Here is a 46,741-nt window from a genome sequence, read left to right on the forward strand (position 1 = left end):
CTCCCCGACTGGTGGGCGGTCGCGCCCTGCAAGGAGACCTCATGACACGCGTCGGCGCCATCGACTGCGGGACGAACTCGATCCGCCTCCTCGTCGCCGACCTCGTCGAGCCTGACGGCGCGCTCACCCTGCGCGAGATCGAGCGCACGATGCTCACCGTCCGGCTCGGCGAGGGCGTGGACCGGACCGGGCGGCTCGACCCGGCCGCACTCGAGCGGACCTTCGCCGCGGCCCGGCAGTACGCCGACCGGTGCCGGGAGCTCGCCGTCGAGCGGGTGCGCTTCGTCGCGACGTCCGCCTCACGGGACGCGGAGAACGCCGAGGAGTTCACCACCGGCATCGCGAGCATCCTCGTGGACTGGGGCGTGGTGCCCGAGGTCGCCGCGGGCTCGGAGGAGGCGCACCTGTCGTTCGTCGGCGCGACGGGCGGGGTCGCGGCGGCCGGGTACCCCGCGCCCTATCTCGTCGTCGACCTCGGGGGTGGCTCGACCGAGTTCGTCCGCGGCGCCGGAACCGTCGTCGCTGCCCTGTCGACGGACATCGGGTGCGTCCGGCTCACCGAGCGGCATCTGCGCTCCGACCCTCCGACGGCGGACGAGGTCACGGCCGCCATGCACGACGTGGCCGCAGCCCTCGATGACGCGGAGGCCGAGGTCGGGTTCGGGGGCATCGCCACCCTCGTCGGCCTCGCCGGCAGCGTGACGACCGTCGCGGCCCACGCCCTCGGTCTGCCCGCGTACGACCGCGACGCGATCCACCTGGCCGAGCTCGACCCGTCGGTCATGGAGGAGTCCGCGATCGACCTGCTCGAGCGCACCCGCGCCGAGCGGCAGGAGCTGGGCTTCATGCACCCCGGCCGGGTCGACGTCATCGGCGCGGGCGCACTCGTGTGGCACCAGGTGATGGCGCGGGTGCGGGCGGCATCCCCGGACGTGCGGGTCGTCGCCAGCGAGTGCGACATCCTCGACGGGATCGCGCTCAGTCTCGCTCGGTGACCGCCGGCGTGCGCGGGTAGACCTAGGATCATCCCGCCCCCGTGGCCCAACCGGCAGAGGCAGGCGCCTTAAAAGCGCTCACGGTGCGGGTTCGACTCCCGTCGGGGGCACACCCACCCGGCTGGGCCGCTCGCCGTCCACAGCGGGGAACACCCGCCCCGCCCCGAACCTTCTATCCTGCAGATGGCGCACGTCGGAGGCGCCGCCGACCCCAGGGAGAACGATGAGCAACCCGATCCTCGGCCGCGTCGAGAAGGACGCCCGGAGTGGTTACGCCGGCTTCGGTGGCCGCGGCCGGTCCGTCCCGCAGCCGGCGCCCGCCCAGCAGTCCTACGGCCAGCTGGGAGCGCCGACCTACCCGCAGCCGACCTACCCGCAGGCCCAGCCCGCGCCCGCCCAGCGTGGCGTGACGCTCGACGACGTCATGGTCCGCACGGGCGTGCTCTTCGCGATCATGCTCGTCGTCGCGGCGGGCGCCTGGGCGCTGGCGCCGACGTTCGGGCTCCTCATCTGGGGGGCCGGCCTCGTCGGCACCCTCGCCATCGGGTTCGCGATCGCGTTCATGCGCGGGGTCAACGTGCCGCTCATCATCGCCTACGCCGTGTTCGAGGGTCTCTTCGTCGGCGCGATCAGCCGCAGCTACGCCACGGTCTTCGACGGCTACGCGACCGCGGACCCCGTCCCGCTGCACCAGAGCATCGTCGTCCAGGCGGTCCTCGGCACGCTCTGCGTCTTCGCCGCGATGCTCATGCTCTACAAGACGGGCCTCGTGAAGGTCACGGCCAAGTTCCGCTCGGTCGTGTCGATGATGCTCGTCGGCTATCTCCTCTTCGCGCTCGTCAACCTCGTCTTCGCGCTCGTGACGAACACGCCGTTCGGCATCGGCGGCACGGGGATCATCGGGATCGGCATCTCGGTGTTCGCGATCGGTCTGGCGGCCGTCACGCTCATGCTGGACTTCGACGACATCGAGACGGCCATCGCGACGGGCGCGCCGGTGAAGTATTCGTGGCTTCTCGGCATGGGCCTGCTCGTCACGCTCGTCTGGCTGTACCTCGAGATCCTCCGTCTCCTCGGCCGGCTCCGCTCCTCCGACTGACGCGTCGCACCCGGCGTTGAGCGCCCCCCAACCCGTCCCGCGCGACGTGCTCGACGTCCTCGAGCGCGTCGCGCGGCGCTGGGCGGTCGTCCCGGTGGACCGGGCCAGGGACGCCCTGCCGACCGTCCACGCGCTGCTGTCCGACCTCGTCGACCCGGGCTCCGGTCCCGCGCCCGCCGGGGGCACCGACCTCGCGGTCGCCCAGCTGCGGGTGCTCGTCCACGACGCCTACGCGAACGCCCCGGGGTCCGTCCTGCCGGACGGGCTCCCGGGGCGTCTCACCGCGGTGCTCCGGGCCCTCGACGGGCCCTGAGCGGCTGATCAGGACAGGCGCTCGTAGATGATCGCCATGCCCTGACCACCGCCGACGCACATGGTCTCGAGACCGAAGGTCCCGTCCGTCTCGCGGAGGCCGTTGAGCAGCGTGGTCGTGATCCGCGCGCCGGTGGCGCCGAACGGGTGGCCCAGGGCGATCGCGCCGCCGTGGACGTTGAGCTTGTCCTCGTCCATGCCGAGGTCGTCGGCGCTCGCGAGGACCTGGACGGCGAAGGCCTCGTTGATCTCGTAGAGGTCGAGGTCGCCGATGGACATCTTCGTGTTCGCCAGGGCGTTGCGGGTGGCCTCGACCGGGCCCATCCCCATGATCTCGGGCGACAGGGCGGACACGCCCGTCGCGACGACCCGGGCCAGCGGGGTGAGGCCGAGCTCCTTCGCCTTCGTGTCGCTCATGACGACGAGGGCCGCGGCGCCGTCGTTGAGGGCGCAGCAGTTGCCGGCCGTGACGACGCCGTCCTCACGGAAGACCGGCTTGAGGCCGGCGACCTTCTCCAGCGTGACGCCCGCGCGCGGCCCGTCGTCGGTGCTGACGACCGTGCCGTCGGCGAGGGTGACCGGCGTGATCTCGCGCTCGAAGAAGCCCGAGGCGATGGCGGCCTCGGCGCGGTTCTGGCTCCGCACGCCCCACTCGTCCATGCGGGCGCGATCCATGCCCCGCATGGTCGCGACGTTCTCGGCCGTCTGGCCCATCGCGAGGTAGACATCAGGCAGGAGACCCTGCTCGCGCGGGTCGGTCCACCGCTCGTTCGTCCGGGCCATCTCCTCGCTGCGGGAGCGGGCGTCGGCGAACACCGGGTTCATGTCCTCCTCCGGCACGCCACCGGCGCCGGCGAAGGTCGTGTACTGGCTGACGCACTCGACGCCGCCGGAGACGAAGATGTCGCCCTCACCGGCCTTGATCGCGTGGTACGCCATGCGCGTCGTCTGGACCGAGCTCGCGCAGAACCGGTTGACGGTCGTGCCGGGCAGGCGGTCGTAGCCCGCGAGGACGGCGATGACGCGGGCCATGTTCGACCCGTGGCGGTGGCTCGGCTCGGCGCAGCCCCAGTGCAGGTCGTCGACGTCGTTGCCGTCGAGGCCGATCTTGTCGAGGGCGGCCTTGACCATCTGCGCCGACAGGTCGTCGGGACGGATGTCCTTGAGCGAGCCCTTGAAGGCGCGCCCGATGGGGGAGCGGGCGGTCGAGACGATGACGGCGTCGGTCATGGGGATCTCCTCGGTGGGACGGACGGATCCCCCCGATCGTAGGCGGCGGGTGCTCAGTCGGCCGAGGGGTTCGCCCCGACGGCCGCGGCGGGGGCCTCGGGGGTGGTCGCCCGGCGGCGCCGGAGCAGGACGGCGAGCCGGTCGCGCGGGCCCGGCCGGTCGCCGTCGACGGGGGCCACCTCGGTGCCGCCTGCCCGCACCGCCGCGTCCGCCGCCTCGCTCACGGTGCGGACCGGCGCCGCCGATGCCTCCCGGTCGGTCGTCTCGGTGTCCCGGGTCGCCGTCGTCCCGTCGGCCGCCTCCCAGACGCCGAGTGCGGCGCACAGGGTCGGCAGGATTGCCGAAGCGACCCGCGCGTACCCGGCGGGCGAGGGGTGGAAGCGGTCCTGGCTGAACATGTCCGCCGGGCTCGCCGCGAACTCGGGGCCGAGGAGGTCCCCGATCGACACCGTCCGCGCCCCGGCCTCGACGACGGCGATGGTCTGGGCGGCGGCGAGCTCCCGGCTCCAGCGGCGCAGGAGCGAGCTCAGCGGGAACGGGATGGGTTCGACGGTGCCCAGGTCGGGGCAGGTCCCGACGACGACCTCGATCCGCAGGGCGCGCAGGTGCCGCACCGTGCGCTCGAGGCTGCGGACGGCCGACGCGCGGTCGATCCGGTGGGTGACGTCGTTCGCGCCGATGAGGACGACGGCGGCGTCGACCCGGTCGGTCCGGGCCAGGGCCAGGGCGAGCTGGCGGTCGAGGTCGGACGACTCGGCGCCGATGACCGCCTCGTTCGTGAGGTTCACGGGTCGGCCGGTCATCGCGGCGAGGCCCGTGGCGAGGATCGCGCCGATCGTCTGGTACCGGTTGTCCGCCCCCATCCCGGCTGCGCTCGAGTCGCCGAGGACGACGAGCTCGAGCGGCGCGCCGGGCGCGGCTCCGTAGACCCCGTCGTCGTCCGGCGCACCGTCGAACGGCTGGCCGACGATCTTCCGGGCGAGCTTCGCCTCGACCTGGATCAACCCGTACCCGAGCCCGGCGAGCGCGGCGGCCCCGACGCCTGCGGCTCCGGCGGCGGCCGCGGCGTTCCCCATCCGGTTCATACCCCTATTCCATCATCGCTCGCGCGGGTCGGCCCGTCCCGGGGGCCGCAGCGCACGCCACATGGAATGCTCGTCGACCATGACGACGGAGTACCCGCACCTGTTCGAGCCACTCGACCTCGGCCACACGACGCTGCGCAACCGCATCGTCATGGGCTCGATGCACACCGGGCTCGAGGACCGCGCCAAGGACTTCGACCGCCTCGCCGCCTACTTCGCCGAGCGGGCCCGCGGCGGGGCGGGACTGATCATCACGGGTGGGTTCGCGCCGACCGTCGTCGGCTCCTTCTCCCCGGGTTCGTCGAAGATGTCGACGCAGGCGGAGTCCCGCCGGCACCGCCAGCTGACGGCGGCCGTGCACCGGGAGGGCGGGGCGATCGCGCTCCAGCTGCTCCACGCGGGCCGGTACTCGTACTCGCCGCTCAAGGTGTCCGCGTCGGCGATCAGGTCCCCGATCACGCCGTTCACGCCGATCGCCCTCACCGAGCGCGGTGTCCGTCGGCAGATCCGGGCGTTCGCCCGCGCCGCCGGCCTCGCCCGCGCCGCCGGGTACGACGGGGTCGAGATCATGGGGTCCGAGGGCTACCTCCTCAACCAGTTCCTCGCGCCGCGGACGAACCGCCGCACGGACGGCTGGGGCGGCAGCCCGGAGAACCGGCGCCGGATGCCCGTCGAGGTCGTCCGCGCCGTGCGGGCCGAGGTCGGTCCCGACTTCGTCATCGTCTACCGGCTGTCGATGATCGACCTCGTCGAGGACGGCCAGACGTGGGAGGAGGTCGTCGCCCTCGCGACCGAGATCGAGGCCGCGGGCGCCTCGATCATCTCGACGGGCATCGGCTGGCACGAGGCGCGGGTGCCGACGATCGTCACCTCCGTGCCGCGCGGGGTCTTCGTCGACGTCACCGCCCGGCTGAAGCAGCACGTACGCATCCCCGTCGTCGCGAGCAACCGCCTCACCATGCCGCAGCTGGCCGAGGAGGTCCTCGCGAGCGGCGCCGCCGACCTCGTCTCGCTCGCCCGCCCGTTCCTCGCCGACCCGCAGTGGCCGACGAAGGCGCGCGAGGGCCGGGTCGACGAGATCAACACGTGCATCGCGTGCAACCAGGCCTGCCTGGACCACACCTTCCAGCGCAAGACCGCGTCGTGCCTGGTCAACCCGCGTGCCGCGCACGAGACGGTCCTGCGGCTCGAGCCGACGCGGACCGCCAAGCGGGTCGCGGTCGTCGGCGCCGGACCCGCCGGGCTGTCCGCCGCGGTCGAGCTCGCCGGGCGCGGGCACACCGTGGAGCTCTTCGAGGAGCGGGAGGAGATCGGTGGGCAGTTCCTCATCGCCGCCCGGATCCCCGGCAAGGAGGAGTTCGCCGAGACGATCCGGTACTACGCGCGGCAGCTCGAGCTGCGCGGGGTCACGGTCCACCTCGGGCGCCGGGCGTCGGTCGAGGACCTGGTCGGTGCCGACGAGGTCGTGCTCGCCACCGGCGTCGAGCCGCGGATACCTCAGATCGAGGGCGTGGACCACCCCAGCGTCGTGACCTACGCCGACGCCGTGCTCGGCCGGGTGCCGGTGGGGCACCGGGTGGCCGTCGTCGGGGCGGGCGGCATCGGGGTCGACGTGAGCGAGTGGCTGACGACCGGCTCGTCGCCGACGCTCGATCCCGCGGCGTGGCGCGCCGAGTGGGGGGTGGTCGACCCCGACCTCCTCGCGTCGGCACCCCGCGGCGGCCTCGTCGAGCGCGAGGTGGACGCCCCCGCCCGCCGGGTGACGATCCTGCAGCGCAAGGAGACCTCGATCGGCGCGGGGCTCGGCAAGACGACCGGATGGGTCCACCGCGCGGCGCTGCGGGCCAAGGGGGTCGAGCAGCTGACCGGCGTGCGCTACGACCGGATCGACGACGCCGGGCTGCACGTGACGCTCGACGGCGGCACGGGGGAGCAGCGGCTCGTGGAGGCCGACACGATCATCCTCTGCACCGGTCAGGAGTCGGTCGCCGATCTCGCCGGGCCGCTGCGCGAAGCCGGGGTGACCGTCCACGTCATCGGCGGGGCCGACGTCGCTGCCGAGCTCGACGCGAAGCGGGCCATCCGCCAGGGCACGGAGCTCGCCGCGTCGATCTGAGGGCGGCCGCAGTCCTCCCGCCGAGCGAATCGACTCGTGGTCACCGGATCCGGTGACCACGAGTCGATTCACCGTGCGCGAGCGTCGCTCGCGGCGGGGGCCCTCGTCAGAGGGTGGGGAGGCGGCAGCCGTTCGGGCCGTGGTTGCAGTACCCGCCTGGGTTCTTGTCGAGGTACTGCTGGTGCTCCTCCTCGGCGTACCAGAACGGGCCCGCCTGCGCCGCGTCGACGATCTCCGTCGTGATCGTGCCCGCACCGGCCGCCGTGAGCACGCCCTGGAAGGCATCGCGCGTGCGCTCGGCGGCCTCGCGCTGCTCGGGGGTCGTCGGGAAGATCGCCGACCGGTACTGGGTGCCGATGTCGTTGCCCTGCCGGTTCGCCGTCGTCGGGTCGTGGTTCTCCCAGAAGGCGCGCAGCAGCTCGGTCGGGGTCGTTCGGGCCGGGTCGTAGGCCACGAGGACCGTCTCGGTGTGCCCGGTCCGGCCCGTGCAAGTCTCGGCATAGGTCGGGTTCGGGGTGTACCCGCCCATGTAGCCGGCGGCGGTCGTCACCACGCCGGGCAGCTGCCAGTAGATCCGCTCGACCCCCCAGAAGCAGCCCATCGCGACGTAGAGGACCTGGGTCCCCTCGGGCCACGGGCCCTCCAACGGTGTGCCGAGCACCGTGTGCGTCCCGCTCAGGGCGAAGGGCCGCTGCGGGCGGCCGGGCAGCGCCTCGTCGGGGCCGATGCGTTCAGGGCGACGTCGTCCGATCACCTCTCCATGCTCGCAGACGGGGAGTTCTCCCCATCGAGCCACCGCCCCTGTCCCCGTATCGTCGTCGGTGCCGGCAGGAGCCGGGTTGGGACACCAGGTGCAGGGCGCGACCGAGGGGAGAGGCCACATGGTCCAGGTGACGCACGGGGCCGATGTCGAGGCGCTGCGCGACATCGGCCCACGGTTCATCGCGCTGGGCAAGCGCGCCGAGGGGGTCGTCGCCGAGGGGCAGGCGATGATGACGACCCTGCGCGGGGCCTGGGAGGGCGCCGACTTCGAGGAGCTCGACCAGCGCTGGCAGCGCACGCGTCGACGTGCCGACGAGGCTGCCCAGGCGCTCGGTCGACGGGGTGTCGAGCTCCTCGCGGTCGCCGACGAGCAGGAGCAGACCAGCTCCTCCAGCGGCGTGAACGTCGAGGCGCCCCACGCCGCCTTCGCGGGCGCGCCCGGGGGCGGTGGCGGGGGAGCCGCGGCCGACGGCGGCGAGAGCCGGGCCGCGTTCCGCGACGAGCCGCGCGACCCGGCGATCGGCGGCGGGCCGGCGAGGTGGGCGAGCGGATCCGCGCGCGGCGCCCTGAGCTGGACCACCCCCGGCGGGCCGGAGCCGTCGATCGGGGCGCTGACCGACCTCCTCGCGGGCCGGACCGGGCTGCGGCAGCACGACCCCTTCACCCCCGTCGACGCGGCGCTCGTCACCGGCTTCGCCCTCGGGGTCGGAGCCCTCACCGGCAGCCTCGCGATCGACCAGATCCGGCAGCTGCTCCTGGCGCTGGGTCCGTGGTCCACCGTCGAGCCGCCGCACGCCGCGCCGGCGCCCGACCGCGACCACCTCGTCATGCCGCGCGGCGTGGCCGACTGGGCCGACCCGGGTGAGGCCCCGCGCTTCGCGGTCCCCGCCCCCGGCGACCAGATGGTCGAAGGAGCGATGAAGACGGTCGGGGCCGACCCGGTCCAGGGCGCGATGATGCCCACCGTCGAGACGACGGCCGGCTCCGACCTCGGGTCCGGCTCGGTCGCATCGACGCCCTCGACGGATCCGGGCTCCGCGACCTCGCCGGTCTCGGCCGACCCCGGCACCGGCTCCAGCGGTAGTGGCTCGAGCACCGGTAGCGGCTCGAGCGGCGGCTCGGGCAGCGGCGCTGGCGCGGACGCCGCCGGGTCGTCCTCCGGATCCGGCGGCGCAGGAGCCGCCGGTGGCTCGGACGCGTCCCACGGCGGCGGGCACCCGGGTGGCGCGGGCGGCCCGGTCGGCGGGTTCACGGTGGGTGGCGCGATGGCCGCCGACCTCGCGACGGGCGGGCCCGGCGATGCTGGGGCCACGGGTGGGCCGTCCTCGGGCGAGATCGTCGGCGGCGTCGCCCCGGCGAGCGCAGCCGTCGGTGGCTGGCCCGACATGGGGGCCATGGGCGCTGGCGTCCTCGGGGCCGGGTCGCTCGCCGGCTTGGGGGCCGCGGGGGCGGCCGGCATGGCGCTGCGCGGTGGTGGCGGCGGTGGTGGGACGGACGCGAGCGAGCTCGCCGAGGCCGGGACGATGCTCGGCCAGATGCCCGACGACGCTGCCGGAGCGGCCCCGGCCGTCTGACGGCCCCTCCCCCTAGGCTGGGCCAGTGGCCCAGCACCGTGCCCCGATCCTCTGCGTCGACGTCGGGTCGACGTGGACCAAGGCGGCGCTCGTCGCTGCCGACGGGTCGTTCCGCACCGCTCAGCGCCCCACCGACGCCGGGCGGACCGACGTGGCGCTCACCCTCGACCGGCTGCGCACGGACCTCGACGCCCCGGACGCCCCGTGGCGGGCGTGCTCGTCGGCCGGGGGAGGACTCCGCATCGCCGTCGTCGGGTTCGAGCGGGAGGTCACCGCGCGCGCGGGCTCCCTCGTCGCGCTGAGCGCCGGGGGATCGGTCGTCCACGTCGCCTCCGGCGCCCTCGACACCGACCCCGAGGCCCTCGCCGCCCTCGCCGAGGCCCGGCCGGACGTCCTCCTCCTCGTCGGCGGCACCGACGGCGGCAACGCGGCGGTCCTCCTGCGGAACGCGGCCGCGCTCGCCGGGGCCGAGCCGCTGCGCGAGGTGCCGGTCGTCGTCGCCGGCAACCGGGAGGCCGCGCCGACCGCCGCCGCGACCCTCGTCGCCGGCGGCCGGACCGTGACGTGCGTCGAGAACGTCCTGCCGGCGATCGGCACGATCGAGCCCGCCGCCGCCCGCTCGGCGATCCGTGCCGCGTTCCTCGATCACGTCATCGGCGGCAAGCACCTCACGGCCGACCCGGCCGTCCTCGCCGGGGTGATCGGGCCGACCCCCGACCTCGTCCTCATCGGCGTCGAGGTCCTCGCCCGGGTCGCCGGGTGCGACGTCCTCGTCGTCGACGTCGGCGGCGCGACGACCGACGTCTACTCCGTCATCACACCTGCGGGGGAGGACGCCGAGATCGTCGGTGACGTCGTCGCGCCGCTGTGGCAGGCACGGACCGTCGAGGCGGACCTCGGCATGCGGTGGAGCGCGGCGACGACCCTCGAGGCAGCACGGCGCGAGGGCCTGGCGGTGCCGGACGACCTCGCGGCGCACGCCTGGGCCGCTGCGGACCACCCCTCCTGGGTGCCGACGACCGATGCCGCGTGGGCGCTCGATCTCGCGCTCGGCGGCCTGGCCGCGCGGGTGGCGGTCCGTCGGCACGCCCGCCCGTCGGTTCCGGGGGCGCAGCCCCGACCGCTGTCCGAGGTCGGGCTCCTCGTGGGCAGCGGGGGCGTCCTGCGGGCGGCGGTCGCCCGGGCGGGGGGCTCGCGGTCCGCCGTGATCGATGCCGTCCTCGCGCCGGTCCTCGCCGACCGCGCCGGGAGCTGGGCCCTGCCGCACGCCGCCCGCCCCGTCGTCGACGGCCGCTACGTCCTGGCCGCGGCGGGAATGCTCGAGCGCGACCACCCGGACCGGGCGGCCGCGCTCGTGCGGGACGTGCTGGGCGGGGTCGCTCAGCCGGTGTAGGGCTTGGCGTCCGTGATCGTCACGGAGATCGTCTTGCCGTTGGGTGCCTCGTAGGACGCGGTGTCGCCGACCTTCTTGTTGAGGATCGCCGCGCCGAGGGGGGACTGCTCGGAGAAGACCTGGAGGTCGCTGCCGTCGGCGATCTCGCGCGACCCGAGGAGGAAGGTCTCCTCGTCCCCGAACATCTCGACGGTGACGACCATGCCGCCCTCGACGATCCCGTCGTTCGGCGGGGCCTCGCCGACGGTCGCGTTCTCGAGGATCTGGGCCAGCTGGCGGATCCGGGCCTCCATCTTGCCCTGCTCCTCCTTGGCCGCGTGGTACCCGCCGTTCTCCTTGAGGTCGCCCTCCTCGCGGGCGGCCTCGATCCGCTTGGCGATCTCGGAACGGCCGTGGGTCGACAGCTCGGCGAGCTCCCCGCTGAGGCGGTCGTACGCCTCCTGGGTGAGGAAGCTCGTGCTGGTCGGCGCAGTCTCGGTCACGGTGGGGTTCTCCTTGCGTGGATCCGCCGGGCGGTCGTGCCACGGCGGTCGGCGCCCTCGACGCCGTTCTCTCTCCGGTCCCCTGCCGTCGGCACCCGTCGCGGGCGACATCGGGTACGGCGTCGACGGCGCGAGCGGGGCCATCGACGGGGTCGATCCCGGATGGATGTAAGCGATCAGCCTAGCCGATCGGAGGCGTGCGACGCCATCGCACGGCGGGCCCGGCGGTCGGTCAGGCGAGCAACCGGCAGCTGTCGACGACGGCGTTCGTCGCCTGGTACGTCGTGCGGATGGGCGCCCGGACGACGGTCGTGCGGGCCTTCGAGGCGGGCACGATGATCTCTCGGACGCCGAGCGTCGCGTGGTCGTTGTCCTCCGCCCGCAACAGGCAGACCGCCTGTCGGTCCGGCGGTCGGGTGACGTCGAACTCGAGCAGCACCTCGGTGTCCGAGACGGTGTCGTACCGCAGCGTGCGGGCGGTCGCCCGCTCGGTGGTCAGCCGGATCGCCATCCACGACAGTACGGCGGTCGCGAGGAGGACGAGCGCGGTCCCGACGACCCACCACCGGCGGCGGCTGCGGCGATCGCCAGACGGGGCGCGGGTGTCGGCGGCGATCTCGTCGGCCTCGGGGTCCCACACGACGGGGTCGGCGGGGGCGGCGTCGGTGACGCGCTCGTCGGCCGGGGTGCGAGACTGGTCCTCCACGCCCCCATTGTCGACCCACCCGGAGGACCCCCTGTGGCTGCCCCCGACCGCCTGCGGCTCATGGCCGTGCACGCGCACCCCGACGACGAGTCGAGCAAGGGTGCAGCGACGATGGCGCGCTACCGCGCCGACGGTCATCCGGTGCTCGTCGTGTCCTGCACGGGGGGCGAGCGGGGCGACGTCCTCAATCCTCAGCTCGAGGACGACATCCACGTCCAGCGCGACATCGTCCAGGTGCGGCGGGAGGAGATGCGCCGCGCCGCGGAGATCCTCGACGTCGAGCACACCTGGCTGGGCTTCGTCGACTCCGGCCTGCCGGAGGGCGACCCGCGCCCGCCGCTGCCGGACGGGTGCTTCGCGCTCGAGCCGCTCGAGGTGCCGACGGAGGCCCTCGTCCGCGAGATCCGGCGCTTCCGGCCGCACGTGATGACGACCTACGACGAGAACGGCGGCTACCCCCACCCGGACCACATCATGACCAACCGGGTGTCGGTCGAGGCCTTCCTCGCCGCCGGCGACGCCGACCGCTTCCCCGACGCGGGGGAGCCGTGGCAGCCGCTCAAGCTGTACTACAACCAGGGCTTCAGCAAGGCCCGGCTCACGGCGTACCACGAGGCGCTGCTCGCGCGCGGTGCCGAGAGCCCCTTCGGTGACTGGATCGCGCGCTGGGACGAGCAGCCCGAGCGCCCGGTGACGACGCGGGTTGCCTGCTCGGACTTCTTCGCCGTCCGGGACGAGGCGCTCCTGGCGCACCGGACGCAGATCGACCCGAACGGGTCGTTCTTCGCGCTGGACCTCGAGGCGCAGGCCGAGGTGTGGCCGACCGAGGAGTACGAGCTCGCCCTCAGCCACGTCGAGACGGACGACGACGAGGACGACCTCTTCGCCGGCATCCCCGCGGAGGTCGCCGCGGCCGACGCCCTCGCCACGCGCGCCGACCTGCCGCTCGTGCGAGACGACCGCATCGCACCGACGGTGGAGTTCCACGTATGAACCCGGTCAACCAGTCCGTGTCAGCGGGGATGTGGGGGTTCATCCTCTTCTTCGTCCTCGCCCTGGTGCTCGTCCTCCTCGTCCGCAGCATGCTGCGACGGATGCGGAACATGAGGAACACCGCGATCGCCCGGGGCGACGACCTTGCGGCCGAGGCGGCGCAGCGCCGTGCGGAGCGGCACCGGCGCGAGCGCTGAGGCGTCGAGGCGTCGAGGCGTCTCGTGCCCCAGCGCGTCCGGGTCAGGCGACCCGGTCGTAGAGGGTGACCGAGGCGGCGACGTAGTGACTGACGAAGGCAAGGATCGTCAGGGTGTGGAAGACCTCGTGGAAGCCGAACCAGCGCGGTGACGGGTTCGGGCGCTTGAGGCCGTAGACGAGTGCTCCGGCGGTGTACAGCAGCCCGCCCAGCGCGATGAGCGCGAGGACCAGGGGTCCGCCGCCGGCGAGGAGCGGTTCCAGGTAGAAGATTGCGACCCACCCGAGCGCGAGGTACACCGGGACGTAGAGCCAGCGAGGGGCGCTGACCCACAGCACGCGGAAGAGCAGCCCGACGACCGCCCCGCCCCAGACGATCGCGAGCATCGTGCGGGCACCGTCCCGGTCCAGCAGCAGCGCGAACGGCGTGTAGCTGCCCGCGATGATGAGGAAGATGTTCGCGTGGTCCATCCGCCGGAGGGCGGTGTCCCACCCGGTGCTCCACGTCCCGCGGTGGTACAGCGCGGAGACACCGAAGAGCAGTCCGGCGGTGATCGTGAACACGGCCGCGGCGAGGCGTCCGTCCCGGGTCGGCGCGAAGGCGACGAGGATCAGGCCCGACAGCACGGCCAGGGGCGCCATGACGGCGTGCAGCCAGCCGCGCAGGTGGGGCTTGACCCGGTCGACGACGGCCTCGACCGCGTGCTCGACCTGTTCCACGGCGTGCTCGACGTGGTCCTTGGCGCTCTCGATCCGGTCGTTGGCCCTCATGCCGCCCAGCGTACCTACGGGCGCGTAGGTAGCCGCTCGTCAGGTTGGTGAGGTCACGTCCGTGGTCGACGCCCGGCGGACGTGCAGGCAGGGCGGGTACCGTCGTCCCTCGTGGAGATCGGCGACCTGCTGTACGCGGCCTACGAGCGGCGCGTCTCCAAGAGCCTCCAGGACCGGCAGACCCCGCGGCACGTGGGCGTCATCCTCGACGGCAACCGACGGTTCGCCAAGGCGCGCGGTGCCGGGACCGAAGAGGGCCACCGGGCCGGCGCGGAGAACATCGGCAACTTCCTCGGCTGGTGCGAGGACGCCGACGTCGAGGTCGTCACCCTGTGGCTGCTGTCGACGGACAACCTCTCGCGCCCGACGGAGGAGCTGCACCCGCTCCTGCAGATCATCACCGGCGTCGTCGCGGACCTCGCGGAGACGGGGCGGTGGCGGCTCAACGTCGTCGGCGCGCTCGACCTGCTCCCGCCGGCGACCGCGGATGCGCTGAGTGCCTCGGCCGCCGCGACGGACCACGTCGAGGGGCTGGTCGTCAACGTCGCGGTCGGCTACGGCGGTCGGCGGGAGATCACCGACGCCGTGCGCTCGCTGCTGCGGGCGCGGGCGGCCGAGGGTGCCACCCTGGAAGAGGTCGCGGGCGAGGTGACGATGGAGGACATCGCGGCGCACCTCTACACCAAGGGGCAGCCGGATCCCGACCTGGTCATCCGGACCTCGGGGGAGCAGCGGCTCTCGGGCTTCCTCCTGTGGCAGAGCGCGCACAGCGAGTACTACTTCTGCGAGGCGTACTGGCCCGAGTTCCGGCGGGTCGACTTCCTCCGTGCCCTGCGCGCGTACGCCGAGCGGCACCGCCGGTTCGGCACCTGAGCCGGCGTTCCGCCCGGGGGAATCGACCTCAGCGCCACCTTCCCCACCCGAACCCCCCGGTGAGCGCGGGGAGATCGACCTCAGCGCCACCTTCCCCACCTACGCCCGCGACCCGCAGCCACTTCAGCCCCGCCGACACCGCTCGTCCCACCCGCCACAGGCCCCACATGACCGCTGGGTGAACTCCCCCCGACACGCCCGCACCCCGCACCCGGGTGCGTCGATCGGCCGACCTAGTGTGCAAGGGACGCACCGCACCCGCAGGCGTCACGGGAGGCCCGATGGAGCTGGCAGCGACCGTCACCGGTGTGACGGCGAGCCGAGGGGGCCGGTCCCGGTCCCCGCTCCGGCGGGCCCGGTCCCGGTACCCGCACCGACGCTGAGCGCGCACGCGCCCGTGCGGCGCGTGCGTGGAGGAGAGAACGTGGCCATCGACCTCGACCCGACCACCTTCGCCGCCGCCATCCCGGACGGAGCCCCCGACGCGCACGACCCCGCCGACCTGAGCACCCGCACCCGCACCTACGTGCTCGACACGTCGGTCCTGCTGTCCGACCCCCGCGCGATGATGCGCTTCGCCGAGCACGAGGTCGTCCTGCCGGTCGTCGTCATCACCGAGCTCGAGGGCAAGCGCCACCATCCAGAGCTCGGGTACTTCGCCCGATCCGCCCTGCGGTTCCTCGACGACCTGCGCATCCAGCACGGTCACCTCGACCGGCCCATCCCCGTCGGGGACGAGGGCGGCACCATCCACGTCGAGCTCAACCACACCGACCCCAGCTCGCTGCCCGCCGGCTTCCGGCTCGGCGACAACGACACCCGCATCCTCGCGGTCGCCCGCAACCTCGCGAACGAGGGTCGCGACGTGACGATCGTCAGCAAGGACCTGCCGATGCGGGTCAAGGCCTCGGCCGTCGGGCTGGAGGCCGAGGAGTACCGGGCCGAGCTCGCCGTCGAGACCGGGTGGACCGGCATGGCCGAGGTGCAGGTGACGGCCGAGCAGATGGACGCCCTCTACGACAACGGCCGGATCGACGACGTCGAGGTCGGGGACCTGCCCGTCAACACCGGGCTCAAGCTCGCCTCCCCGCGCGGCGGCGGGCTCGGGCGGGTCACGGCCGACCGGCAGGTCCGCCTCGTCCGCGGCGACCGGGACGCCTTCGGCCTGCACGGCCGCTCGGCGGAGCAGCGGATCGCCCTGGACCTCCTCCTCGACCCCGACGTCGGCATCGTCAGCCTCGGCGGCCGGGCCGGGACGGGCAAGAGCGCCCTCGCGCTGTGCGCCGGGCTCGAGTCGGTGATGGAGCGGCGGGCCCAGCGCAAGGTCATCGTCTTCCGGCCGCTCTTCGCCGTCGGCGGCCAGGAGCTGGGCTACCTGCCCGGCAGCGAGCAGGAGAAGATGGGGCCCTGGGCGCAGGCTATCTTCGACACCCTCGGCGCGATCGTCAGCAAGGAGGTCGTCGAGGAGATCGTCGACCGCGAGATGCTCGAGGTCCTGCCGCTGACGCACATCCGCGGTCGGTCGCTGCACGACGCCTTCGTCATCGTCGACGAGGCCCAGTCGCTCGAGCGCAACGTCCTGCTCACCGTCCTGTCCCGGATCGGCCAGAACTCCAAGGTCGTCCTCACCCACGACGTGGCCCAGCGGGACAACCTGCGCGTCGGTCGGCACGACGGCGTCGCCGCCGTCATCGAGAAGCTCAAGGGGCACCCGCTCTTCGCGCACATCACCCTCACCCGTTCCGAGCGCAGCCCGATCGCCGCGCTGGTCACCGACCTGCTCGAGGGCGTCGAGCTCTGAGGCTCGGCCCGCTGTGAGGCGCGCCACCCCGCGGTTGCGTCGCGGGGTGGCGCGCCCTAATGTCTCGCTTTGGTAACGGGACCCCCTGCCCGTCGCCGACCCCCGACCCGGGTGCTGGTCCCGCCCGGACGATCGTCAGGAGCCCCCTTGCCCCGCTACACCCCGAAGCACGGCGCCCCGCGTCGCCGGACGGTGCCGGCCGTCGTCGGCAAGCCCCTCGTCGGGCTCGGTGTCGCTGGTTTCCTCGTGGCCGGCAGCGGCGCCGCGGTCGCCTTCGGGGACGAGGACCTGGTCGGCGCGGCTCGCCTCGACGACGCGCCGGTCGCGCGCCCGGCGGCCGCTGGTCGGTCGGTCGAGTCGGTGCTCCTCGACCGTTCCGCGGGCACGGCCTCGCGCGGCGCGGCCCGAGTCGCACAGGTCCCGAGCCCCCAGATCCAGCGCGCGCAGCTCGTCGAGGGGTCGACCGCCGCCCGCAACACCGCCCTCGGCCGGACGACGGCGATCGCCGACGAGACCAAGGCCAAGGCGAAGCGCTCCGTCGAGGCGGAGGCCGAGGCGACGGGTTCCGAGACCACCGGGCAGCAGGCGGGCGCCCCGACGTCGAAGGCGTCGACGAGCCAGACGGCCTCCGCGGCGGCCGAGCGCATCGCGGCGATCCAGGCCGACCCCAAGCCGTACGCCGTCGAGATCATGCACGAGGCGGGCTTCGACGACGGCCAGTGGGCGTGCCTGGAGTCGCTGTGGATCGGTGAGAGCGACTGGCGCTGGGACGCGACGAACGCTTCCTCGGGCGCCTACGGCATCCCGCAGTCGCTGCCCGCGGAGAAGATGGCGGCCGCGGGGCCGGACTGGCGGACCAACCCCGAGACGCAGATGCGCTGGGGCATCCAGTACATCAAGGACGCGTACGGCAGCCCGTGCAACGCGTGGAACGCTTGGAACTCGCGCAACCCCCACTGGTACTGACCGGGCCTGGCCACGGCCGCAGGCGGATCGCGCGCGGTCTCACACCTTCCGCAGCCGGATCCGCGTCACCGCGTGGCGCGCGCCCTTCGTCAGCACGAGGGTGGCCCGGCCCTTCGTCGGCTCGACGTTCTCCCGGACGTTCGGCTCGTTGATGCTCAGCCACACGTCCAGCGCGGTCTCGCGCGCCTCGTCGTCCGACAGCGAGGCGTACCGGCGGAAATAGCTGTTCGGGTCGGAGAACGCCGTCTCCCGCAGCCGGAGGAAGCGCTCGACGTACCACGTCCGCAGGTCCTCGAGCGAGGCGTCGACGTACACGGAGAAGTCGAAGAAGTCGCTCACGGCCAGGCCCGTCCGACCGTCGGCCATGACCCGCGGGGGCTGCAGGACGTTGAGGCCCTCGATGATGAGGACGTCCGGGCGGGCGACCTCGACGAACTCGCCGGGCACGATGTCGTAGACGAGGTGGGAGTACACCGGTGCCCGCACGAGGTCACGGCCAGCCTTCACCTCCGAGACGAACCGCAGCAGGGCCCGGCGGTCGTACGACTCGGGGAACCCCTTGCGGTGGAGGATGCCCCGCCGCTCCAGCTCGGCGTTCGGCAGGAGGAAGCCGTCCGTCGTCACGAGCTCCACGCTCGGGGTGTGCGGCCAGCGGGAGAGCAGCTCCTTGAGTATCCGCGCGGTCGTCGACTTCCCCGCCGCGACCGACCCGGCGACGCCGATGACGAACGGGGTCCGGCCCGGCCGCTCGCCGAGGAACTCGCTCGTGGCCAGGTGCAGGCCGTAGGTCGCCTCGACGTAGAAGTGCAACAACCGCGACAGGGGCAGGTAGACCTCCTCGACCTCGCGCAGGTCGAGCTGGTCGCCGAGCCCGCGGAGCCGCTCGACGTCGGCGGCGTCGAGACTCAGCGGATGGTTCTCCCGCAGGCGCGCCCAGGCCCGGCGGTCGAGGTCCACGTACGGCGAGGGCAGGCTCGAGCCGGTGGGGTGGTGCGGCACGCCGACATCCTGCCTCACGCGGTCGATCGGGCGCGGGAGCCACCGCCGGACTACGCTCGGCCTCATGTGTGGAATCGTCGGATACGTCGGCCGTGACACGGGCAGCACGCCCCTCGACGTCGTCATGGAGGGGCTCGCGCGGCTGGAGTACCGCGGCTACGACTCGGCGGGCGTCGCCCTCGTGACGGAGTCGGGCATCGACCAGCGCAAGCGCGCCGGGAAGCTCGAGAACCTCCGGACCGAGATCGCCGCGCACCCGCTCGCGGCCTCGAGCACGGGCATCGGCCACACCCGGTGGGCCACCCATGGCGGACCGACCGACGAGAACGCCCACCCGCACCTCGGCGGCGAGGACGACGCGCTCGCGCTCGTCCACAACGGGATCATCGAGAACTTCCACCAGCTCAAGGCCCAGCTCCTCGACACCGGTGTCTCGTTCCGTTCCGAGACCGACACCGAGGTCGCGGCCCAGCTCCTGGGCCGGGAGTACGCACGCACGGGCGACCTGACCGCCGCGATGCAGTCCGTCGTCGCCCGCCTCGAGGGCGCGTTCACCCTGCTGGCGGTCCACCGGGACAGCCCCGGGACGATCGTCGCGGCCCGTCGCAACTCCCCGCTCGTCGTCGGTGTCGGGGACGGGGAGATGTTCCTCGGCTCCGACGTCGCGGCCTTCATCGGGCACACCCGGCAGGCCGTCGAGCTCGAGCAGGACCAGATCGTCACGATCACCCCGGAGGGGTACTCGATCGTCGGCTTCGACGGCGCGCCCGGCCAGGGCAAGCCGTACGCGGTGACCTGGGACGCCGCGGCCGCCGAGAAGGGCGGCTACGACACCTTCATGGAGAAGGAGATCCACGAGCAGCCGCACGCGGTGGCCGACACCCTCCTCGGTCGCACCGACGAGGACGGTCGCCTCGTCCTCGACGACATGAGGGTCAGCGAGGACGAGCTGCGCGCGGTCGACCGCATCTACGTCGTCGCGTGCGGCACCGCCGCCTACGCGGGCATGACGGCCAAGTACGCGATCGAGCACTGGACGCGCATCCCCGTCGAGGTGTCGCTGGCCCACGAGTTCCGCTACTGCGACCCGATCGTCGACGAGCGCACGCTCGTCGTGTCGATCAGCCAGTCGGGCGAGACGATGGACACCCTCATGGCGGTCAAGCACGCCCGCGAGCTCGGCGCGCGGACCCTGTCGATCTGCAACACGCACGGGTCGACGATCCCGCGCGAGTCGGACGCGGTGCTCTACACGCACGCCGGCCCGGAGATCGCGGTCGCGTCGACGAAGGCCTTCCTCGCCCAGATCACCGCCTGCTACGTCCTGGGCCTCTACCTCGCACAGCTGCGCGGCGGGACGTACGCCGACGACGCCGCGCAGGTCATGCAGGAGCTGCGGGGGATCCCCGAGAAGATCGAGCAGGTTCTGGGGTCGATGGACCGGGTCGAGGAGATCGCCCGCTTCATGGCCGACACCCGCTCGGTGCTCTTCCTCGGGCGGCACGTCGGGTTCCCCGTGGCGATGGAGGGCGCGCTCAAGCTCAAGGAGCTCGCGTACATCCACGCCGAGGGCTTCGCCGCCGGTGAGCTCAAGCACGGCCCGATCGCGCTCATCGACGCCGGGCAGCCGGTGTTCGTCGTCGTCCCCGGCCCGGACACCCCGCACGAGCTGCACAAGAAGGTCGTGAGCAACATCCAGGAGATCCGGGCCCGCGGCGCGCGCACTCTCGTCATCGCCCAGGACGGCGACACGGACGTCGAGCCCTTCGCGGACGAGGTCATCCGGATCCCGCACACCTCGCCGCTGCTCCAGCCGCTGCTCGCGGTCGTGCCGCTGCAGGTGTTCGCGCTCCACCTGTCGACCGCCAAGGGGCTCGACGTCGACCAGCCCCGCAACCTCGCGAAGTCCGTCACGGTCGAGTGAGGCGCGAGCCCGCGTGATCGAGGCCTGGTCCGTCGAGGACGTCCGCGCCGCCGAGGAGCGGCTCGGGGACGAGCTGCGCTCCGGTGAGCTCATGCGGCGGGCGGCCGAGGGGCTCGCGGGCGTCGTCGCCGCCCGGCTGCCGGAGGGCACGGGCGAGCCGGGGCGTGTCGTCGGTCTCGTCGGGCCGGGCAACAACGGTGGTGACGTCCTGCACGCGCTCGCCCGTCTCGCGGCGGACGGGCACGACGTGGCCGCGGTCCGTACGGCGGCCGCCCACGAGGGCGGGGTCGACGCCCTCCGCCGGGCCGGTGGGGTCCTCCTGGGGGAGGACGCCGGGCCGGACGAGGTCACCGAGCTCATCGGCGAGGCCGATGTCGTCGTCGACGGGATCCTCGGGATCGGGGGCCGGCCGGGGCTGCCCGAGGTGGCTCGGGCCTGGGTGGCAGCGATCGACGAGGACGCGTGGGTCGTCGCCGCCGATGTGCCGAGCGGGCATGATCCGGCTGGCTCGGCGCTTCATGCCGACGGGGTCTTCGCGGACGAAACGGTCACCTTCGGCGTGCCCAAGCCGGTGCACCTGCTCCCCGCGACGTCGGCGGCCTGCGGGGTGCTCACCGTCGTCCCGATCGGGCTCGACCTCGAGGACGAGGCCGGCGGTGACGACCGTCCGGTCCCCGCCGTACGACGGCTGACGCGGGACGACGTGGCGGCGGTGTGGCCCGTTCCGGGACCGGAGGACGACAAGTACACCCGCGGCGTCGTCGGGGTCGTCGCCGGCGGTGAGGACTACACGGGGGCGCCGCTGCTGACGACAGGTGCGGCCGTGGCCTCAGGGGCGGGGATGGTCCGGTACGTCGGGACGCCGACGCCGGAGGCACTCGTCCGGGCTGCCGTCCCGGAGGCCGTCCACGGCGACGGGAGGGTCCAGGCCTGGGTCGTCGGTCCCGGGCTCGACGTCGCCTCGAGCGCCGCGGGATCGGCGGCGCAGCTCGACGTAGCCCGTGCTGCGCTCGCGAGCGACCTGCCGGTCGTGCTCGACGCGGGCGGGCTCGACCTGCTCGACGGGCCGCGGTCGGCGCCGACGCTCCTCACCCCGCACGCGGGGGAGTGCGCGCGGATGCTCTCCCGGCTCGAGGGAGATGAGGTTTCGGCGGAGGGGGTCGTCGCGGACCGGCTCGGACACGCGCGCCGGCTCGCCCGGGCCACGGGGGCGGTCGTCCTGCTCAAGGGGAGCGCGACGCTCGTCGTCCCGCCGGAGGAGGGCGCCCCGGTCTGGGTCCAGGCGGACGCCCCGGCGTGGCTCGCGACGGCGGGCAGCGGCGACGTGCTCGCCGGGATCCTCGGCACCCTGGCCGCGGCGGGGCTGCCGCTCGACCTTGCCGGGGCGCTCGGCGCCCTCGTCCACGGCGTGGCCGGGGACGACGCGAACCCCTGGGGACCGGTCCGCGCGAGCGCCATCGTCGACCGCCTTCCGGCGACGATCGCCGCGCTCCTCACCCGCTGAGACCGCCCAGCCCTTCCCGCCGACCGAACCGGCTCGTGGTCACCGGATCCGGTGACCACGAGCCGGTTCGCTGTGCGCGAAGGATCGGGCTGCCCGGGCGGCGCGGCCGAGGGCGGGTGCGGTCGGGTCGTAGACTCCCCCACCGATGACCGGACCGATGGAGCTCGCGCCGGACGGGTTGGCGCCGACCGACACCGCCGGGCTCTCCGCGTGGGCGGAGATCGACCTCGACGCGATCGCCGACAACGTCGCCGCACTCCGCGAGCACGCCGGCGGCACCCCCGTCATGGCCGTCGTCAAGGGCGACGCATACGGGCACGGACTGGCTCATTCCGCGCGCGCGGCGCTCGCCCGTGGGGCCTCGTGGCTCGGGGTGGCCCAGGTCGCCGAGGCGCTCGACCTGCGGGCCGCCGGGGTCACCGCGCCGCTGCTGTCGTGGATCCACGTCCCGGGCACCGACCTCGCCCCGGCCGTGCAGGCCGATATCGACCTCTCCGCCGGGCAGCCATGGGCCCTCGCCTCGATGGCCGACGCCGCCCGTGCCACCGGCCGCACCGTCCGCGTCCACCTCAAGGTCGACACCGGCCTGGGTCGTGGCGGGGCGCTCGGCGACGGCTGGACCGAGCTCCTCGCCGCCGCCGGGCCGCTGGTTGCCGAGGGCGCCATCGACATCGTCGGCATCTGGTCCCACCTCGCGTGGGCCGATGCGCCCGACCACCCGACCGTCCGCGCCCAGCGGGAGCGCTTCGTCGAGGCGATCGCCGAGGCCGAGCGGGCCGGCATCCGGCCGCAGGTCCGGCATCTGGCCAACTCCGCCGCCACCCTCACCGACCCGCAGGCCCGCTTCGACCTCGTCCGCCCCGGCCTCGCCGTCTACGGCTTGTCCCCGGTGCCCGATCTCGGCGCCCCGCAGCGGTTCGGGCTCCGCGAGGCGATGCGGCTGCTGGCCCGGTTCAGCTCCGTCAAGGACGCGCCCGCCGGGCAGGGCGTCTCCTACGGCCACGAGTACACGACCCCCGCGGCCACCCGCCTCGGTCTCGTCCCCATCGGGTATGCCGACGGCATCCCGAGGGCGGCGCTCAACGCCGGTCCGGTCGCCGTGCGTGGCACCCGCGCCCGGATCGCCGGCCGGGTGTGCATGGACCAGTTCGTCGTCGACCTCGGTGCCGCGGGCCTCGACGCCGAGCCGGGGGAGGAGCTCGTCCTCTTCGGCCGGGGGGCGGACGACGAACCCACCGCGCAGGACTGGGCGGAGGCGTGCGGCACGATCAACTACGAGATCGTCACGAGGATCGGTCCGCGGGTGCCGCGGGTCCTCGTCGGGACCGCAGGGAGGGAGGACGCCGATGGCTGAGCGGACGCGCAGGTCGCGCACGCCTCGCACGACCCCGAACCCCGTCGGGCGACGCCGCGCGCAGGTGACGGCCGCCTCCGCCGCGGGCATCGGGATCGCCGGTGCCGCCGCGAGCGCGGCCCTCCTGCACCGGGCCTGCACCGACGACCACGGCGTGCCGACCGCCGGTCCGTACGGCATCCGGGCCGACGAGACCCTCACGGTCGTCGCCGAGGACGGGGTGAACCTCCACGTCGAGATCGACGAGCCCGAGCCGGGCGCGACCGACGCCGCGCGGGTCGACGGCGAGGTCCCCACGGTCGTCCTCGCGCACGGCTACACGCTCGACCTCACCTCGTGGGCCTTCCAGCGGGCGGACCTCGCCGCGGCCGGGTACCGCGTCGTCACCTACGACCAGCGCGGCCACGGGCTGTCGGGGGAGAGCGACCGGGAGCGCTGCACGATCGACCAGCTCGGCCGCGACCTGCGCTCCGTCGTCGACCACGTCGCACCGACCGGTCCGCTCGTCCTCGTCGGCCACTCCATGGGCGGGATGTCGGTCGAGTCGTTCGCCGGGCAGTTCCCCGAGGTCGTCGCCGAGCGGGTCGTCGCGGTCGGACTCGTCGCGACGAGCGCAGGAGGCATGGGGTTGGTGACGATCGGCTTGGGCAAGGTCTTCGACAGCGCCTTCCTCCGACTGGGCCCGGGCGTGATGGCGGGGCTGCACCGTCGGCAGCGGCTCTTCGGCGGGCTGCGCCGGATCGGGCGGGACGTCGAGTACTCGGCGGTCGCGCACTACGGGTTCGGGCGCAGCGCGACGCCCGACATGATCCGCTACACCGCCGACATGATCATGGGCACCCCGCTGCGGACCACGGCGTCGTTCCTGCCGCACCTGGACGACCTCGACGTCCGGGAGGCGCTCGCCCATCTGCAGGAGGTCGAGGTCCTCGTCCTCAACGGGTCCCGCGACCGGCTCACCCCGCCCGGGCACAGCGACGACATCGTCCGGCTCGTGCCGCACGCGCGCCACGTCGTCGTCCCCGGGGCCGGGCACATCATCACGTTCGAGGCCGCCGACGTCGTCAACCGTCAGCTGCGGGCCCTGATCGAGCGCGGCGCGCGGCGCGCGCAGGACCGCCCGCGGTCGGGGCGCCCGTCCGACCGCCGGGGGACGGCTCGATGAGCGGGCCGAGCACCCTCACGCTCGTCGACCCCGAGGCGACGCACGCCTTCGGCGTCCGGCTGGGGCGTGCCGCCGCCGCGGGCGACCTGCTCGTCCTCACCGGCGGGCTCGGTGCGGGGAAGACCACCCTGACCCGCGGCATCGGCGAGGGCCTGGGGGTGCGCGGCGCGGTCACCTCCCCGACGTTCGTCATCGCCCGCGTCCACCCCTCGCTCACCGGCGGCCCCGCGCTCGTGCACGTCGACGCCTACCGGCTCGGGGGTGCCGCCGAGCTCGACGACCTCGACCTGGACGCGGACGTCGCGGACTCCGTCACCGTCGTCGAGTGGGGCGCGGGCCTGGCCGAGGGCCTGAGCCCCGACCGGCTCGAGATCCGGATCGACGTCGACCCGGCGAGCGAGGTGCGGACGGTGACGCTGCACCCGCGCGGCACCCGCTGGGACGCGGCGACGCTCGCCGCGCTCACCCGCACCTCGCACCCGGAGGCGGACCGATGAGGCTGCTCGCGCTCGACACCGCGACCTCGGCGATCACCGTGGCCGCCCACGACGGCACGACGGTGCTCGCCGCCCGATCGGTCGAGGACGCGCGCCATTACACCGAGCATCTCGCGCCGACGATCGAGGCGGTGCTCGGCGACGCCGGCTGGTCCCCGCGGGCGCTGTCCGACATCGTTGTCGGCACCGGCCCGGGCCCGTTCACGGGGCTGCGCGTCGGGATCGTCACCGCACTCACCCTCGGCCACGCGACCGGTGCACGGGTCCACGGCGTGTGCTCGCTCGACGCGCTCGCGCGGGCCGCGCGCGAGGCGCACCCGCAGGAGACCGAGGTCCTCGTCGCCACCGACGCCCGCCGCCGGGAGGTCTACTGGGCGCGGTACCGCGACGGGGAGCGCGTGGAGGGCCCCGGGGTCGCCCGGGCTGCCGAGCTTCCCGACGCGCTGCGCGCCCTGCCGACCGTCGGCCGAGGCCCGCTGCTCTACCCTGACGCGCTCGCCCACCCGCTCACCGCCCCGGGGCGCCCGCTGCTCGACGTCGACGCGGCCGCCCTCGCCCGGGTGGCCGTGGACGGGATCCGGGCCGGCTCCCCGATGCCGACGACCCCGCTCTACCTGCGCCGGCCCGACGCTCAGGAGCCCGGCGCCCCGAAGCCGGCGACCTCGCCGACCCCGGTGCGGCGCTCGGACGTCCTCGAACCATCGAAGGACACCCCGTGAGCGTGACCGTCCGGCCCCTGTCCTGGCGTGACCTCGACGTGATCCTCCCGCTGGAGCGGGGGCTGTTCGGCCACGAGGCGTGGGACGCCCGCTCGTGGTGGGAGGAGCTGGCCGCGCGTCCGCGCCGGGAGTACGTCGTCGCGCAGGACGGCGGGGACCTCGTCGGCTACGCCGGGATCGACGACCAGGGCGACGTCGCCGACGTCATGACCATCGCCGTCGTCCCCTCCGCCCGGCGTCGTGGGATCGGGCGCGTCCTGCTCGACTCGCTGCTCGCCCGCGCCCGGGCCCGCGGCGCCCGCGACGTCGTCCTCGAGGTCCGCGCCGACAACGCCGCGGCGCTCGCGCTCTACGCCGACGCGGGCTTCACGACCGTCCGCACCCGGCGCGGGTACTACCGAAACCCGGGGTCCGACCCGGTGGACGCGCTCGTCCTCCGCGCGAGCACGCAGCAGGCAGGAGCGGCATGAGCGAGCACCCCCTCGTCCTGGGCATCGAGACCTCGTGCGACGAGACCGGCGTCGGCATCGTCCACGGACAGACCCTCCTCGTCGACGCCGTCGCGAGCAGCGTCGACGAGCACGCCCGGTTCGGCGGGGTCGTCCCGGAGATCGCCAGCCGCGCCCACCTCGAGGCGATGGTCCCGACGATCGAACGGGCGTGCGCCCAGGCCGGGGTGCGGCTGTCCGACCTCGACGCGATCGCCGTCACCTCCGGCCCCGGCCTTGCCGGGGCGCTCATGGTCGGCGTCGCCTCCGCCAAGGCGCTGGCGCTCGGCCTGGGCATCCCCCTCTACGGCGTCAACCACCTCGCCTCGCACGTCGCGGTCGACATCATCGAGCACGGCCCCCTGCCCGAGCCGACGCTGGCGATGCTCGTCTCCGGAGGGCACTCCTCGCTGCTGCTCGTCCCCGACGTCACGTGCGACGTCCGCTCCCTCGGCGCGACGATCGACGACGCCGCGGGGGAGGCCTTCGACAAGGTCGCCCGGGTCCTGGGCCTGCCGTTCCCGGGCGGGCCGCACATCGACCGGGCGGCGAGCGAGGGCGAGATCACCATCGACTTCCCCCGCGGCCTCACCTCCCGCCGCGACATGGAGCGGCACCGGTTCGACTTCTCGTTCTCGGGTCTGAAGACGGCCGTGACCCGGTGGGTCGAGGCCGAGCGTGCCGCCGGGCGGGACGTGCCCGTCGCCGACGTCGCGGCGTCCTTCCAGGAGGCGGTCACCGACGTCCTCGTCCGCAAGGCGATCCTCGCCTGCCGCGAGCACGACGTCGCGGCGCTGCAGGTCGGCGGCGGTGTGGCGGCGAACTCGCGGCTGCGGGCGATGGCGGCCGAGCGCGGTGCGGCCGCGGGCATCGAGGTCCGCATCCCCCGGCGCGCGCTCTGCACCGACAACGGGGCGATGGTCGCTGCGCTCGGGGCGCAGATGGTCGCCAAGGGCCGCGCCCCGAGCACCCTCGACCTGCCGGCGGACTCCTCCATGCCGGTCACCGACGTCCAGTCCGGGCTGCCGGTGGACGTCGACCACGACCACCCGCACTGACGGGCGGGTCAGGAGTTCGTCGAGCTCGTCGCGTCGACGCTGCCGCAGGTGATCAGGCCCATCCGCTGCTTGAGGGTGAGCACACGGGTCGTCGAGTCGAGGACCTGCGTGGCGAACCGGCGGTCCTTCGCGGCCCGGGTCGTGATTCCGGTGAGCATCGGCCCGACGAGTGCGGGGTCGGCGGTGAGGGTGATGTCGCCGCCGGCCGCGACGTGCCGCGCGGCGCGCTCGGCGGGCGGGACCGCCGAGACGGAGCGGGCGACCCCGACGTCGTCGGTGACGACGACCCCGGTGTAGCCGAGGTCCCGGCGCAGGAGCCCGGTGATGATGCGGCGGGAGAAGACGGCCCGGTGCTGCCGGTCGATGCGTGGGTAGAGCGCCGAGCCGACCATGACCATCCCCGCGCCGTTGCGGACACCGCTGACGAACGGGCGCAGGTGCGGGTCGCGGCGGGTCATCGTCGTGTCGGTCGTCCCGGTGGCGGTCGCGTCGGTGTTCCCGGTGATCCGGCCGATGCCGGGGAAGTGCTTGAGGGTCGGCTCGACCTGCGCCGCGCGCAGCCCCCGGACGACGGCGTCGCTCGAGCGGGACACGGCCGCGGGGGTGGAGCCGTAGTGCCGCGCGAGCGCACCGATCGGGGCGTTGCGCGCGGCGGTGCCCGCCGGGACGGTGTCGACCGTCGGCGCGAGGTCGACGTTGATACCCGCGGCGGTCAGCTCCTTCCCCCAGCCGGTCGCGGCCGCCTGCAGCGCGCGCGGCGTCATCCGCGCCTGCGCCGTGGCGGGCGGAACGCTCGAGAAGCCGTCCCCGGTGAGCTGCTGGACCTGCCCGCCCTCCTGGTCGGCGGCGACGAGGAGCCGCGCGCCGCCCGTCGAGCCCGGGCCGGCGAGGCCCTGGAGGCGGGTGGTCGTCCCGCGGACGTTCTCGCGCCCGACCCAGCCGCCGAGGAGGAAGACGCCGCCGACGTGGTGGTCGGTGACGAGGGCGTCGTGGGCCCCGCCGGGGTAGATCGCCGGCATGAGCAGCTGCCCCGCGCGCTGCTGGGGGGTCATCGCGCGGGCGGTCTCCCGGCACGCCGGATCGGGCGTGAGGCCGAGTCGGGGCCGGGCGTCGCGGGACGAGGTCGGCGCCGGGGAGGTCGTCGTCCTCTCGGGTGCGGCCGTCGGGCGCGGGGCAGGGTCGCCCGCGGAGCACGCGCCGAGCGCGAGGAGGGCGACGACGGCGGTGGCGCGGGCGACGCCGGTGGCGCGCACGGCGGCGGTGAGAGGCACCCGGTGACGATACGGGTCACGCGGGGTCGATGACGAGGACGCACTGCTCCCCGGCGACCCGGGTGAGCAGCACCGTCGTGCTCGCGCCGTCGCCCGCCCCCCGCCCGATCCGCAGGTCGCGGCGCAGGCGCTCGTCGTCGATCCGGATGCCGCGCTTCTTGATCGTCAGGCCGGTGATCCCGCGCTCGCGCAGGTACGGCCGGAGGACCTTCGTCGAGAACGGGAGGACGTCGCGGACGGCGTACCGGCGGGCGAACGGCACGTCGGTCGCCGTCCCCGCGGTGACGTACCCCAGGCCGGGTTCGAGCTCTTCGCCGCTCGTCGCGGCGGTGACGGCACCGGTGAGCCCGGCGCGGGTGACGGCACGGTCGGCCTCGTAGAGCCACGGCCCCATCGCCCCGAGCGAGGGCGCGGCGGGCGGGTCGGCGTCGGCCATCGACTGGTCGACCTCGACCGGGGAGCGGTCGTGGCGCAGCACCCGGGCGGTTCGGCCCTCGTGCCGGACGAGCGGGCCCCACCACACCGCGCACTCGAGGACCTCGCCGTCGTAGGAGGTCCACTGGGCCTCGGTGCCCAGGGGCGGGATGTCGTGGGGCAGCGAAGGGCTGAGCTTCACCCCGGTCGCCGGGACGCGGCGGGCGACGTCGAGGACGCTGTCCCAGCTCGGGGAGATCTCCTCGAGCCGAAAGATGCGGCGGGTCCGGCCGCGGGCGTCGGCGACCCCGGGGGTGCGGCGGGCGGGGTCGAGCCACGCGCCGGCGCGGGCGCGCAGCGGGTCGGTGGGGAGCTCGACGTCCTCCGCTCGACCGGCGCGGGCCCGGGAGTCCGGCCACGCGCGGAGGTTGGCGTCGGCGATGGCGGCGGTCGTCGGGTCGGCGTCGACGGCGGCGACCGTCACCCCGAGCGCGCTCATCGCCATCGCGTCCGCGCCGATGCCGCAGCCGAGGCCGTGGACGGTCGCCAGGCTCGCGGCCGCGAAGCGCCCGGCGTGCCCGGCCGCGACCTCGAGCCGGCTGGCCTGCTCCAGGCCGTCGGCGGTGAAGAGCATCCCGTCGGCGAACTCGCCGAACTTCGTGCGGGCGCGGGCGCGCAGCCGCAGCTGGGTCAGGAGCGCGGCGGCCCGGGTCGGGTCGAGGCCCTCTGCGCGCAGCCGCGCGGCCGTGGTCAGCGCGGTGGCCTCGTCGTACGAGGGGAGGTCGGCCAGGAGCGCCCGCGCCTCCGGGCGGGCGAGCCAGCGCACGATCTCGGGGTCCACGCCCGCATCCTCCCCCGCGCGCGGAACCGAGATGTGCTCGGGGCGGCGCGCCGTTGGCACTCCGGTTGACCGAGTGCCAGTCCGGGTCCTAGATTGCGTGTTGGCACTCGGCGCGGCTGAGTGCCAGCGCAGAGTCGATCGACCCCCGCGACGGCGATGGTCTCGCGCTCCGCCCCTGTTCTGCCATCTGGAAGGAGTCATCGTGTCGGTCAACATCACGCCGCTCGAGGACCGGATCGTCGTCAAGTCGCTCGAGGCCGAGCAGACCACCGCCTCGGGCCTGGTCATCCCGGACACGGCCAAGGAGAAGCCCCAGGAGGGCGAGGTCGTCGCCGTGGGCCCCGGCCGCTGGAACGAGGACGGCGACGAGCGCGTCCCCATGGACATCAAGGTCGGCGACAAGGTCGTCTACAGCAAGTACGGCGGCACCGAGCTCAAGCGTGGCGCGGAGGAGTACCTCATCCTCAGCGCCCGCGACGTGCTCGCCATCATCGGCTGAGTCCACCCCCACCTCTCGACGCCCCGGGCGGCCCGTTCGGGCCCCGGGGCGTCGTCCGTGACACCCCCGACCACCACGAAGCAAGGAGCCAGGCATGGCCAAGGAACTCCAGTTCAACGACGCAGCGCGCGATGCGCTGCAGCGCGGCGTCGACCAGCTCGCGAACGCCGTCAAGGTGACGCTCGGCCCGAAGGGCCGCAACGTCGTCATCAACAAGCAGTGGGGCGCCCCGACGATCACGAACGACGGCGTGACCATCGCCCGCGAGATCGAGCTCGAGGACCCGTACGAGAACCTCGGCGCGCAGCTGGCGAAGGAGGTCGCGACCAAGACGAACGACGTCGCCGGTGACGGCACGACCACCGCGACCGTCCTCGCCCAGGCCATGGTCAAGGAGGGCCTGCGCAACGTCGCCGCGGGCGCCGCCCCGTCCGGCCTCAAGCGCGGCATGGACAAGGCCGTCGAGGCCGTCTCCGCCCGTCTCCTCGAGACCGCCCGCGAGGTCCAGGGCAAGGAGGAGATCGCCCAGGTCGCCTCCCTGTCCGCGCAGGACCAGGGCATCGGCGCGACGATCGGTGACGCCTTCGACAAGGTCGGCAAGGACGGCGTCATCACCGTCGAGGAGTCCTCGACGGCGGAGACGACGCTCGACTTCACCGAGGGCATGCAGTTCGACAAGGGCTACATCTCGGCGTACTTCGCCACCGACACCGACCGGATGGAGACCGTCCTCGAGGACGCCTACGTCCTCATCAACCAGGGCAAGATCTCGACGGTCCAGGACTTCCTGCCGCTGCTGGAGAAGGTCGTCCAGGCCGGCAAGCCGCTCCTGGTCATCGCCGAGGACGTCGAGGGCGAGGCGCTGAGCACGCTCGTCGTCAACAAGATCCGCGGCACGTTCACCGCGTGCGCCGTCAAGGCCCCCGGCTTCGGCGACCGCCGCAAGGCGATGCTCCAGGACATGGCGATCCTCACGGGCGCGCAGGTCGTCGCCGAGGAGGTCGGCCTCAAGCTCGACCAGGTCGGTCTCGAGGTCCTCGGCCAGGCCCGCCGCGTCGTCGTCACGAAGGACACGACGACGATCATCGACGGCCAGGGCGACTCCGCCGCCGTCGAGGGCCGCGTCAACGAGATCAAGGCCGAGATCGAGCGGACCGACTCGGACTGGGACCGCGAGAAGCTCCAGGAGCGGCTGGCCAAGCTCGCCGGCGGTGTCTGCGTCATCAAGGTCGGCGCGCACACCGAGGTCGAGCTCAAGGAGAAGAAGCACCGCATCGAGGACGCCATCTCCGCGACCCGTGCGGCCATCGAGGAGGGCATCGTCGCCGGCGGTGGCTCGGCCCTCATCCAGGCCGTCTCCGCCATCGACGAGCTCGGGCTCGAGGGTGACGAGGCCGTCGGTGCGAGCATCGTCGCCCGCGCCGCTCGCGAACCGCTGCGCTGGATCGCCGAGAACGCCGGGCTCGAGGGCTACGTCGCGGTCTCCAAGGTCCAGGAGATGGAGCCGGGCCAGGGCCTCAACGCGGCCACGGGCGAGTACGGCGACCTCGTCGCCGCCGGGGTCATCGACCCGGTCAAGGTGACCCGCTCCGCGCTGCGCAACGCCGAGTCGATCGCCTCGATGGTCCTCACGACCGACACGCTCGTCGTCGAGAAGAAGGACGAGGACGAGGACGCCGCGGCCGGTCACGGCCACGGTCATAGCCACTGACCCGTCCTCACCCCGCCGGGGCCGTCACCGATCCGTCGGTGGCGGCCCCGCGGCCGTGCCGGGGGACCACTAGGCTGTGCCCATGAGGCTCCTGGGTGTCATCGGCGGACTCGGCTGGCCCGCGACGGCGGAGTACTACCGCCGGCTCAACGAGGGGGTCGAGGCGCGGCTCGGTGGCCTGCACTCGGCGCGCGTGCTCGTCCACAGCCTCGACTTCGCGGAGGTGACCGCCGCCGAGGAGCGCGGCGACTGGGACGCGATGGCGGCGCTCCTCGTCGAGGCGGCCCAGGGGCTCGAGCGGGCCGGTGCCGAGGGCATGATCATCGCGGCGAACACGATGCACGCGGTCGCCCCGCAGGTCGAGGACGCCGTCGGCATCCCGCTGCACCACATCGCCAAGGCCGCGGCCAAGCGTGTCGAGGCGAGCCGCCAGCACACGGTCGGCCTCCTGGCGACCCTGACGACGACGAACGGGGACTTCTACACCGGCCCGTTCGTCGAGCGCGGCATCGAGGTCATCCTCCCGCAGGAGGCGGAGCGTCCCGAGGTCGACCGGATGATCTACGACGAGCTCGTCCACGGGATCATCAAGGACGGCTCGCGCAAGCGGTTCCGCGAGGTCATGGCGGGGATGCGCGACCGGGGTGCCGAGGCGATCGTCCTCGCCGGCACCGAGCTCGGCCTCCTGCTCGAGGCCGACGACGCCGACGTCCCGCTCCACGACACGACGGCGATCCTCGTCGAGGACACCCTCGACTGGATGCTCGAGGCGTGACCCAGCAGGTCGAGGTCCCGATCCGGGACGCGTCGATCCGCCTCGGTCAGCTGCTCAAGCTCGCGGGCGTCGTCGAGCACGGCGTCATGGCCCGCGAGGTCATCGAGGCCGGCGAGGCCTCGGTCGACGGCGCGGTCGAGACCCGGCGCGGCGCCCAGGTCCGTCCGGGCCAGACGGTGACCCTCGAGGGCGTCGCCATCACCGTCACCGTGGACTGACGCCGCAGGCTCAGCCGCGGACGCTGTAGTTCGGCGCCTCGATGATGCCCTGGACGTCGTGCGGGTGGGACTCGGCCAGGCTCGCGGAGGTGATCCGGACGAACCGACCCTTCTCCTTCAGCTCCGGGATCGTCCGGGCCCCGACGTAGAACATCGCCTGCTTCAGCCCGCCGACCATCTGGTGCGCGACCTGCGACAGCGCGCCGCGGTACGCCACGCGCCCCTCGATGCCCTCCGGGACGATCTGGTCGTCCGAGGCGACCTCGGCCTGGAAGTAGCGGTCCTTGCTGTACGAGGTCTTGCCCCGGGAGGACATCGCACCGAGCGAGCCCATCCCGCGGTAGGACTTGAACTGCTTGCCGTTGACGAAGATCAGCTCGCCGGGCGACTCCTCGCAGCCGGCCAGGAGCGAGCCCATCATCACCGCGTCCGCGCCGGCGACGAGGGCCTTGGCGATGTCGCCGGAGTACTTCAGGCCGCCGTCGGCGATGACCGGGACCCCGGCCGGGCGGCACGCGAGCGAGGCGTCGTGGACGGCGGTGACCTGCGGCGCACCGACGCCGGTGACGACCCGCGTCGTGCAGATCGCGCCCGGGCCGACCCCGACCTTGACCGCGTCCGCCCCCGCGTCGACGAACGCCTGGGCGCCCTCGCGTGTGGCGACGTTGCCGCCGATGACCTGGACGTGCTTCGTCGCCGGGTCGGACTTCAGCCGCGCGACCATCTCGACGAGCATCCGAACGTGGCCGTGGGCGGTGTCGGCGACGAGTACGTCGACCCCGGCGTCGATGAGCGTCGTCGCCCGCTCCCACGCGTCGCCGAAGTACCCGATCGCGGCCCCGACGAGCAGCCGGCCGTCGGCGTCGTTGCTCGCGTTGGGGAACTGCTCGGACTTGACGAAGTCCTTCACGGTGATGAGCCCGGCGAGGCGGCCGTCGGCGTCGACGATCGGCAGGCGCTCGCGCTTGTGCTGGCGCAGCAGGAGGGTGGCGTCCTCGCGGGAGATCCCGACGGGTGCGGTGACCAGGGGCATCGGCGTCATGACGTCGCGCACCAGGGTGGTCGACCACTGCGCGACCGGCGTGAAGCGCAGGTCCCGGTTGGTGATGATCCCGATGAGGATGTTGTCCGCGTCGACAACGGGCAGGCCGGAGACGCGGTACTCGCCGCAGCGGGCGTCGAGGTCCTCGAGCGTGGCGTCCGGACCGATCGTCACGGGGTTGGAGATCATCCCCGTCTGGGTCCGCTTGACGAGGTCGACCTGGTAGGCCTGATCGGCGATCGAGAGGTTGCGGTGGAGGATCCCGATCCCGCCCTGACGGGCCATGGCGATCGCCATCCGGGCCTCGGTGACGGTGTCCATCGCCGCGGAGACGATCGGCGCGCGGAGGGTGAGCTCGCGGGTCAGGCGGGTGCTCGTGTCGATCTCGCTCGGCACGAGGTCGCTGAACCCCGGCAGGAGGAGGACGTCGTCGTAGGTCAGACCCACCTTGCCGAACGGGTCGTGGGCGGAGGGGTCGGCAGCGGGGGCGGGCGTCAGACCGGGTTCCATTGCTCGATTCTACGGACGGTGGTCCCGCCCCCGTGACCCGTGGGCTGCGGCCGTGGGCGGTGCCGGGCACGACGACTGATCGTCACCGTCCGGCCACCTCGGGGCCACGCCGGCGCAACCCACCCCCCAATACCGTGTCCGGCGGCTCCCCCGGAGGACGGGGAGCCGCGGCCCGAAACGGGGCCGTCACGGAGCATCGTCGGGGGACAACGAATGTCAGGGGTCGTGAGCCTGCCGGGTCCGGTGGCATCGCTGTGGGAGTGGCAGTTCGAGGGCGCCTGCCGCGACACCGACGGCGCCGTGTTCTACCACCCGGAGGGCGAACGCGGTGCTGCCCGCCAGGCCCGCGAGGCCGCCGCGAAGGCCGTCTGCGCGCGCTGCCCCGTCGTGTCGGCCTGCCGCGCGCACGCCCTGGCCTCCGGCGAGCCGTTCGGCATCTGGGGCGGGCTGTCCGCGGAGGAGCGGCGCCGGATGACCGCGGTGCAGGCGGCGACCGCCGTCTGAGACCGTCCGCAGGCCCCCGGGTACGGTGGGCCGGTGATCGAGATCGAGATCGGGCGCGCGAAGCGGGGCCGACGGGCCTACTCCCTCGACGACGTCGCCGTCGTCCCGAGCCGCCGCACGCGGGACCCCGAGGAGGTCTCGCTCGGCTGGCAGATCGACGCCTACCACTTCGACGTCCCCGTCCTCGCGGCGCCGATGGACTCCGTGATGTCCCCCGAGACCGCGATCGCGTTCGGACGCCTGGGCGGACTGCCCGTCCTCGACCTCGAGGGCTTGTGGACCCGCTACGAGGACCCGGCGCCGGTGCTCGAGGAGATCGCCTCCCTGCCGCAGGAGGACGCGACCGTCCGGATGCGCGAGATCTACGCCCGTGACATCCGGCCCGAGCTCATCGTCGAGCGGGTGCGCGCCGTGCGCGAGGCCGGCATCACCGTCGCCGGCGCGCTATCGCCGCAGCGCACCCAGCAGCACTGGAAGACGGTCGTCGACTCCGGCGTCGACCTCTTCGTCATCCGCGGCACGACCGTCTCGGCCGAGCACGTGAGCAGCCGCGCCGAGCCGCTCAACCTCAAGCGGTTCATCTACGAGCTCGACGTGCCCGTCATCGTCGGTGGCGCGGCGAGCTACTCGGCGGCGCTGCACCTCATGCGCACCGGCGCGGCCGGGGTGCTCGTCGGCTTCGGCGGGGGAGCGGCACACACGACCCGCGCGACGCTCGGCATCCACGCACCGATGGCGACCGCCCTGGCCGACGTCGCGGCTGCACGTCGGGACTACCTCGACGAGTCCGGGGGGCGGTACGTGCACGTCATCGCCGACGGCGCCGTGGGCACGAGCGGGGACATCGTCAAGGCGGTCGCGTGCGGCGCGGACGCGGTCATGCTCGGCGCGGCGCTCGCCCGAGCGGTCGAGGCGCCCGGCGGCGGCTACCACTGGGGGCCGGAGGCGCACCACGCGCAGCTGACGCGAGGCGCGCGCGTCGGCGTCGGCACCGTCGGTTCGCTCGAGGAGGTCATGTTCGGCCCGAGCCGCGTCGCGGACGGGACGACGAACCTCATGGGCGCGCTGCGCCGCGCGATGGCGACGACGGGCTACACCGAGCTCAAGGAGTTCCAGCGCATCGACGTCGTCGTCGCCCCGTACCAGCCGAGCTGACCCGCACCCCGACCGCCGAGGAGGTTCCCGTGGCGGCGAGCTCGTGAGATGCAGGGTCTTCGCGACCGCTGACCCACCCCCGCTCGGCGGGCGGGCAGGGGAGGGCTGTTCGCTGTCGGACGCCTTCACTACTCTGGGGTAATGACCTCGCCGACGATCGCCGATCCCGAGCTCGACCCGACCGCCACCTACGCCGTCGACCCGGCCCGCGTCCGCGTCCTGGCTCGGCAGGGCGTCGCGGCCCCGGAGGCCGAGCGCCTCCGCCGCACGTCGCCGATGACCGGCGGCCCGATCGCCGACCTGCCGCTGTCCACCCCCGAGGACGTCACCACGGCGATCGCCGCGGCGCGGGCCGCGCAGGGCGCCTGGGCGGCCCTGGACCCGGCCGAGCGCAAGGCGATCTTCCTGCGCTTCCACGACCTCGTCCTCGACCGTCAGGTCGAGCTGCTCGACCTGATCCAGCTCGAGGCGGGCAAGGCGCGCCGTCACGCCTTCGAGGAGGTCGCCGACACCGCGATCACGGCGCGGTACTACGCGCGCGTCGCGGCCGGCCTCATCGCCCCGCGGAAGGTCGCCGGCGTGTTCCCGCTGCTCTCCCAGGTCGAGGTGCACCACCACCCCAAGGGCGTCGTCGGGATCGTCTCCCCGTGGAACTACCCGCTGAGCCTGGCCATCACCGACGCGATCCCGGCCCTGCTCGCCGGCAACGCCGTCGTCCTGCGGCCGGACATGCAGGGGTCGGTGACGGCGCTCGCCGGGGTCGAGCTCCTGCGCGAGGCCGGCCTGCCCGACGGCGTCCTTCAGGTCGTGCTCGGGTCCGGCTCGAAGGTGGGTCAGGCGATCGTCGACCAGGCGGACTACGTGTGCTTCACCGGGTCGACCCCGGTCGGTCGCCAGGTCGCGGCCTCCGCCGCCGAGCGCCTCGTGTCCTTCAGCCTCGAGCTCGGCGGGAAGAACAGCCTCTACGTCGCGGACGACGCCGACGTCGACAAGGCCGTCGAGGGTGCGGTCCGCTCGTGCTTCGCCTCCGCCGGCCAGCTGTGCATCTCGACCGAGCGGGTCCTCGTCCACGAGGCGATCGCCGACCGGTTCATCCCGAAGTTCGTCGCCGCGGTCGAGGCGATGGTCGTCAGCACGGACCTGGAGTTCGGCCCCGACATGGGCAGCCTCGTCAGCCCCGAGCAGCTCGAGACCGTCACCCGCCACGTCGACGACGCCGTCGCCAAGGGCGCGACCGTCCTCGCGGGTGGTCGGCCCCTGCCGGACGTCGGGGCGTACTGCTACGCGCCCACCGTCCTCGACGGGGTGACGAGCGAGATGGCCTGCCGGGACGAGGAGACCTTCGGTCCGGTCGTCTCCATCTACCGCGTGTCGTCGGACGACGAGGCTGTCGCCCTGGCCAACGACACGGAGTACGGGCTCAACGCCTCGGTGTGGACGACGGACGTCCGTCGTGGTCGGGCCATCGCGCGCCGCATCAAGACCGGCACGGTGAACATCAACGAGGGCTACGCCGCTGCGTGGTCGTCCGTCGCCGCGCCGATGGGCGGGATGAAGGACTCGGGGATGGGCCGCCGTCACGGCGCAGAGGGCCTGCTGAAGTACACGGAGAGCCAGAACATCACCGCCCAGCACCTCGTCGGCTTCGGTCCGGTGCTCGGCATGTCCGACGAGACCCACGCGAAGGTCCTCGGCCTGAGCCTGCGCGCGCTCAAGCTCATGGGTCGCGCATGAGCGGCTCACCCACGGCCACCAGGACGCCGGAGCCGGACGTCGACGTCGTCGTCATCGGATCGGGCTTCGGCGGCTCGGTCGCCGCCCTGCGGCTGGTCGAGAAGGGCTACCGCGTGCACGTCCTCGAGGCGGGGCGCCGGTTCGAGGACGAGGACTTCGCCAAGACGTCCTGGGACCTGCGCAACTTCCTGTGGATGCCCCAGGCCGGGTGCTTCGGCATCCAGCGGATCCACCTGCTCGGCGACGTCATGATCCTCGCCGGCGCCGGGGTCGGCGGCGGCTCGCTCAACTACGCGAACACCCTCTACGTCCCCCCGCGCCCGTTCTTCGAGGACCAGCAGTGGGGTCACATCACCGACTGGGAGGAGGAGCTCGCGCCGCACTACGCGATGGCGAGCTCGATGCTCGGCGTGGTGACCAACCCCTGCCACGGGATCGTCGAGGACGTGATGCAGCAGGCGGCCCAGGACATGGGCGTCCCCGAGACCTTCCGGAAGACGCCGGTCGGGGTGTTCTTCGCCGAGGGCACCGCGTCGGAGGACCGGGGCACGACCGTGCCGGACCCGTACTTCGGCGGAGCCGGGCCCGACCGGACGACGTGCGTCGAGTGCGGCAACTGCATGGTGGGCTGCCGGTACGGCGCGAAGAACACCCTGATGAAGAACTACCTCGCGCTCGCCGAGTCTGCCGGGGTGACGATCGAGCCGATGCGGACCGTGACCCGGGTCGGAGAGGTGCCCGACACCGACGGGCCCGACGGCCCGCTCATGCGGGTGCGGCACGAGGCGACCGACGACCTGGGCGACGCCAGCGCGCGCGTCCTCCACGCCCGGCACGTCGTCGTCGCGGCCGGGACCTGGGGAACCCAGAACCTCCTCCACGCCATGCGGGCGGAGGGTGAGCTGCCGCGCCTGTCGGACCGGCTCGGCCAGCTGACCCGGACGAACTCCGAGACCTTGGTCGGAGCACTGCTGTCGAAGGACCCGCAGGACCCCGAGGCGATGACCCGGGGAGTGGCGATCACGAGCTCGTTCCACCCCGACGAGGACACCCACATCGAGAACTGCCGGTACGGCCGCGGTTCGGACGCGATGGGTCTGCTGACGACCCTCCTCGCGCCGGGCGGGCCGAGCCGCTTCCCGAGGATCCTCCGGCTGCTTGCCGAGATCCCGCGCAACCTCGACGCGCTGAAGGCGTGGTTCCCGCCCGGTCGGCACTTCGCGGACCGGACGATCATCGGTCTCGTCATGCAGTCGCTCGACAACTCCCTGACGACGTACGTCACGCGGGGCCGGGGCGGCCGGTGGCGGCTGCGTTCCCGTCAGGGCACGGGTGAGCCCAACCCGACGTACATCCCCCAGGGTCACGAGGGCATCCGCCGCGTCGCTGACCGGCTCCAGCAGGCGACCGGCATCCCCACGGTCACCGGCGGGACGTGGAGCGAGGCGTTCGACATCCCGTTGACGGCGCACTTCCTCGGCGGCGCGGCCATCGGTGACAGCTCCGACACCGGGGTCGTCGATCCGTACCACCGGGCGTGGGGGCACCCGAACGTCCACGTGGTCGACGGTTCGGCGGTGAGCGCCAACCTCGGGGTCAACCCGTCGCTGACGATCACGGCGCAGGCCGAGCGGGCGTTCTCGCTGTGGCCGAACAAGGGCGAGCGCGACGCGCGCCCGGCGCAGGCCGAGGGCTACCGGAGGTTGGAGCCCGTGGCGGCCCGACGGCCGGTGGTCCGGGAGTTCACCCACGCTGCGTCGCGCCAGGTGGACCTCGGCATGCCGACGGTGGCCCCGCCCGCCGACGACGTCGAGCTCACCGGCCCGAGCGACGACTGGAGGCGCGCGACGGCCGACTGAGGTCCGGTGGGGCATCGGCGGCGCCCCGTCCGGCGGGCGGGTCAGGCCGCGAACTCCCAGGACCGCTTCGACAGGCCGTGCCAGAAGCCGTCGACGACCGAGGTGCTCTCGAGCGATCCGCCCGCGTCGGCGGCGCCGAGGACGACGAGCAACGGGGCCCAGTGCTCCGTGCGCGGGTGCGCCAGCGAGGCCGCCGGGGCGGCGTGCTCGAAGCCGAGCAGGGCGTCGACGTCCTGGGCCGCGACGGCCTCGGCGGCCCAGTGGTCGAACTCGGTGGACGGGCTGGACGGGGCGCCGGCGGGGTCGGGGTTCATCATCCGGAGGTTGTGGGTCGTGAACCCCGATCCGAGGATGAGCGTGCCGCGCTCGCGCAGGGGGGCGAGCCGTCGGCCGAGCTCGAACAGCCGGGACGGGTCGAGGCTGGGCAGCGAGAGCTGGAGGACGGGGACGTCGGCCTCGGAGAACATCTCGACCAGCGGGACGTACGCGCCGTGGTCGAGCCCGCGCTCCTCGTCCCGGGCGACCGGTCCGCCGGCGGCGCCGAGCAACGCCTCGACCTCGTCGGCGAGCTGCGGGGCCGTCGGCGCGTCGTACCGGACATCGTAGTAGTGGCTGGGGAAGCCCCAGAAGTCGTGGACGAGCGGGACCGGCCGGCGCGATGCACCCAGGGTCGCCGGGTCGCTCTCCCAGTGTGCCGAGACGACGAGGACGTCCGTCGGGCGGGGGAGGGCCGCCCCCCACGCCCGCAGCTCCCGCGTCCACGTCGGGTCGTCGGCGAGCGGCGGGGCGCCGTGGCTGAGGAAGACGACGGGAGGGCGAACGGCGGAAGGCATGCCTCCATCGTAGTTGACAGATCAACGATATGGTAGGTGGCCGCGGGCTGGGCGGTCGCCGTACGGGTCCGGGCGGCAGCCGTAGGCTGGCCGGGTGCTCCGGACGGCCCTCACCCCGCGTTGGCTCGCGCTCCTCGCGCTCGCCCTCGCCCTCGGGGCCGTCGGCCTCCAGCTGGGCCGCTGGCAGTTCTCCGTCGCGCACGACACCGAGCGCCAGCGGGCCATCGACGAGGTCGCCGCACGTCCCGTCGTGCCGGTCGAGGACGTGCTCACCGTGGCGACGCCGTTCCCGGACGACGGGTCCGGGCGCCGCGTCACCACGTCGGGGGAGTACGTACCATCGCTCCGGTTCACCGTTCCCGGTCGGCTCCTGGGCGGGCGCGAGGGGGCCTGGGCCGTCGACGTCCTGCGCACCGAGCAGCGCATCCTCCTGCCGGTCGTCCGCGGCTGGGTGCCCGACGCGGACGCGCCGCCGCCGACGCCGACCGGGCACCACGAGCTCACCGTCTCCCTCGCCCCGAGCGAGTCCCTGCCCGACGGCGATGCGCGGCTGCCGACCGGCCAGCTGCCCGCCGTGAGCCTGCCGTGGCTGGTCAACGTCGTCCCGGCGGGCTCGAGGGTCTACAACGCCTTCGGCTTCGCCCTCGAGGACGCGACCGTCGGCGGGGTCGTCGCGGGAGCACCGGAGAACCCGGTGCGGGACGCGGCGAGCACCCAGGCCGAGGCCGACGCGAAGGCCGGACTCGAGCCCGTGCCGCCACCCGCGGTCGCGACCGACCTGTCGTGGCGCAACCTCATGTACGCCCTCCAGTGGTGGGCGTTCGCGGCGTTCCCGCTGTGGATGTGGTGGCGGATGCTCAGCGCCGCCGTCCGCGACGAGCGCGAGGCCGCCGCCGAGGCCGGGGTGGCCCCGACCGTCCCCGCAGGGTGATCTGGGAGCATGCGCCCATGACCCCCGACCCGACCATCCGTGACCCGCGCGCGGCCCGCTCCGCGCTGGCCTTCTTCCGCTGGGCGGCGATCGCCGCCGGTCTGGCGATGTTCGTCCTCATCGCCGAGATGGTCCTGCACTACGGCCTGAACAACGAGGCCCTCGCGTGGTGGAGCCCCGTCCACGGGCTCATCTTCATGGTCTTCGTCGCGGCGACCGTCAACCTCGGCTTCAAGGTCGGCTGGTCGCTGGGGAAGATGGTCGGGATCATGCTCGGCTCCTGCATCCCGCTGCTCGCCTTCTGGTTCGAGCGTCGCGCGGTCGCCGAGCTCGAGCCCCGGCTGACCTGAGCCGTCACCGGGCCCGCCGGTAGCCTGTGCGGGTGAGCGAGCCCCTCCAGCAGCACCCCGTCCTCGTCGTCGACTTCGGCGCCCAGTACGCCCAGCTCATCGCCCGGCGGGTGCGGGAGGCGAGCGTCTACAGCGAGGTCGTGCCGCACACGATGCCCGCCTCGGAGATCCTCGCGAAACAGCCGGCGGCGATCATCCTCTCCGGCGGACCGGCGTCGGTCTACGCCGAGGACGCCCCGCGGCTCGACCCCGCGATCATCGAGTCCGGCGTCCCGACGCTCGGCCTCTGCTACGGCTTCCAGGCGGTGGTCGACGCGCTCGGCGGCACGGTCGAGCGGACCGGCCTGAGGGAGTACGGGGCGAGCCCCGCGACGATCGTCGACACTTCCTCGACCCTCTTCAACGGCCAGCCCGCGCAGCAGTCGGTGTGGATGAGCCACGGCGACGCCGCCATCGCCGCCCCCGAGGGGATGCGGGTCACCGCCTCGACCGCCGGCGCGCCCGTCGCGGCGTTCGAGGACGACGACCGTCGTCTCTACGGCGTCCAGTGGCACCCGGAGGTCCTCCACAGCACCTTCGGCCAGCGGGTCATCGAGAACTTCCTCCTGCGCGGCGCGGGCATCGAGCCGGACTGGACCCCGGGGAACGTCGTCGAGGACCAGGTGGCCCTCATCCGCGAGGCGGTCGGCGACGGTCGGGTCCTGTGCGCCCTCTCCGGTGGCGTCGACTCCTCCGTCGCGGCCGCGCTCGTCCAGCGGGCGGTCGGGGACCAGCTGACGTGCGTCTTCGTCGACCACGGCCTGCTCCGGCAGGACGAGGCCACGCAGGTCGAGGAGGACTTCGTCCAGGCGACGGGCGTCGACCTCGTCGTCGTGGACGCCAAGGACCAGTTCCTCGCCGCGCTCGCCGGGGTGACCGACCCCGAGGAGAAGCGGAAGATCATCGGGCGGGAGTTCATCCGGACGTTCGAGCAGGCGGCCCGGGACGTCGTCGGCCAGGAGGCCGCCGAGGGGCACCCGGTCGAGTTCCTCGTCCAGGGCACGCTTTACCCCGACGTCGTCGAGTCCGGCGGCGGGACCGGCGCGGCGAACATCAAGAGCCACCACAACGTCGGCGGGCTGCCCGACGACCTCCAGTTCACCCTGATCGAGCCGCTGCGGGCCCTGTTCAAGGACGAGGTCCGCAAGGTCGGGCGCGAGCTCGGCGTGCCGGACGCGATCGTCGACCGCCAGCCGTTCCCCGGCCCGGGGCTGGGCATCCGGATCATCGGCGAGGTCACCGAGCGCAACCTCGACATCCTCCGCCGCGCCGACGCGATCGCCCGGTCCGAGCTCACCGCCGCCGGTCTCGACGCGGAGATCTGGCAGTGCCCCGTCGTGCTCCTGGCCGATGTCCGCTCCGTCGGGGTCCAGGGCGACGGGCGCACGTACGGCCACCCGATCGTCCTGCGCCCGGTGAGCAGCGAGGACGCGATGACCGCCGACTGGACCCGGGTGCCCTACGAGGTCCTCGCCCAGATCAGCAACCGGATCACGAACGAGGTCGAAGAGGTCAACCGGGTCGTGCTCGACGTGACGAGCAAGCCGCCGGGCACCATCGAGTGGGAGTGAGCCCCGGTCAGGCCAGGCCGAGCACCGCGGCGAGCGCCCCCACCACCGCGATGAGGACGACCACGGCGACCGCCCAGGCCACGCCCGTGACGACCCGTCGCCCGTCGAACTGACGAGCGGTCTGCGGCGGCGGACCGAGGGCGCCCCGTCCGAGCGCCGGGGAGGCGGGTGGGGCGTACTCGAGGACGAGGCGCTCCCCCGGGCGGACGTCGACGGTGAGCCGGACCACGTCGTCCGGCCCGTCTCGGCGCGCGGTCGTAGGGTGGCCGGGTGCTGAGAACCGTCGCCGCCGTCATCGCCGGGAAGGGTGCCCGCGCCGCCTCGCGCCTGCGGGGCGGGGGAGGCTCGGCCCTGCCCGGCCTCGTCGCGGAGAAGGTCGACCCCGGCTTCCTCGCGCACGCGCTCGCGGACGTCCGGGGCGGCATCGTCGTCGTCTCGGGGACGAACGGGAAGACGACGACGACGAAGATGCTCGTCGCGATCCTCCGCGCGCACGGCCGCGAGGTCTTCACCAACCCGACGGGCAGCAACTTCACGCGCGGGGTCATCTCCTCGATGCTCGGGAGCATCCGGCTGCGCGGCCGGCTGCGCGCCGACCTGGCCGTGCTGGAGCTCGACGAGGCGCACGCGCTCCGGTTCGCCGCAGCGGTGGCGCCGACGCACGCCCTGCTGCTCAACGTCGCCCGCGACCAGCTCGACCGGTTCGCGGAGATCGACCACACGGCGCGGCTCCTCACGACCCTCGCCTCGAAGTCCACCGACGGGGTCGTCCTCAACGTCGACGACTCGTTCGTCTCCCGCATCGCGCCCACTCTCGAGCCCGGCACGAGCGTCCGCTGGTTCGGGCTCGACGCCTCCGTCGCCGACCGGCTGCCCGAGCTGCAGGAGCAGGACGTCCGCTTCGACACCGAGGCCGACCCGATCACCACCGGGCCCGACGACGTATTCCTCCGCCCCGTCGACGAGCGCGCGTTCGAGCTCCTCCTCGGGCGTGGCGCCGAGGGCGGGACGCTCGGCCCCGTGACCCTCCGCCAGCGCGGGCTCGCGGCGATGATCAACGCGACGGCGGCCACCGCCACCGCGCGGCTGCTCCTCGGCGACGCGTTCGACGCGGCGACGACGACGGCCGCCCTCGAGCGGGTCAACCCCCCGTTCGGTCGCGGTGAGGTCGTCGACGCCGACGGTGACCCCCTCGAGCTCGTCCTGGTGAAGAACCCGGCCGGGTTCACCGTCGCCCTCGGCACGTACGGCGGCGAGCCCGCGGCGACGATGATCGCGATCAACGACGACTACGCCGACGGCCGCGACGTCTCGTGGCTGTACGACGTCAGCTTCGAGTCCCTGCGGGACCACGGTGTCGCGCTGGCCAGCGGGGTCCGCGGCTGGGACATGGCGCTGCGCCTCGACTACGACGGGGTGCGCACCGGCCACGTCGAGACCGACCTCGCCACCGCCCTGGACCGCTTCCTGGCCGACCACCGTGGTGAGCCGAAGCGGATCTTCTGCACGTACACCGCGATGATGACCCTGCGCCGGATGCTGTCCGAGCGGTTCGACCTGCCCGAGTTCGGCGAGGACGCCCCCGAGGAGGACGCATGAGCACGACGTCGTCCCGCGACGCCCGTGACGTCCCGATCCTCGGCGAGCCGGCTCGGTCCGCCGAGCGCGCGGTGCCGGGGCAGGAGGGCAAGGGCGAGATCGTCCTCGTCCACCTCTACCCGCGCGAGATGAGCATCTACGGCGACCTGGGGAACACCCGCTGCCTCGCCGAGCGGATCCGGCGCCACGGGTACACCCCCGTCGTGCGGCAGCACCACCCCGGGGACACCCTCACCGACGACGTGCACCTCCTCGTCGGCGGCGGTGGCCAGGACTCGGGCCAGGTCCGCGTCGAGGACGACCTCGCCCGCAACGGCGACATGCTTCGTGCGCTCGCGGTCGACGGTGTGCCGATGCTCATGGTCTGCGGGATGTACCAGCTCTTCGGCAACGCGTTCGTCACGGTCGACGGCACCCGGTTGCCCGGGCTGGGGATCCTCGACGTGACGACGCAGGGGAACGCGAAGCGGATGATCGGTCCCGTCGTCCTCTCGACGGCGTACGGCGACGTCGTCGGGTACGAGAACCACTCCGGGTCGACGACCCTCGCGCCCGGCCAGGAACCGCTCGGGCGGGTCCGCTCGGGCATGGGCAACGACGGGGTGAGCGGCACCGAGGGCGCGGTGCGCCACCACGTCGTCGGTACCTACCTCCACGGCCCGGTGCTGCCGGCGAACCCGGCACTCGCGGACGCGCTCATCGCCTGGGCTGCCGAGCGCGCGACCGGTCGATCGTTCGACCCCGGTGACATCGACGACACCCTCGCCGAGCAGGCGCGCACCCGTCAGGTCCGGCGCCTCACCCGCTGACGTCCCCGGTTGCGTCATCGGTACCGGCGATGCCGCCGCGGCGGGCTCCCGTCGGATCGACCGCCCACCACAGCCACGCCAGGCCCCCGATCGGGACCTCCATGAGGTTGGTGACGACCGCGAAGAGCACCGCCCCGGCGGACGCCGCGGCCGGGTCCGCCCCCCAGGCGACGAGGGCGCCGGTGGTCGCGACCTCGGTGAGCCCGATCCCGCCGGGCGTCACGCCGACGGCGCTCGCGAGCCGGCCGACGGCGTAGCCGGCGAAGAGGGGGACGAGCGGGAGGGTGACGCCGACGTCCCGCATGACGAGGTGGAAGAGCACCCACTGGATCCCGAGCATGATCGCCAGGCCGAGGGTGAGGACGGGCCAGCGCGCGCGGACGACGGCCAGCGTCCGCCGACGGACGCCGGCCAGCCGCAAGGCCCGCGCGACGCGGTCGCTGGCGAGGGCGGCGACGAGGAGGGCGAGGACGACGGTCAGGACGATCGACGTCACCCGCAGCGGGCCGACGAGGCTGCCCGGAAGCCCCAGCCCGTCGGCCCACAGCAGGCCGAGCGCGAGCAGCGGCACGGCGATGCGGGCGAGGAGGTTCCACACGCCGGTGACGAGCGCGGAGGTGGCGACCGCCTCGGTCCGGTGGCCCCACGAGCGGGCGATGCCGAAGGTCGCGGCCAGCCCCACGGCGCCTCCGCCGGGGGCGACCTTGCTCACGGCCGACCCGGCGAGGTTGAGCACGAGCGCCCGCGGCCACGACAGGCCGGGCAGGGATGCCGCCAGCGTGATCGCGTACCCCCCGAGCGCGGCGAGCATGAGTGCCTGGAAGCCGATCGCGTGGGCCGGGGGCACGGCGCGCAGGACGCGGCCGATCTCGCCCCAGCCCACCCCGGACACCCAGGGCAGGCCCCAGACGACGAGCGCGGCGGCGACGGCCACCCCGACGAGGGTGCGTCGGCCCGGCGCGGGGGACGGCCGCGCCGGGCCGACGCACCGGCCCGGCCGCCGTCGCCCGCACCC

General features: G+C 73.8%; 46 protein-coding genes and 1 tRNA gene (1 of these 47 only partly in view). 34 read left to right on the top strand and 13 right to left on the bottom strand.

The features are described 5' to 3' along the window. From DAA34_RS05560 to DAA34_RS05580, 5 genes are all read left to right on the top strand, one after another. A protein-coding gene (locus tag DAA34_RS05560; protein ID WP_106817964.1) for a DUF501 domain-containing protein crosses the window boundary here: on the top strand, positions 1-45 show its 3' portion. The gene continues 477 nt to the left of window position 1, outside the view; 45 of the gene's 522 nt are visible here — the last part of the coding sequence; its start codon lies off the left edge, out of view; the stop codon is at positions 43-45. After that, the gene (locus DAA34_RS05565) at positions 42-995 is read left to right on the top strand and encodes a Ppx/GppA phosphatase family protein (protein WP_106817965.1); all 954 of its coding nucleotides are present in this window, start codon (positions 42-44) and stop codon (positions 993-995) included. Before DAA34_RS05560 ends, DAA34_RS05565 begins: the two co-directional genes overlap by 4 nt. A 35-nt stretch (positions 996-1,030) precedes the next feature. Further along, positions 1,031-1,105: transfer RNA gene (locus tag DAA34_RS05570), tRNA-Leu, on the top strand. A 113-nt stretch (positions 1,106-1,218) separates the two neighbouring features. Next, positions 1,219-2,094 carry a Bax inhibitor-1/YccA family protein gene (locus DAA34_RS05575; protein WP_106817966.1) on the top strand — a complete coding sequence of 292 codons (876 nt, stop codon included), beginning with the start codon at positions 1,219-1,221 and terminating at the stop codon, positions 2,092-2,094. Between the two features lie 16 nt (positions 2,095-2,110). Beyond that, on the top strand, positions 2,111-2,407 hold the full coding sequence (locus tag DAA34_RS05580) for a hypothetical protein (protein ID WP_158707632.1): 297 nt from the start codon (positions 2,111-2,113) through the stop codon (positions 2,405-2,407). Positions 2,408-2,415: 8 nt separating this feature from the next. Here the strand turns inward: DAA34_RS05580 and DAA34_RS05585 are convergent, their stop codons facing one another. Together DAA34_RS05585 and DAA34_RS05590 are read right to left on the bottom strand one after the other, a co-directional pair. Beyond that, on the bottom strand, positions 2,416-3,636 hold the full coding sequence (locus DAA34_RS05585) for an acetyl-CoA C-acetyltransferase (protein WP_106817968.1): 1,221 nt from the start codon (positions 3,634-3,636) through the stop codon (positions 2,416-2,418). 53 nt (positions 3,637-3,689) lie between these two features. Further along, positions 3,690-4,721 carry an SGNH/GDSL hydrolase family protein gene (locus tag DAA34_RS05590; RefSeq protein WP_106817969.1) on the bottom strand — a complete coding sequence of 344 codons (1,032 nt, stop codon included), beginning with the start codon at positions 4,719-4,721 and terminating at the stop codon, positions 3,690-3,692. Positions 4,722-4,800: 79 nt separating this feature from the next. Between DAA34_RS05590 and DAA34_RS05595 the strand changes: the two genes are divergently transcribed. Beyond that, positions 4,801-6,837 carry an NADPH-dependent 2,4-dienoyl-CoA reductase gene (locus tag DAA34_RS05595; protein ID WP_106817970.1) on the top strand — a complete coding sequence of 679 codons (2,037 nt, stop codon included), beginning with the start codon at positions 4,801-4,803 and terminating at the stop codon, positions 6,835-6,837. A gap of 106 nt (positions 6,838-6,943) precedes the next feature. Here the strand turns inward: DAA34_RS05595 and msrA are convergent, their stop codons facing one another. Next, positions 6,944-7,591: a peptide-methionine (S)-S-oxide reductase MsrA gene (gene msrA, locus DAA34_RS05600; RefSeq protein WP_234354126.1), complete on the bottom strand. Its 648-nt coding sequence runs from the start codon at positions 7,589-7,591 to the stop codon at positions 6,944-6,946. Between the two features lie 127 nt (positions 7,592-7,718). Between msrA and DAA34_RS05605 the strand changes: the two genes are divergently transcribed. Together DAA34_RS05605 and DAA34_RS05610 are read left to right on the top strand one after the other, a co-directional pair. Next, on the top strand, positions 7,719-9,173 hold the full coding sequence (locus DAA34_RS05605; protein WP_106817972.1) for a WXG100 family type VII secretion target: 1,455 nt from the start codon (positions 7,719-7,721) through the stop codon (positions 9,171-9,173). A 25-nt stretch (positions 9,174-9,198) separates the two neighbouring features. Then, positions 9,199-10,566 carry a glutamate mutase L gene (locus tag DAA34_RS05610; protein WP_199847425.1) on the top strand — a complete coding sequence of 456 codons (1,368 nt, stop codon included), beginning with the start codon at positions 9,199-9,201 and terminating at the stop codon, positions 10,564-10,566. On the opposite strand, the gene greA is transcribed toward DAA34_RS05610, so the two are convergent. Both greA and DAA34_RS05625 read right to left on the bottom strand, forming a co-directional pair. After that, complete coding sequence (greA, locus tag DAA34_RS05615) at positions 10,554-11,048, bottom strand: transcription elongation factor GreA (protein WP_106817973.1); 495 nt, start codon at positions 11,046-11,048, stop codon at positions 10,554-10,556. The two genes, DAA34_RS05610 and greA, sit on opposite strands and share 13 nt — an antisense overlap. Positions 11,049-11,280: 232 nt before the next feature. After that, positions 11,281-11,754, bottom strand: coding sequence for a DUF4307 domain-containing protein (locus DAA34_RS05625; protein ID WP_158707633.1), 474 nt, complete (start codon positions 11,752-11,754; stop codon positions 11,281-11,283). Between the two features lie 60 nt (positions 11,755-11,814). On the opposite strand from DAA34_RS05625, the gene mca reads away from it, so the two are divergent. Further along, positions 11,815-12,747 carry a mycothiol conjugate amidase Mca gene (mca, locus tag DAA34_RS05630; RefSeq protein WP_106819849.1) on the top strand — a complete coding sequence of 311 codons (933 nt, stop codon included), beginning with the start codon at positions 11,815-11,817 and terminating at the stop codon, positions 12,745-12,747. Beyond that, positions 12,744-12,944, top strand: a complete 201-nt coding sequence (locus DAA34_RS05635) for a hypothetical protein (protein ID WP_106817975.1) — start codon at positions 12,744-12,746, stop codon at positions 12,942-12,944. The genes mca and DAA34_RS05635 overlap by 4 nt, the downstream gene beginning before the upstream one ends. Before the next feature lie 43 nt (positions 12,945-12,987). On the opposite strand, the gene trhA is transcribed toward DAA34_RS05635, so the two are convergent. Then, positions 12,988-13,713, bottom strand: a complete 726-nt coding sequence (trhA, locus tag DAA34_RS05640; protein WP_106817976.1) for a PAQR family membrane homeostasis protein TrhA — start codon at positions 13,711-13,713, stop codon at positions 12,988-12,990. 111 nt (positions 13,714-13,824) lie between these two features. Here trhA and DAA34_RS05645 point away from each other — a divergent pair, with 111 nt between their 5' ends. The 3 genes from DAA34_RS05645 to DAA34_RS05655 all read left to right on the top strand — a co-directional run bounded on the left by DAA34_RS05645 (position 13,825) and on the right by DAA34_RS05655 (position 17,353). Next, the gene (locus DAA34_RS05645; protein ID WP_199847426.1) at positions 13,825-14,586 is read left to right on the top strand and encodes an isoprenyl transferase; all 762 of its coding nucleotides are present in this window, start codon (positions 13,825-13,827) and stop codon (positions 14,584-14,586) included. 565 nt (positions 14,587-15,151) lie between these two features. Beyond that, a complete protein-coding gene (locus DAA34_RS05650; protein ID WP_234354260.1) occupies positions 15,152-16,387 on the top strand; it encodes a PhoH family protein in 1,236 nt (411 codons plus the stop codon). A 147-nt stretch (positions 16,388-16,534) separates the two neighbouring features. Beyond that, positions 16,535-17,353, top strand: a complete 819-nt coding sequence (locus DAA34_RS05655) for an aggregation-promoting factor C-terminal-like domain-containing protein (protein ID WP_106817977.1) — start codon at positions 16,535-16,537, stop codon at positions 17,351-17,353. Positions 17,354-17,392: 39 nt separating this feature from the next. Here DAA34_RS05655 and coaA read toward each other — a convergent pair whose 3' ends face one another. Further along, on the bottom strand, positions 17,393-18,352 hold the full coding sequence (coaA, locus tag DAA34_RS05660) for a type I pantothenate kinase (protein WP_234354127.1): 960 nt from the start codon (positions 18,350-18,352) through the stop codon (positions 17,393-17,395). A gap of 64 nt (positions 18,353-18,416) precedes the next feature. On the opposite strand from coaA, the gene glmS reads away from it, so the two are divergent. From glmS to tsaD, 8 genes are all read left to right on the top strand, one after another. Beyond that, positions 18,417-20,276: a glutamine--fructose-6-phosphate transaminase (isomerizing) gene (glmS, locus tag DAA34_RS05665; protein WP_106817979.1), complete on the top strand. Its 1,860-nt coding sequence runs from the start codon at positions 18,417-18,419 to the stop codon at positions 20,274-20,276. Positions 20,277-20,289: 13 nt separating this feature from the next. Next, entirely contained in the window at positions 20,290-21,780 is a 1,491-nt protein-coding gene (locus DAA34_RS05670) for a bifunctional ADP-dependent NAD(P)H-hydrate dehydratase/NAD(P)H-hydrate epimerase (protein ID WP_106817980.1), read from the top strand. A 145-nt stretch (positions 21,781-21,925) separates the two neighbouring features. Further along, the gene (gene alr / locus DAA34_RS05675; RefSeq protein WP_106817981.1) at positions 21,926-23,134 is read left to right on the top strand and encodes an alanine racemase; all 1,209 of its coding nucleotides are present in this window, start codon (positions 21,926-21,928) and stop codon (positions 23,132-23,134) included. Beyond that, entirely contained in the window at positions 23,127-24,299 is a 1,173-nt protein-coding gene (locus DAA34_RS05680) for an alpha/beta fold hydrolase (protein ID WP_106817982.1), read from the top strand. Before alr ends, DAA34_RS05680 begins: the two co-directional genes overlap by 8 nt. Continuing rightward, on the top strand, positions 24,296-24,796 hold the full coding sequence (gene tsaE / locus DAA34_RS05685) for a tRNA (adenosine(37)-N6)-threonylcarbamoyltransferase complex ATPase subunit type 1 TsaE (RefSeq protein WP_106817983.1): 501 nt from the start codon (positions 24,296-24,298) through the stop codon (positions 24,794-24,796). Before DAA34_RS05680 ends, tsaE begins: the two co-directional genes overlap by 4 nt. Further along, on the top strand, positions 24,793-25,515 hold the full coding sequence (tsaB, locus tag DAA34_RS05690) for a tRNA (adenosine(37)-N6)-threonylcarbamoyltransferase complex dimerization subunit type 1 TsaB (protein WP_106817984.1): 723 nt from the start codon (positions 24,793-24,795) through the stop codon (positions 25,513-25,515). The genes tsaE and tsaB overlap by 4 nt, the downstream gene beginning before the upstream one ends. Then, positions 25,512-25,985: a ribosomal protein S18-alanine N-acetyltransferase gene (gene rimI, locus DAA34_RS05695; protein ID WP_106817985.1), complete on the top strand. Its 474-nt coding sequence runs from the start codon at positions 25,512-25,514 to the stop codon at positions 25,983-25,985. The genes tsaB and rimI overlap by 4 nt, the downstream gene beginning before the upstream one ends. Then, on the top strand, positions 25,982-27,061 hold the full coding sequence (tsaD, locus tag DAA34_RS05700) for a tRNA (adenosine(37)-N6)-threonylcarbamoyltransferase complex transferase subunit TsaD (RefSeq protein ID WP_106817986.1): 1,080 nt from the start codon (positions 25,982-25,984) through the stop codon (positions 27,059-27,061). Before rimI ends, tsaD begins: the two co-directional genes overlap by 4 nt. Positions 27,062-27,069: 8 nt before the next feature. Here tsaD and DAA34_RS05705 read toward each other — a convergent pair whose 3' ends face one another. Together DAA34_RS05705 and DAA34_RS05710 are read right to left on the bottom strand one after the other, a co-directional pair. Then, the gene (locus DAA34_RS05705; protein ID WP_234354128.1) at positions 27,070-28,332 is read right to left on the bottom strand and encodes a glycoside hydrolase family 3 N-terminal domain-containing protein; all 1,263 of its coding nucleotides are present in this window, start codon (positions 28,330-28,332) and stop codon (positions 27,070-27,072) included. Between the two features lie 16 nt (positions 28,333-28,348). Further along, positions 28,349-29,587 carry a class I SAM-dependent methyltransferase gene (locus DAA34_RS05710; RefSeq protein WP_106817987.1) on the bottom strand — a complete coding sequence of 413 codons (1,239 nt, stop codon included), beginning with the start codon at positions 29,585-29,587 and terminating at the stop codon, positions 28,349-28,351. Positions 29,588-29,789: 202 nt separating this feature from the next. Between DAA34_RS05710 and groES the strand changes: the two genes are divergently transcribed. The 4 genes from groES (at position 29,790) to DAA34_RS05730 (ending at position 32,790) form a co-directional block, all read left to right on the top strand. After that, on the top strand, positions 29,790-30,086 hold the full coding sequence (gene groES, locus DAA34_RS05715) for a co-chaperone GroES (protein WP_199847427.1): 297 nt from the start codon (positions 29,790-29,792) through the stop codon (positions 30,084-30,086). Between the two features lie 94 nt (positions 30,087-30,180). Continuing rightward, on the top strand, positions 30,181-31,797 hold the full coding sequence (gene groL / locus DAA34_RS05720) for a chaperonin GroEL (RefSeq protein WP_106817988.1): 1,617 nt from the start codon (positions 30,181-30,183) through the stop codon (positions 31,795-31,797). 82 nt (positions 31,798-31,879) lie between these two features. After that, positions 31,880-32,572 carry an aspartate/glutamate racemase family protein gene (locus tag DAA34_RS05725; RefSeq protein WP_106817989.1) on the top strand — a complete coding sequence of 231 codons (693 nt, stop codon included), beginning with the start codon at positions 31,880-31,882 and terminating at the stop codon, positions 32,570-32,572. Further along, a complete protein-coding gene (locus DAA34_RS05730) occupies positions 32,569-32,790 on the top strand; it encodes an RNA-binding S4 domain-containing protein (protein ID WP_106817990.1) in 222 nt (73 codons plus the stop codon). Before DAA34_RS05725 ends, DAA34_RS05730 begins: the two co-directional genes overlap by 4 nt. Before the next feature lie 10 nt (positions 32,791-32,800). Here the strand turns inward: DAA34_RS05730 and guaB are convergent, their stop codons facing one another. Next, positions 32,801-34,342 carry an IMP dehydrogenase gene (gene guaB, locus DAA34_RS05735; protein WP_106817991.1) on the bottom strand — a complete coding sequence of 514 codons (1,542 nt, stop codon included), beginning with the start codon at positions 34,340-34,342 and terminating at the stop codon, positions 32,801-32,803. A 213-nt stretch (positions 34,343-34,555) separates the two neighbouring features. Between guaB and DAA34_RS05740 the strand changes: the two genes are divergently transcribed. The 4 genes from DAA34_RS05740 to DAA34_RS05755 all read left to right on the top strand — a co-directional run bounded on the left by DAA34_RS05740 (position 34,556) and on the right by DAA34_RS05755 (position 39,594). Beyond that, positions 34,556-34,846, top strand: a complete 291-nt coding sequence (locus tag DAA34_RS05740; RefSeq protein WP_106817992.1) for a WhiB family transcriptional regulator — start codon at positions 34,556-34,558, stop codon at positions 34,844-34,846. A gap of 33 nt (positions 34,847-34,879) precedes the next feature. Then, positions 34,880-36,001 carry a GuaB3 family IMP dehydrogenase-related protein gene (locus DAA34_RS05745; protein ID WP_106817993.1) on the top strand — a complete coding sequence of 374 codons (1,122 nt, stop codon included), beginning with the start codon at positions 34,880-34,882 and terminating at the stop codon, positions 35,999-36,001. A gap of 141 nt (positions 36,002-36,142) precedes the next feature. Further along, entirely contained in the window at positions 36,143-37,735 is a 1,593-nt protein-coding gene (locus DAA34_RS05750; protein WP_106817994.1) for a succinic semialdehyde dehydrogenase, read from the top strand. Next, positions 37,732-39,594 (top strand): GMC oxidoreductase, encoded by a 1,863-nt coding sequence (locus tag DAA34_RS05755; RefSeq protein WP_106817995.1) that lies wholly within the window; start codon positions 37,732-37,734, stop codon positions 39,592-39,594. The genes DAA34_RS05750 and DAA34_RS05755 overlap by 4 nt, the downstream gene beginning before the upstream one ends. A gap of 41 nt (positions 39,595-39,635) precedes the next feature. Here DAA34_RS05755 and DAA34_RS05760 read toward each other — a convergent pair whose 3' ends face one another. Further along, positions 39,636-40,427, bottom strand: coding sequence for a dioxygenase family protein (locus DAA34_RS05760; protein WP_106817996.1), 792 nt, complete (start codon positions 40,425-40,427; stop codon positions 39,636-39,638). Positions 40,428-40,521: 94 nt separating this feature from the next. Here DAA34_RS05760 and DAA34_RS05765 point away from each other — a divergent pair, with 94 nt between their 5' ends. From DAA34_RS05765 to guaA, 3 genes are read left to right on the top strand one after another with little or no spacing between them, the layout of a single operon-like run. After that, positions 40,522-41,358 carry an SURF1 family protein gene (locus DAA34_RS05765; RefSeq protein WP_106817997.1) on the top strand — a complete coding sequence of 279 codons (837 nt, stop codon included), beginning with the start codon at positions 40,522-40,524 and terminating at the stop codon, positions 41,356-41,358. A gap of 17 nt (positions 41,359-41,375) precedes the next feature. Beyond that, positions 41,376-41,708, top strand: coding sequence for a DUF3817 domain-containing protein (locus DAA34_RS05770; RefSeq protein ID WP_106817998.1), 333 nt, complete (start codon positions 41,376-41,378; stop codon positions 41,706-41,708). Positions 41,709-41,740: 32 nt separating this feature from the next. After that, complete coding sequence (gene guaA, locus DAA34_RS05775) at positions 41,741-43,318, top strand: glutamine-hydrolyzing GMP synthase (RefSeq protein ID WP_106817999.1); 1,578 nt, start codon at positions 41,741-41,743, stop codon at positions 43,316-43,318. 7 nt (positions 43,319-43,325) lie between these two features. On the opposite strand, the gene DAA34_RS05780 is transcribed toward guaA, so the two are convergent. Then, on the bottom strand, positions 43,326-43,547 hold the full coding sequence (locus DAA34_RS05780) for a hypothetical protein (RefSeq protein WP_106818000.1): 222 nt from the start codon (positions 43,545-43,547) through the stop codon (positions 43,326-43,328). 41 nt (positions 43,548-43,588) lie between these two features. Here DAA34_RS05780 and DAA34_RS05785 point away from each other — a divergent pair, with 41 nt between their 5' ends. Continuing rightward, on the top strand, positions 43,589-44,917 hold the full coding sequence (locus DAA34_RS05785) for a DUF1727 domain-containing protein (RefSeq protein WP_106818001.1): 1,329 nt from the start codon (positions 43,589-43,591) through the stop codon (positions 44,915-44,917). Beyond that, entirely contained in the window at positions 44,914-45,726 is an 813-nt protein-coding gene (locus tag DAA34_RS05790) for a type 1 glutamine amidotransferase (protein WP_106818002.1), read from the top strand. Before DAA34_RS05785 ends, DAA34_RS05790 begins: the two co-directional genes overlap by 4 nt. Here the strand turns inward: DAA34_RS05790 and DAA34_RS05795 are convergent. After that, positions 45,716-46,741: lysylphosphatidylglycerol synthase transmembrane domain-containing protein (locus DAA34_RS05795; protein ID WP_158707732.1), on the bottom strand; the 1,026-nt coding region annotated here is incomplete at its 5' end. The genes DAA34_RS05790 and DAA34_RS05795 overlap by 11 nt on opposite strands.

The organism is Janibacter massiliensis (assembly GCF_900289115.1).
Taxonomy (GTDB): Bacteria; Actinomycetota; Actinomycetes; order Actinomycetales; family Dermatophilaceae; genus Janibacter_A; species Janibacter_A massiliensis.

Excerpts from the sequence above, each read along its gene's own strand:
- DAA34_RS05635 (WP_106817975.1), top strand. The coding sequence starts at position 12,744 with ATGAACCCGGTCAACCAGTCCGTGTCAGCGGGGATGTGGGGGTTCATC.
- tsaD (WP_106817986.1), top strand. The coding sequence starts at position 25,982 with ATGAGCGAGCACCCCCTCGTCCTGGGCATCGAGACCTCGTGCGACGAG.
- DAA34_RS05790 (WP_106818002.1), top strand. The coding sequence starts at position 44,914 with ATGAGCACGACGTCGTCCCGCGACGCCCGTGACGTCCCGATCCTCGGC.
- trhA (WP_106817976.1), bottom strand. The coding sequence starts at position 13,713 with ATGAGGGCCAACGACCGGATCGAGAGCGCCAAGGACCACGTCGAGCAC.
- DAA34_RS05680 (WP_106817982.1), top strand. The coding sequence starts at position 23,127 with ATGGCTGAGCGGACGCGCAGGTCGCGCACGCCTCGCACGACCCCGAAC.
- DAA34_RS05740 (WP_106817992.1), top strand. The coding sequence starts at position 34,556 with ATGTCAGGGGTCGTGAGCCTGCCGGGTCCGGTGGCATCGCTGTGGGAG.
- guaB (WP_106817991.1), bottom strand. The coding sequence starts at position 34,342 with ATGGAACCCGGTCTGACGCCCGCCCCCGCTGCCGACCCCTCCGCCCAC.
- DAA34_RS05585 (WP_106817968.1), bottom strand. The coding sequence starts at position 3,636 with ATGACCGACGCCGTCATCGTCTCGACCGCCCGCTCCCCCATCGGGCGC.
- glmS (WP_106817979.1), top strand. The coding sequence starts at position 18,417 with ATGTGTGGAATCGTCGGATACGTCGGCCGTGACACGGGCAGCACGCCC.
- DAA34_RS05760 (WP_106817996.1), bottom strand. The coding sequence starts at position 40,427 with ATGCCTTCCGCCGTTCGCCCTCCCGTCGTCTTCCTCAGCCACGGCGCC.
- DAA34_RS05595 (WP_106817970.1), top strand. The coding sequence starts at position 4,801 with ATGACGACGGAGTACCCGCACCTGTTCGAGCCACTCGACCTCGGCCAC.
- DAA34_RS05605 (WP_106817972.1), top strand. The coding sequence starts at position 7,719 with ATGGTCCAGGTGACGCACGGGGCCGATGTCGAGGCGCTGCGCGACATC.
- DAA34_RS05770 (WP_106817998.1), top strand. The coding sequence starts at position 41,376 with ATGACCCCCGACCCGACCATCCGTGACCCGCGCGCGGCCCGCTCCGCG.
- DAA34_RS05590 (WP_106817969.1), bottom strand. The coding sequence starts at position 4,721 with ATGAACCGGATGGGGAACGCCGCGGCCGCCGCCGGAGCCGCAGGCGTC.
- mca (WP_106819849.1), top strand. The coding sequence starts at position 11,815 with ATGGCCGTGCACGCGCACCCCGACGACGAGTCGAGCAAGGGTGCAGCG.
- tsaE (WP_106817983.1), top strand. The coding sequence starts at position 24,296 with ATGAGCGGGCCGAGCACCCTCACGCTCGTCGACCCCGAGGCGACGCAC.
- DAA34_RS05575 (WP_106817966.1), top strand. The coding sequence starts at position 1,219 with ATGAGCAACCCGATCCTCGGCCGCGTCGAGAAGGACGCCCGGAGTGGT.
- DAA34_RS05565 (WP_106817965.1), top strand. The coding sequence starts at position 42 with ATGACACGCGTCGGCGCCATCGACTGCGGGACGAACTCGATCCGCCTC.
- DAA34_RS05750 (WP_106817994.1), top strand. The coding sequence starts at position 36,143 with ATGACCTCGCCGACGATCGCCGATCCCGAGCTCGACCCGACCGCCACC.
- tsaB (WP_106817984.1), top strand. The coding sequence starts at position 24,793 with ATGAGGCTGCTCGCGCTCGACACCGCGACCTCGGCGATCACCGTGGCC.
- alr (WP_106817981.1), top strand. The coding sequence starts at position 21,926 with ATGACCGGACCGATGGAGCTCGCGCCGGACGGGTTGGCGCCGACCGAC.
- groL (WP_106817988.1), top strand. The coding sequence starts at position 30,181 with ATGGCCAAGGAACTCCAGTTCAACGACGCAGCGCGCGATGCGCTGCAG.
- DAA34_RS05725 (WP_106817989.1), top strand. The coding sequence starts at position 31,880 with ATGAGGCTCCTGGGTGTCATCGGCGGACTCGGCTGGCCCGCGACGGCG.
- DAA34_RS05650 (WP_234354260.1), top strand. The coding sequence starts at position 15,152 with ATGATGCGCTTCGCCGAGCACGAGGTCGTCCTGCCGGTCGTCGTCATC.
- DAA34_RS05755 (WP_106817995.1), top strand. The coding sequence starts at position 37,732 with ATGAGCGGCTCACCCACGGCCACCAGGACGCCGGAGCCGGACGTCGAC.